The organism is Nonomuraea sp. NPDC050663 (genome assembly GCF_044456985.1).
Taxonomy (GTDB): domain Bacteria; phylum Actinomycetota; class Actinomycetes; order Streptosporangiales; family Streptosporangiaceae; genus Nonomuraea.
This window is the reverse complement of sequence record NZ_JBITGL010000011.1, coordinates 112,671-168,613: the sequence shown is the minus strand read 5'-3', so window position 1 is coordinate 168,613 and position 55,943 is coordinate 112,671. Positions and strand designations below refer to the sequence as shown.

The following is a 55,943-nucleotide window of genomic DNA, read 5'->3' as shown; positions in this document are numbered from 1 at the left end:
AGCTCGACTACCTGCGCAAGCAGGTGCTCACCGCGCGCAACGTGCGCGGCGGGGTGATCATCGACGTGGCGATGGGCGGGCTCAACTACCAGATCGAGCACCACCTGTTCCCGAACATGCCCACCCCCAACCTGCGCCACGCCCAGCCGATCGTGCGCGACTACTGCGCCACGCTCGGCGTGCCGTACGAAGAGGCGGGCCTGTTCGGCTCCTACGGCCAGGCGCTGCGGCACCTGCATGAAGTGGGTGCGCCGCTGCGCAAGTAGGGTGTGGCCATGCGGATCGCGACGATCGTGGTCGTGGCCGGGGTCGTGCTCGGCACGGTCATCACCTTCCTGGTGCGGCCCGACCGCGCCCCCAACGCCCTCGACTTCGTGTTGCCGCTGATCGCGTGCACGGCGATGTTCTTCCAGAAGCGATACCCGGTGGCCGTGCTCATCGTGGTCACGCTCTGCACGCTCGCCTACTACCCCTACGCCCGGATGGACGGGCCGATGATGGCGCTGCCCGTCATGGCCCTCTACTCCGCCGCCGCCCAGGGCTACCTGCTGGCCGCCATCACGACCGGCGCCACGGCGCTGCTGCTCATGGGCCTGGGCGAGCTGGGCGGCACCCGCCACGTGAGCAACACCGGCTTCATCATGATCGCCGAGGGCATGGTCGCCACCATCGCGGCGGGCGGCGTCACCCGCAGCTGGCGCGCCTACCGCCAGGAGGTCGACAGGCGCATCCTGCAGGAGGCCCAGCGCAGCGAGGCCGAGGAGCGCCTGCGCATCGCCCGCGAGCTCCACGACGTCATCGGCCACAACATCTCCATGATCAACGTGCAGGCGGGCTCGGCGCTCCACGGCTTCAAGAAGCGCCCGGAGGAGGCCGAGGAGGCCCTGCGCACCATCAAGGACACCAGCAAGGAGACCCTGCGCCAGCTGCGCTCCACGCTGGGCATGCTGCGCCAGGTCGACGAGGACGCCCCCACCGCTCCCGCCGCCAGCCTGGCCCGCCTCGACGAGCTGACCAGGGACAGCGGGCTGCGAGTCGTCACCAGGGTCACCGGCTCGCTCCACGACCTGCCCGCCGAGGTCGACCTGGCCGCCGCGCGCATCGTCAAGGAGGCGCTGACCAACGTCGCTCGCCACTCAGGCGGCGACAGCGCCACGATGACCGTCACCCGCGACCCCGACCTGCTGACCGTCAGGGTCGAGGACGACGGCCCCGGCGCCAGCTTCACCGACGGCACCGGCTTCGGCCTGCAGGGCATGCGCGAGCGCGCCGCCGCGCTCGGCGGCTCCCTGGTGGCCGGGCCACGCACTCCCAGCGGCTTCCACGTGATCGCCGAGCTTCCACTGAAGGGAACAGCATGATCCGCGTCCTGCTGGCCGACGACCAGAACCTGGTGCGGGCCGGGTTCCGCTCGATCCTCAGCGACGAGGACGACATCGAGGTGGTCGCCGAGGCCGCCAACGGCCGCGAGGCCGTCTCGCTGGCCCGCGAGCTGCGCCCCGACGTGGTGCTGATGGACATCCGCATGCCCGAGCTCGACGGCCTGGAGGCGACGCAGCAGATCGTCACCGACCAACGGCTCGACGCGGTCAAGGTCATCATCCTGACCACCTTCGACCTCGACGACTACGTCTACGGCGCGCTGCGCGCCGGCGCCAGCGGCTTCCTGGTCAAGGACACCGAGCCGGCCGAGCTGATCCACGGCGTGCGCGTGGTCGCCCGCGGCGACGCGCTGATCGCCCCCGCCATCACCAAGCGGCTGATCTCGGAGTTCGCCGGACGGGTCAAGCGGCCCGAGCCGGGACCCGAGCTCAACGGCCTGACCGACCGCGAGCGCGAGGTCATGGTGCTGGTCGGCCAGGGCCTGTCCAACGACGAGATCGCCGCCACGCTCGTGCTCAGCCCGGCGACCGCCAAGACCCACGTCAGCCGCATCATGACCAAGCTCGGCACCCGCGACAGGGCGCAGCTGGTGGTGCTCGCCTACGAAGCCGGGATGGTGACGCCGGGCTGGCTTACCTCCTGAGGTGTACACCGCGAGAGCGGGATGAGACTGCGGGAGTAGGCGTAGTGCCAGCCTGGGCATGACGCGGCGGCGGTAGCCGTACCAGCACCATCGCAGCATGGAAACAGTAGAGCTCGCGCGCCTGCAGTTCGCGGTCACCGCAGGCGCCCACTTCCTGTTCGTCGCGCTGACGCTGGGGCTGGCCACGCTGGTGGCGATCACGCAGACCCGCGCCACCCTGTCGAACAGCCCCGTCCACACCCGCATGGTGCGCTTCTGGGGCCAGCTCTACATCATCAACTACGCCATGGGCATCGTCACCGGCATCGTGATGGAGTTCCAGTTCGGGCTGTCGTGGAGCGGGCTGACGCACTTCGCCGGCGACGTCTTCGGGGCCTCGCTGGCGCTGGAGACGCTGGTGGCCTTCTTCGTCGAGTCCACCTTCCTCGGCCTTTGGATCTTCGGCTGGAACCGGTTGAACCGCTGGGCGCACCTGTCGCTGATCTGGGTCGTCACGCTGACGGCCTACGCCTCGGCCTTCTGGATCATGATCTCCAACAGCTTCCTGCAGAACCCCGTGGGATACACCCAGCGCGGCGACCGGCTGGAGCTGACCGACTTCGGCGCGCTGATCAACGAGGGCGCCCTGACCGCCTTCGCGCACGTGATGAGCGCGGGCCTGGTCGTCGGAACGTTCTTCATGGCCGGCGTCAGCGCCTGGCACCTGCGCAGGGGCACCCACGAGCAGGAGTTCTTCCGCAAGTCGCTCCGCCTGGGGCTCGGGCTGAGCCTGCCCGCCGTCTTCCTGGCCATCTCCTTCGGCGGCGTCTCCTTCGACTTCATGCAGCCCACGAAGATCGCCGCCTGGGTGGGCGGCACGGAGCGGCTGTCGGAGGCGCAGGCGCAGATGGCCGCCCAGCTCGGACCGGGCGACTACCTGCCTCCCGCCGCCGCGGTGCAGGGATCCGGGATCGCGATGATGGCCCTCGCCATCGTGATGTTCGTCATCTCGGCCATCGGCGTGATCCTGATGAGCTTCCGCGGCGCGGTGCAACGCTCCCGCGTCCTGCACTGGATGCTCATGGTGGCCATCCCGATCCCCTTCCTGACCACGATCGCCGGCTGGCTCTTCCGCGAGCTGGGCCGCCAGCCGTGGGCGGTCTTCGGGCTGCTCAGGACCGAGGACGCCGTCTCGCACGTCACCCAGGGGCAGATGCTCACCTCGCTGATCGTCTTCAGCACCCTGTTCGGCCTGCTCATGCTGGTCAACTACTGGCTGCTGGCCAGGACCGCCAGGCGTGACCCCTCCGAGGTGGCTCTCGGCTCCGACAAGCCGATCGAGACCCCCGCCCCCGCCCTGACCTACTGAGGAGCCCGCTGTGGAACCATTCATCCTGGCCTTCTTCGGCCTCGGCTACCTCGTCCTCGGAGGCGCCGACATCGGCGTCGGCATGCTCCTGCCGTACCTGGGCCGCTCGCCGCAGGAGCGGCGCGAGGTGATCGCCGCCATCGCCCCCTTCTTCCTCGGCAACGAGGTGTGGCTGATCGCCACCGCGGGCGTGCTCGCCGGGCTCTTCCCGATCGTGGAGGGCGAACTGCTCAGCGGCAACTACGTGGTCATCGTCGCGCTGGTGGGCTCGTGGGTCCTTCGCGACATGGCGTTGTGGCTGCGCGGGCGCGTGCCAGGACGCGGCTGGCAGCTGCTGTGGGACGGCGTGCTGGTCGCGGGCAGCTGGGGCCTGGCGGTGTCGCTCGGCCTGGTGCTGGCGGGCACGGTGCTCGACATGCCGCTCCTGGCCGGGCTGGTGATCGCCCTGATCTTCGCCCTGCACGGCCTGGCCTTCGCCTCGCTGCGGCTGAACGGCACGCTCCGGCGGCGGGCGGGGGCGCTGCTGGGCGGCACGGGCGAGTGGCCGGCGTACGCGCTGACCACCTCGGCCATCGCGGCCATCGCCGTCGTGAGCGGCCTGCAGCTCGACCTGTCAACCGCCGGGAGCATGATCACGCCGGTGATCCTGGCGATCATCCCCTTCCTGCTGGCCGCCCAGGCCTGGGTGTGGTGGACCTTCCGCGGGCGCGTCACCGGCCCATCCTATTTGTAATAGAAAATCTCTTTTATGGGCAATTTAGATAACAAATAAAGAAGGACCCGGCTTACGGTTCCATCAAGAAATGAGCGATCGAATTCTCCGCCGCACAAAATGGGGAGCGTCCCCTTTTGTCGGCGGAGATTGATCGTCATGAGCACTTGGTCCGAGGAAGATCTTCATCACGGCTGGCATTCCGCGTGCGCGCTTCGCCAAGGTCTGCTCTCGGGATACCCGGTACCCCAGCTTCCCCCACCACCGGTGCGCCTGTTCCCGGGGGAGGTGGCATTCGCGCACGCCAACCTGCGCCATGAGGTCTGGTACGGCATGGACGTCGAGTATCAGACCTCAACCATGGCTTTCGGCGGCCCGTTAATGTTCACCACCGGACTGCTGGTGAGCGCGGCAGGAAATGCCCGGCGCAAACGCCAGGCCCAAGCCATGGCTGCCGCGCAATGGCGTTACCACGGCCACAATTCGACGCTGCTGACCAACCATCGCGTCCTGACATTCAGCGGCAATCGATGGGTCACGTGGGCGCTCGATCAGGTGATGGAGGTCTGGCCATCGCCCCGGGAATTCACCTATGTGCTGGTCTTCAACGACGCCGACCCACTTCGGCTCACAGGCCCGGCCGCGCCCTGGTTCATGGTCGTGACCGCTCATCTGACCTTCGGTCCGAGGTTTCTTGCGGAACATCCGGAGTTCAGGACCATGGGCGTCCAGCAAGCCCAGACTATGCCCGCCGAGCAGCGAGGCCTGGAACGCGGCACGGGCTGAGCGCGTGACAGCCGCCCCTCACTCGTAGTCTTGGGCTCTCTCGTATCTTCGATCGCATGACTGTTCGCGAACTCCGTCTGGTCGTCACCGCCTCCGACTACGACGAGGCGTTGCGCTTCTACCGCGACGTGCTCGGCCTGCCCGAGCGGGCCGCCTTCTCCTCCCCCGACGGCCGGGTGACCATCCTGGAGGCGGGCCGGGCCACCCTGGAGATCACCGATCCCGGCCACGCGGAGTTCATCGACGAGGTGGAGGTCGGCCGGCGGGTGGCCGGGCACATCAGGGTCGCCCTGGAGGTCGACGACTCGCGGGCGATGACGGCGCGGCTGGAGCAGGCAGGGGCCGAGGTCGTCGCCGAGCCGACCCGCACCCCGTGGAACTCGCTGAACTCACGGCTTGAGGGGCCCGCCGGACTTCAGCTGACCCTCTTCGAGGAGCTGGGCTGAGGTCATCATGCGGCGCACCTCCTCCACCGCCTCCCTGCCCGCCCCCTCGATGAGGGTCAGCATCTCCCGCTCGGTCGTCTGATCCTGCTTGAGGCGCAGCCGGACCGCACCTGCCTGCATCGTCATCGCGCTGACGATGTGGGCCAGGTCGCTCAGCTCCTCGGCGAGAGTCATGGTGCGAGCGTAGGCGACCGCCGGGCGGTGGACATCACCCGTGAAGGTGATTCGCAGTCATCGCGCCTTGACTGAGGCGTCCTCCGGGGGGACGTCGGGTGTCGAGACCCTGAGCCAGCGCGAGCCGTGCGGATCCATCGGCAGTTCGACCTGCTCTTTCGCCGAGATGTCGAACGTGGCGTCGGTGAGCAGGTCGGTCAGCCGGTTCGACGCCTGGCCCTTGAGGGTCAAGGTCGCGTCAGTGGCGGTGTCAGTCAAGTTGTGCACCACGACCACGCAGGCGTCCTCGGCGTCGCAGCGCCAGCCCACGATGCCGGGATGGGCGCAGTCGAGGACCGTGTGCTCGCCCCAGGCCAGCTCGGGGCACTCTCGGTAGCGCTCGATGAGCAGCTGGAACCACCGCAGCAGCGAGTCGGTGTCGCGTTTCTGGTCGGCCACGTTGATCCGGTCGGGCGCGTAGGCGCCGTCGGGCGGCGCGCGGTCGGGCTCGACCTGGCTGAAGCCGCCCTCGGGCGCCCACTGCATCGGCACGCGCACGGCCATCCGGCCCTCGGCCTCGAGGTTCTCCCCCAGCCCGATCTCCTCCCCGTAGAAGATCACCGGAGTGCCCGGCAGGGAGAACAGCAGGCTGTAGGCCATCTTGATGCGCCGCAAGTCGCCGCCGAGCATCGTGGGCAGCCTCCTGCGCAGGCCGCGGCCGAAGATCTGCATGTCCTTCTCTGGCCCGAAGGCGTCGAAGATCTCCTGCCGTTCCTCCTCGGTGAGCTTGTCCAGGGTGAGCTCGTCGTGATTGCGCAGGAACGTGGCCCACTGGCTGTCCTTGGGCGCCTTGGGCCGTTCGCGCAGCGCGGAGGCCAGCGGTTCGCCCTCGCTCCTGGCGAGCGACAACCAGGCGCGCTGCATCGCGATGAAGTCGAAGCACATGGTCAGCTCGGTGCCGTTGCCGTCGCCGAAGTAGTTCAGCAGGTCGTCGTAGGGCACGTTGACCTCGCCCAGCAGGATCGAGCTGCCTTCCCTGCGGCCCATGAAGGCCCGCAGGTCGGCCAGGAACTCGTGCGGGTCGGGCAGCTTGGGGCTGATGTTCTCGATCAGGAACGGCACGGCGTCGACGCGGAAGCCGCTCAGGCCCAGTTCCATCCAGAAGCCCAGGATCCTGGTGATCTCGTCGCGCACCTCGGGATTGCCGACGTTCAGGTCGGGCTGGTGCTTGTAGAAGCTGTGCAGGTAGTACTGCTTGGTCTTCTTGTCGTACTCCCAGAAGGAGTCCTCCTTGTCGGGGAAGACCACCTGTTTGGGGTCGTCGGGCTCGGGGGTGTCCGACCAGACGTACCAGCCGCGGAAGGGGTTGTCTCGGCTCGACCGTGCCTGCTTGAACCAGGGGTGCTCGGTCGAGGTGTGGTTGACCACCAGGTCGGCGATGACCCGCAGGCCGCGGTCCTTGGCGGTGCGCATGAACTCCACGAAGTCGCCCAGGGTGCCCAGGCGGGGGTCGATGGAGTAGAAGTCGGTGATGTCGTAACCGTCGTCGCGGTTGGGCGTCGGGAAGAACGGCATCAGCCACAGGCAGGTCACGCCCAGACCGGCGAGGTAGTCGATCTGCTGGGTCAGGCCGCGGAAGTCGCCGACGCCATCGTCGTTGCCGTCCTTGAAGGTCTCCACGTCCAGGCAGTAGACGACGGCGTTCTTCCACCACAGGTCGGAGGTAGAGGTGAGTCGCATGGCGCCCCCGCTACCCCGAACCAGGCTACGGTGAACGCGTGAGGATCAGACTGCCCGCGGCGCTGGTCCTTCTGCTGTCCTCGATCTTCCTGGTGACCGGCGTGCGGGCGCCCGTCACCGTCGTGCAGAGCGCCGCCGTCCTCGACTGCCCGGCGCAGCACCAGGCGGGCAGTCCCGCCCCCGTCACCCCGCGGGCCTCCGCGCCGTCACCCGCCCACTTCTCCGGCCTGGCCGTGCCGTCGTCCGCCGGATCCGCGGGCGCGGGCCACCGGTTCTCCTCCCGTACGGCAGAAGCCGCGGATTTCACGCCGGGCGCTGCTCCGCGGGGGATTTCGGCCCGAGCCCCTCCCTCCACTCGCGAAATCTGACCAAATTTTCGGATTTATCGTGTGGAGGTTCTCTGCATGCCTGTTTGGCGTGCGGTGGCGGCCCTTGCCGTCATCGTTTCTTCGTTGTTCCTGGCATTCACCATGGCCCCGCGCCTCGGCCTCGACCTGCGCGGCGGCACCCAGATCGTCTTCGAGGCCAAGGGCGGGGCCTCGCCTGAGGCCGTCGACCGCGCCCGCGACGTGCTCGAACGCCGGGCCAACGGGCTCGGCGTGGCCGAGCCCACCCTGGTGCGCTCGGGCGACGCGCGCATCATCGTCGAGCTGCCGGGCGTGCTCGACCCGCGCGAGGCCGCAGCTGTCATGGGGCGCACCGCGCAGCTGTCGTTCCACCCCGTGCTCGCCTCGGGCGGGCAGCGGTTCACCGACGAGACCGGGCAGCCGTTGTCGGCCGGTCCCGTGGCCGTCGCGGGCGACGGGGTCACCGACGCCGTCGCCCGCACCGACCCGCAGCGGGGACCGGGCTGGTTCGTCGACGTCACCTTCGCGCAGCCCGGTCCGTGGCAGCGTCTCACCGGCGAGGCGGCCTGCCGGCCGTACGACGACCCGGCGCGGCGGGTGGCGATCGTGCTCGACGGGAAGGTCATCTCCTCCCCCGTCGTCGGCGACGACACCCCGTGCAAGGCCGGCCAGCAGGGCGGCTCGACCACGATCAGCGGGCGCTTCACCGCCGAGGAGGCGCAGAACCTGGCCGTGCTGATCAAGGGCGGCGCCCTGCCGGTGCCGCTGGAGATCGTCGAGCAGCGGGTCGTCGGCCCGACGCTCGGCGCCGCGGCCATCGAGGCGAGCTGGCAGGCGGCCGTCATCGGCGTGCTGGCCACCGGGCTGTTCATCGTGCTCGTCTACCGGCTCGTCGGCCTGCTCGCCGCGCTGGCGCTGGCCTGCTACGGGCTCATCTCCTATGCGGCGCTGATCGCGGTCGGCGCGACGCTCACCCTGCCGGGACTGGCCGGGTTCGTGCTGGCGATCGGCATGGCCGTCGACGCCAACGTGCTGGTCTTCGAGCGGGCCAGGGAGGAGTATCGCGGGTCCCTGCGTCCGGCGCTCGACCTCGGCTTCAAGAAGGCCTGGAGCGCCATCGCCGACTCCAACGTGACCACGCTGCTCTCGGCCGGGCTGCTGTTCTGGCTGGCGTCGGGACCGGTCAAGGGCTTCGGCGTGACGCTCTCCATCGGCGTGCTGGCCTCGCTGGTGTCGGCGTTGCTCATCACCCGCGTGCTCACGCAGTGGACCGTCGGGCGCATGCCCGCCCGGCTGTCGGGGCTGGGCTCGGTCGGCCGGGTGCGCACCTGGCTGACCGAGCGCGACCCGTTCGTCATGCGCCGCGGCAGGCTCTGGCTGGCCGTCGCGGGCGGACTGCTGGTGGTGGCTTTCGCCGGGCTGGCCGTCCGCGGGCTCGACTTCGGCGTCGAGTTCACCGGCGGCCGGGTCATGGAGTTCTCCTCCACGATGGGGGTCGACGCGGCCCGTCAGGCCGTCAGCGAGGCGGGCTTCCCCTCGGCGGTCGTCCAGGCCTCGGAGGGGCGCATCGCGGTGCGGACCGGGCAGATCTCCGGCGACGACGCCGCCGGCATCGGCCAGGTGCTCGGGCCCGTGGTCCGCGACGAGCTGATCGGTCCCTCGCTCGGCGCGGAACTGCGGCGCAACGCCCTCATCGCGCTCGCCGTGGCGCTGGCGGCACAGCTCGTCTACCTGGCGCTGCGCTTCCGGTGGACGTTCGGCGCCGCGGCGGTGGCGGCGCTGTTCGTCGACGCCGCGGTCGTCGTGGGCGCCTTCGCCTGGCTCGGCAAGCCGATCGACGGCGTCTTCCTGGCCGCGATGCTCACCGTCGTCGGCTACTCCGTCAACGACAAGGTCGTGGTCTTCGACCGGGTCCGCGAGTTGTGGGTGGGCCGGGCGCCCTTCCAGCGCACGGTCAACAGCGCGATCCTGCAGACCGTGCCGCGCACGGTGAACACCGGGCTGGGGGCGCTGTTCATCCTGGTGGCGCTGGTGCTGCTGGGCGGCGACTCGTTGCGCGACTTCGCGCTGGCGCTGCTGATCGGCATCGTCACGGGCACGTTGTCGTCGTGCTTCGTGGCGGGGCCGCTGGCCGTCGAGCTGGAAGGGCGCGACCGGACTCCTCCGCCCGCCGTACAGAAGGAGGAGATCCGGCCGGGAGCCGTCGTCTAGTGCAGGTAGAGCTCACGGAGGGCGGCCAGGTCGGCCTCCGTGAGCTCCAGCGCCCGGCTCGCGTAGCTCTCCAGGTCGCCGTAGTGCTGCTCGGCGGTGTCGAAGGCGGCCTGGAGGTAGACCTCGCGCACCTCCAGCAGCGGGCGGATCACCTCGGGGTCGGGCGCGAGGGCGATGAGCGGGGCGTAGGGGCCGCTCAGGTGCAGGTTGCTCTCCAGGTAGTCGGCCATGATCGTGTCGCGGTCCACTCCGAGCAGGGAGAGCAGGACGGCCGTGCCCCAGCCGGTGCGATCCTTGCCCGCCGTGCAGTGCATCAGCGTGCCGGGCCGCCGCAACGCCCTGAGCAGGTCGCGGTAGGCCTCGTGGGCGTCGGAGGTGGTGACGAAGGCGCGGTAGACCTCGGTGAGGAACCGCTCGGCCGACTGCGGCGAGCGCAGCGCCTCGGCCTGCTCCGGCGCGGCGAACAGGGCGGCGATGTCGGCCCCGTGGCCGCCGTGACGCTGCACGTCGAGCACTCTGTACTCGACGCCTTCGGGAAGCAGGTCGGGGCCGTCCTCGCGCTCCTTGTCGGTGCGCAGGTCGCAGACCAGCCTGACCCCGGCGGCGACCAGCTGCTGCTGTTCCTCCGGGGTCAGCACATTGAGCGCGCCGGAGCGGAAACCGACCCCCGTGCGGACCTTGCGTCCGTCGGTGGTGCGGTGTCCGCCCAGGTCACGCAGGTTCGGCGCGGATGCGATGAGCATGGTTCGAACAGTATCAACCGGCGTACTGGAGGTCGGCTTCGACGATCGTGCCGTCGGCGTAGGTGAGGTCGTAGTGGGCGTGGAAGCCGCCGGTGCCGCCGGGGGCCCAGTTGACCAGGAGCTTCTGCCCGTCGCGGCGGGTCTGCACGATCTCCAGGACGTCGAGCCTGCCGCCGATCACCTCGTTGTCCGCCCATGTCCTGATGGCGTCGGCGCCCCGGATGCTGCGGCCGACGTCGACGATCTCGGCGTCGGGGGCGAAGGCGGCCACCAGGCCGTCGAGGTCACCCGCGTTGACGGCCTCGACGTAGGCCTGGGCCGCCGCGTCGACACTCGCGACCGGCGTACCCGTCGTAGCGGTTGTGCCCGTCGTAGCGGTTGTGCCCGTCGTGCCCGGCGTACCCGCTGTGCCCGTCGCGCTTGTCGGATCGCCCGCTGACGAGCAGCCCGCCACCATCAACGCCACCAGCACGCCGATCATCAGCCGCCTCACAACAGCGTCCCCCCGGTGACCTCGAACCTGGCCAGCGCCTGGTCGATGCGGGCCAGGGTGTCGGGGTGCAGCCGGAGGTCGGCGGCCGCGGCGTTCTCCTCGATGTGGGCGGGCGTGCGGCTGCCGGGGATGGCCACCACGTGCTCGTCCTGGTGCAGCAGCCAGGCCAGGGCCAGCTGGGCGGGGGTGATCCCCAGCTCCACCGCGAGATCACGCACGGGCGCGTACCTGTCGTTGTTGGCCGCCAGGTTCTCGGCGGAGAAGCGCGGCGCGTTGTGCCGGAAGTCGCCGTCGCCGAGCTCTTGCACGGTGCCGGTCAGGAAGCCGTTGCCCAGCGGGCTCCACGCGACGATCCCCACGCCGAGCTCCTTGGCCGCCCCGCGCAGGTCGGCGTCGGCCGGACGCCACATCGACCACTCGTTCTGCACCGCCGCGATCGGGTGGACGGCATGTGCGCGCCGCAGCTGCCCGGCCGTCACGTTGGAGAGACCCAGGTGCCTGACCAGGCCGTCCTTGACCAGCTCGGCCATCGCCCCCACGGTCTCCTCGATCTCCACTCCGGGGTCGGGGTAGTGGGCGTAGTAGAGGTCGATCACATCGGTCTGCAGGTTGGCCAGGCTGCGCTCGGCATAACGCCGCACCAGGCGCGCCTCGCCGTTCACCCGCAACTCGCCGAAGGCGTAGCCCACGGGGAAGGAGCGGCTGCTCTCCCCCTCGGGGACGGCCAGCCCGAACTTCGTCGCCACCACCACTTCCTCGCGGCGGCCCTTGACGGCCCGCCCGACCAGCCGCTCGTTGTGCCCGTCGGGGCCGTAGGCGTCGCTGGTGTCGACGTGGGTGGCGCCCGCGTCGAGGGCCGCCTTGATCGCACGCTCGCCGCGGGCGTCGTCGACCTCGCCGTAGATACCGGGCGAGAGCACCATGGCGCCGTAGCCGACGGCGGGGACGTTCAGGGTTCCAAGGTTTCTCATGGGCATCATCCTGCGGTCGGGCCGCGAAGCCCGTCCAAGACCCTTTGCTATAACCAACGGTTATGGACGTGCATCTGCGGGATCTGCGCTACTTCGTCGCCGTGGCCGAGGAACTGAACGTCACCCGGGCGGCCGAGCGCCTGTTCGTCTCCCAGCCGGCGTTGTCGAAGCAGCTGCGGATGCTGGAGCGGCAGCTCGGCTTCGCCCTGTTCGAGCGGGTACACAGCGGGATGTCGCTGACGCGGCCGGGGGCCGCGCTGCTGCCGTACGCGAGGGAGACCCTGGCCGGGTGGAACGCCGGCGTCGAGGCGGCGCGGGCCGCCGTGCCGAGCGGCACGCTGGTCGTGGGCATGCAGACCGCGGTGGGGCGCGGCATCCAGCAGGAGGCGTTGCGGCGGTTCCGCTCGGCGATGCCGGGCTGGGAGGTCTCGCTGCGGCTGGTGGGCTGGGACGACCCGAGCGGCGGCCTGGCCGACGGGAGCTCGGATGTGGCCTTCGTCTGGCTGCCCGCGGTGCCTGGGCTCACGACGCGGGTGCTCGCGGTCGAGCGCCGATGGGTGGCGCTGGCCGAGGACCACCCGCTGGCGGCGCTGGAGGAGATCGCCTTCGAGCAGTTGGAGGCGGAGTCCTTCATCGCCCTGCCCGTTTCCGCGGGGCCGCTCCGCGAGTTCTGGCTCGGTGGTCCCGGCTCGATCGTCGGCGCGACGGCTTCGACGGCCGACGAGACGTTCGAGGCGATCACCAGCGGTCTCGGCGTGGCCCTGGTGGCCGAGGGCAATGCCCAGCTCTACCGCCGTCCCGGGGTCGCCTACCGGCCGGTGACCGGCCTCGCGCCCGCCGAGCTCGCCATTGCCTGGCGCTCGGGGGATTCTCGCCCGCAAATCAGGGCATTTCTTGATGCTCTCCAATAAGGTGCGTGAACATGAGCGATTACGAGACCACGTTCAAGCTGCTCGACGCGGACGGCGACGGCTTGATCTCCCCTGAAGAGCTGGTCAGGCTGATGGACATCCTCGGCCAGCCGATCACCATCGAGCGGGCGGAGGAAGCCGTCAAGCAGCTCGACCTCGACGGCGACGGGCTGATCAACGTTCAGGAACTGGGCAACTTCCTGGACCGGTGAACCCTCCCCCTGGCGGGAACGCCGGGGCTTCTTCCCATCGGCGCCCGGCCCGGTATATAACCAAAGGGTTATCGAACTCGATGGTTATGGAGGCCGACGATGGGTGAGATCGCCAACCGCTACCGACGGCGTGCGGACGCCTTCGACCGCAAGGTCGCGGCCGTCCGCCCCGGCCAGTGGGACGACCCGTCACCGTGCGAGAAGTGGACCGCCCGTGACGTGGTGCGCCACATCATCGACATGCACGGTGTGATCCTGCGTCCGCTCGGCCGCCCGCTCAGCGACGCGCCGTCGGTCGACGAGGATCCGGTCGCCGCGTTCCGTTCCGCGCGGGCCGACGTCGAGGCGATCCTCGCCGACCCGTCGCTGGCGGGCACCGAGTGCGAGACTCCCGCCGGGACGATGACGCTCGGGGAGCACATCGACAAGGTCCCGAGTGCCGACCTCCCGCTCCACGGATGGGACCTCGCCAAGGCCACCGGCCAGGACGACACGATCGACCCCGCCGACGTGGCCTACCACTGGACGGCCATCACCGCGCTGCCCGGCGACGTGCTGGAGAAATACCGCACGCCCGGCGCGTTCGGCCCGGGCGTGGAGGTGTTCGGACCCGAGGTGCGGATCGGGCAGGACGCCTCGCCACAGGACCGGCTGCTCGCCTTCATCGGCCGCGACCCGCAGTGGTCCCCCTGGTAGACCAGAACTTCTGTCGCTTTAATGGCGACAGGAGGGACGATGGCTATCAGGAGTGACATCCGTGTCCCATCTGACGTCGTCAAGACGCTCAGGCAGGGCATCGACACGGTCTCGTGCGAGGTGATCGAGGAGATCCAGGCCCGTATCCCGGAGTACGCCAGACCCTCGGACGAGACCTACATCAAGATCATCAGGATGGCGGTCGAGCAGGCCATCGAGGGCTTCCTCGACCACATCGAGAACCCCGAGGCGCCCTGGGAGGCCGAGCCGTTCCGCATGATCGGGCGCGGCGAGGCGCACGAGGGCCGCAACCTCGAACCCCTGCAGACCGCCATGCGCCTGGGCGCCCGGGTGGGGTGGCGGCGGCTGACGGAGCTGGCGGCGCCGCTCGGCCTGACCCCGCAGTCGCTCTACGACATGGGCGAGGCGATCTTCGTCTACCTCGACCAGCTGGCCGACGCCGCCGCCGAGGGATACCAGGAGGCCAGGGCGCACGCGGCCGGCGAGATGGAGCGGCGGCGGCGCAGGCTGCTCGACCTGCTGCTGAGCCCCGCCGCCTCCCTCGACGCCGTCTCCGACCTGGCCAAGGCGGCCGGGTGGCGGCTGCCCAAGACGGTCGCCGCCGTCGCGCTGGAAGAACAGAACGGCTACCGCCCGCCGGTGCTGCACCAGGACGTGCTCCAAGGCCTCGACCGGCCGGTGCCGTGCCTGCTGGTGCCCGATCCGGCGGGACCGGGACAGGCGCAGCTCCTCGAACACGCCCTGCGCGGATGGCAGGCCTCGGTCGGGCCCGCCGTGCCGCTGGCGGCGGCCGCGTCGTCGCTGCGCTGGGCCACCGAGGCCCTCGGCCTGGCCAGGCGCGGCGTGCTCGACCACGGCAGGCGCCTGCTGAGGTGCGCGGAGCACATGGCCACCCTGATCGTCTTCAAGGACGAGGAACTGGTCAGCGCGCTGGCCGCCACCCGCCTCGCGCCGCTGTCACACCTGCGGCCCACGCAGCAGGACCGGCTCGCCGAGACGCTGCTGGCCTGGCTGAGGTACGGCAGGGGCGCCGGCGAGGTGGCCGCCCGCCTCCACGTGCACCCGCAGACCGTGCGCTACCGGTTACGCCAGCTGGAGGAGCTGTACGGCGAGCAGTTGCACGATCCCGACATCCGCTTCGAGCTGGAGATCGTGCTGCGCGCCCGCCAGGCCGTCGCGGTCAGCGAAACAGCCTGAGCCTCTCCTCGCCGATCCTGGCCCGCTTGGCCGGGTCGTCGACACCGAGCCCCTCGCGCTCGGCCTGGACGAGCACGCCCACCTTCCCGACGTGCCGGTTGGTCTGGACGGCACGAGCCGCCTGCGCCGTCTCCTCCAGCGGGTAGACCGCCGACAGCGTCGGGTGGATCATGCCCTTGTCGATGAGGCGGTTGACCTCGTGGCATTCCTGGTAGTTGGCGCCGTGCGAGCCGATGATGCTCTTCAGCTTCATCCACAGGTGCCGGTTGTCGTACTCATGGGCGTAGCCGCTCGAAGACCCGCACGTCACGACCTTGCCGCCCTTCCTGGCGACGTAGACGGAGGCGCCGAAGGTCTCCTTGCCGGTGTGCTCGAAGACGATGTCGGGATCCTCCCCCACGAGCCGTCTGATCTCGGCGCCCAGGGCACGCCAGGCCTTCTCGTCGTCGAGGTGCTCGAACTGGGAGCGGTCGATGACGTGCTCGCAGCCCAGGCGCTTCAGCAGCGCCGCCTTGGCCTCGGAGCCGACGACGCCCACCGGGATGCCGCCGCCGTTCCTGACCAGCTGCACGCCGTACGAGCCGAGCCCGCCGGTCGCCCCCCAGATGAGGACCACGTCGCCCTGCTTCATCCTGGCGCCGTTGTCGCTGACCAGCATGCGGTAGGCGGTCGAGGCGCACAACATCGAGCACGCCGCCTCCTCCCAGGTCAGGTGGGTGGGCTTGGGGAGCAGCTGGGTCGCCTTGACCACGGCGTACTCCGCCAGGCCGCCGAAGTTGGTCTCGAAGCCCCAGGCTCTGAGGTCGGCGGCGAGCATGCTGTCGTGGTGGGTGATCGGGTCCTGCGAGTCGACGTAGGCGGGCGTCGTGACGACCTTCTGGCCCGGGCGCCAGTGCCGTACGGCCTCGCCGGTCGCGACGACGACGCCCGAGGCGTCCGAGCCGAGCACGTGGGTGGGCAGGTCGTGGCGCGGGTCGGTGCGGCCGAGCCGTTCGAGGAAGGCGAAGCTGGGGATCGGCTCGAACATCGCCGTCCACACCGTGTTGAAGTTGATCGCGCTCGCCATCACCTGGACGAGCACCTCGTCGGGGAGCAACTCCGGCACGGGGACCTCACCCACCCGGATGGAGCGCCTGACGTCCTTGTCGACGCCGTCCGTCCCGTGCGGCGTCTTGCCGAACATGCCGACGTCTTCCTTGTGGACGTACGCTGCCCTCACAGGATCTCCTTCAGGTGCTTGACGATGGCCCCCACGTGGGGCGGGTCGAGCAGGTTGAGGTGGTGGGCGCCGCCGATCTCCACGACGCGCAGGCCGCTCGCGTGGGGGCCGAAGCCCCTGGTGGGGTCGTCGTGGTGGGCGTACCTGGGGTCTTCGACGGCCCACGGGGTCGGCTCGGTCGAGCGGTAGAGCACGACGGGGCCGTCATGCGGCCCCGGCTCGTAGAGCTCCAGCGCCCTGGTGTCCTCGTGCGAGGTGACCTGGTGGCGCAGGATCGCGGCGCCGAGGCCGGCCAGGACGCCCGATTCGGCCACTCGCTCCTCCAGGAGCTCCAGCTGGGCCTGCTCGGTCAGGCCTCGCAGGTCGTCCTCGGTGAGCTCGACGGCCGCGCCGTACGTGGACGACAGGTAGGCGGCGAAGCGGGCGTATCGGCTGGCCGTGGCGTCCGGCCCGGCCTCGCCGGGCAGACCCGAATCGATCATCACGACGAGCTCGGTCTCGGGCAGCCTCCTGGCCACCTCGTAGGCGAGGACGCCGCCGAACGACCAACCGCCGAGCCGTACGGCACGGCCGCCGGTCAGCTCCCTGACGGCGCGGGCGTAGCGTTCGGCCCGCTGCTCGACCGGGCCGGCCTCCTCCAGGCGCTCCAAACCGAAGACCGGGACGTCGAGCCCGCCGGCCAGCAGGGCGTAGACGCCGGTGGTGCCGCCCGCGGGGTGGGCCAGGAACAACGCGCCCTCCAGGGTGCCCGCCCTGGCCGCCTCGTTCAGGGGACGCACGATCCCCTGCTCGGCCTCGCCCTCGTCGAGCAGCCGCACGGCGTCGGCCAGCTCGGCGACGGTGCGCGGGGCCACCCGCAGCACATGGCCGAGCTCCTCGCCGAGCACCCGCAGAGCCTCGCCGAGGATCTCGCCCGGCACCGGCTCCGTCACCCCCGGCTCGCGTCCGAGCAAGCCCGAGAGCACCCGCACCACCTGCCGCTCGGCCGCGTCCCTCGGGCCGACGAACCGCTCGGGCAGGCTGCCGCCGTCGACGCCCAGCTCGGCGGCGACCGACCGGGCCAGCTCGCCCAGGGTCCCGCCGTTGAGCAGCGGCGCGATGGCGACGGTCACCCCGAAGTCGTGCTCGGCCATGCCGCGCAGCCGCGTGGCCGCCAGGGAGTCGAGGCCCAGATCGGTCAGGACGCTCCCCTCGTCGAGCCAGACCGGGTCGAACCCCAGCACCGTCGCCGCCCGCTCCCTGAGCAGCTCGACGATCGACTCCAGGTCGGCGGCCCCTGGCTCGCGCCGCTGCTCCTGGACGAAACCGGAGAAGTACGGCACGCGCGTGATCGACGGGAAGGCGGCGACGGCCCGCGAGACGTCCAGCCTGACCACCCCGGCCGAGATCCCGCGCTGCAGCAACGCCTCCAGGGCCTCGATGCCCTCCTCCTCGGTGAGCGGCTCCATGCCCGGCATCGCGGCCGCGCCCTGCCAGGTGCCCCAGGCGATCGACAGGCCCGGCAGCCCTTCGGACCTGCGCCGCTCGCACAGCGCGTCGAGGAAGGCGTTGGCCGAGGCGTAGGCGGCCTGGCCCGGCGAGCCCAGCAGGCCTGCAGCGGAGGAGAAGGCCACCCACCAGTCGAGGTCGAGGTCCTTGGTCGCCTCGTGGAGCCTGAGCGCGCCGTGGACCTTCGGTGTCCACACCCTGTGGACCGATTCCGGCGTCAGGTCGGCGACCAGCCGATCGTCCAGGACACCTGCGGCGTGGATCACTCCGCGCAGGGGCATGCCGCCCGTGGTGGCCGCCTCGACCAGGCGCTCGGCCGTGCCGGGGGCGGCCAGGTCGCCCTGGGTGCCGGCGGATCTGCTGTTGAGCACAACCCGGGTCGCGCCCCGGTCGAGCAGCCAGCGCTCGACGAGCCCGCCGAGGCGTCCGGTGCCGCCGGTGACGATGTAGGCGCCGTCGCGCACCACGCGCTTGCGTGAGAGGGCGGGGGTGCCGGTGAGGGGTGCGCGCACGAGGCCGGGGCCGGGGCCGGCAGCGAGGTCGGCGCGCACGAGGCGGGCCGCGTATCTGACCCCGTCGCGCCAGGCCACCTCGTCGTCGCCGGTGTCGCCCTCGGCGTGGAGCGCGTCCAGGGTGTCGACGTCGACGATCCGCACCCGCTGCGCCGGATGCTCGATGGCCAGCACCCTGCCCAGGCCACGCAGCGCCGCCGCCGCCGGATTGCCCGGCTCGGCGTTCCGCGTGACGATCGTGAGGCTCCGGCCCCTCGTCACCCGGCAGGCGATCTCCAGCAGCGCCTTCTCGGCCCCGAACGCGTCCAGGTCCGCGGGAAGGACCAGCCGCTCACCGGCCGACACGGCTCCGGGCGGCACCGGGACCCACGCGCGCTGCACCAGCTTGGCCTCGAACGGCACCGGCAGCGGCATGCCCGCCGTCTCGTCCACGGCCGCGTCGCCCGAGCCCAGGACGGCGCTGCCGTACCGCCTCCACACCCCGGCCGCGTTCTTGCGGCTCACCTCGACCAGGTCCTCGCCGACGGTCACGGTCACCTGGGCGGGCAGGGCCAGGGGCGCGTGCAGCCGCACCCGTCCGGCCGTCGTGCCCAGTTCGGAGGCGGCTGCGCAGGCCAGCTCGGCCACCTGGGCGAGCGACAGGTGCGTGCCCTCGGACAACTCCACGCTCCACGCGTGACCGGATGGCGTCTCCACGTGGACACCCAGCACCGGGTGGCCGGTGGGGCGGCGAACCCTGTCGGCCCAGTGCCGGGTGTGCCGCCACGGGGCGTGCGGCACGTCCACGATGCGGCCGCGCGTGCGCGGCGGGCTGGAGGCGGCGGCGAGGGCGAGCTGGGCGTAGAAGCTCTCGTCGGAGTCGCGGCGCGTCGAGCAGAAGTCGAGCCCGAGCATCGGGTGGGGGCTGACCTCGGTGAACAGGGTGAACCCGTCGTCGGCGGCGGCCCGCAGCGCCTGCGTGAGCCTGACCGGCCGGCGGATGCCCGCGGCCCAGTAGGCGGCCTCGAAGGTGGGCGCCTCGCGCGGGTCGTCGAAGACGGTCGAGTAGAAGGGGATCGTCGCCTTGGCCGGCGTCAGCGCGGCCAGGTCGGAACGCAGCAGCGGCAGCAGCGGCTGGACCTGCGGCGAGTGCCCAGCGCCCTCCGTGGTCAGCACCCGGCAGAAGACCTCGCGGGCAGCCAGCTGCTCCGCGAACCTGGCGATCTCGTCGGGCGCGCCGGTGACGACCGTGCGGGTCTGCGAGGCGTAGACGGCGACGTGCAGGGAGCCGGGCACCTGCGCGGCGGCCACGTCCACCACGGCCATGGCGCCGCCGCCCCCGAGCGAGGCCAGCCTGCGGGCCCGGCGGCAGATCACGCGCACGCCGTCGTGCACGCCGAGCCCTCCGGCGACGACCGCCGCAGCGACCTCGCCCATCGAGTGGCCGATCACGGCTCCCGGATGCATGCCGTAGGCCTGCCAGAGCCTGGCCAGGGCCAGTTGCACGGCGAAGATCAGCGGCTGGGCGGTGGCCACGCCCTCGGGTTCCGACCACAGGTCGATGCCCGCCTCCGCGCGGAGCAGCGGTGCGAGCTCTTCGAGGCAGGCGCGGAAGGCGGGCTCGGTGCGATGGAGGTGGGCGCCCATGCCGGGCCACTGCGAGCCGTACCCGCTGAAGACCCAGACGGGCGGCCGGGTGGCGGGCCGTACCGGCGCGGGGGTGGCGGCGGGCAGGTCGGCCAGGTCGAAGGCGGCGGCGGCGATCCTGCCCCGGTGGGCGCGACGGGCCAGGGTGTGGGCGATGTCGGCCGGGTCGGCCGCGGGACGCCAGGCGGCCAGGAGCGCGGCGTGCTCGCGCACCCGCTCGGCGGAGGCGTCGGAGAGGACGAAGAGCCGCCGCGCGGTGGGCGCTCCCGCATCGAGAAGGGGCGCGGCAGGGCGGGCCTCCCCACCGGCGTCGGCTCGCGCCGGAGGGCAGGCGTCCAGGACGACGTGGGCGTTGGTGCCGCCGAACCCGAACGACGACACCCCCGCCCTGGCGTCGTCGCGCGGCCACGGCGTCGGCTCGGTGACGACCTCCAGCCGCTCCCACGGCAGATGCGGGTTGGGCGTCGCGAAATGGATGCTCGCGGGAAGGACCCCGTGCCACAACGACAGGGCGGTCTTGATCACCCCGGTGACCCCGGCCGCCGCCTCCAGATGCCCGAGGTTGGACTTGACCGAACCGATCAACACCCGCCCGTCCACGGACGCGGCGATGGCCCGGCCCTCGATCGGGTCGCCGAGGAAGGTCCCCGTCCCGTGGCACTCGATGTAGTCGGGCCCGCGGTCCAGCCCGCCGTACACCGAGGCGAGGAGGGCCTGCTGGGCCTCGGGGTTGGGCGCCACCAGCCCGTTGGAACGCCCGTCCTGGTTGACCCCGGTCGCCCTGATGACGGCCAGCACCCGGTCGCCGTCCGCGTCGGCCAGCCGCTTCAGCACCACGACCCCGCAGCCCTCCGCGCGCACCATGCCGTCGGCGGAGGCGTCGAAGGCCTTGCAGCGGCCGTCGGGCGAGGTGCCGCCGCCCTGGTCGAAGGCGCGGGTGACGACCGGCGAGAGCAGCAGGTTGACCCCTCCGGCCACGGCCAGGTCGCACTCGCCCGAGCGCAGGCTGCGCACCGCCAGGTGCACGGCCACCAGCGAGGACGAGCAGGCGGTGTCGAGCGCCAGGGAGGGCCCGCGCAGGTCGAGCAGGTACGACAGCCGGTTGGCGGCGATGCTGAGCGCCGCGCCGGTCGCGGTCCAGGCGTCGATCCCGGCGGGATCTGCGGTGGTCAGGTAGGCGTACTCGTTGCCCGAGATGCCGACAAACACGCCGGTACGGCTGCCGCGCAACGACCGTGGCGCGAGCCCGCCGTGTTCCAGCGCCTCCCAGGCGGTCTCCAGCAGCAGCCGCTGCTGCGGGTCCATGGTCTCGGCCTCACCCGGCGAGATCCCGAAGAACTCCGCGTCGAATCCCGCGATGTCGTCGAGGAATCCGCCGTGCCGGGTGGCCTCCAGGCCCGCGAACGGCTCCCAGCGGCCCTCGGGCACGGTGGTCACGGCGTCCCTGCCCTCCATGAGCAGCCGCCAGAACTCCTCGGGGCCGTGCGCGCCCGGCACCCGGCAGCCCAGCCCGACCACGGCGATCGCGTCGTCGTGGTCGGCGGCGGTGAACGGCCCCGCGACGGGCTCCGGCGACGGGGAGCCCAGAGCCGCCGCCAGCCGGGCGATCGTGGGGTGTTCCCAGACCAGGGTGGGCGCCAGGTCGCGGCCGAGCAGCCCGGCCAGCTCCCCTGCGATACCGACGGCGTCCCTGGACGACAGCCCGAACTCCTCCAGCGGCCGGTCGGGGTCGACCTCGTCGGCGATCAGGCCGCAGCGGGCAGCGATCCGTTCGATGAGGAACCCACGGACATCGCCGCTCACTCGTCCTCCACGTCGCCGAGAGAGAAGTGATCGGCCAACCTACCGAGAAGTCCACGGCGGGGGCAGATGCCCGCCTCACATTCCGGTCCGACGATTTGTCACGGCGGTGATAACGGCTTTTGTCCGGCGCGACGCATCGGACACCGGCTTTCGTTGCCTCAGGGCATAGCCCGCGACCGGCCCGCTCCCTAGCCTCGCCCCATGCGTCGTGCCCTGCTGGCCATCACCGCCGCGCTCGCGGTGGGACTCGCCCCCGCCCCGGCGGCCGCCGACCCCGACTGGTCGCTGGTCCCCGACGGCCAGCCCGGAGGCCAGCAACCGACGCAGCCGCCGGTCCAGCAGCCGGGACAGCAGCCCACCCAGCCGCCCGCCGGTCAGGGGAAGTCAGGTGGAGGGTACGCCGCCTGGCAGCCCGCCCTGCCCGGCACCGCGCGGGTGGTCGCCGAACGCCGGTCCGGGCCGCGCACGCTCGACGTGCTGATCTCCTCCCGCGCGGTCGGCCGCCTGCTGCCGGTGCGCATGCTGCTGCCGCGCGGCTGGTCCAAGCAGGCACGCCGCACCTGGCCCGTGCTCTACCTGCTGCACGGCGGCGCCGACAACTACACCTCGTGGACGCGCATGACCGACATCGCCGCGCTGACGCAGGACGTGGACGCGATCGTCGTCATGCCGGAGGCGGGCCGCGCGGGCAACTACTCCGACTGGTACAACCGCGGCAAGGGCGGCCCGCCCGCCTGGGCCACCTTCCACACCTACGAGGTGCGCCGCCTGCTGGAGGTCGGCTACCGCGCGGGCGGCCGCAGGGCGATCGCGGGCCTGTCGATGGGCGCCTACGGCGCGATGAAGTACGCCGCCGCGAACAAGGGCATGTTCCGCTTCGCCGGCGCCTACAGCGGCATCATGGCGACCCAGCTGCCCGGCATCCCGCAGCTCATCATGAACGCCCAGGCCAGCGAGAAGCAGGATCCCCTGGCGCTGTGGGGCGACCCGTCGAGGAACAAGAAGGTGTGGGCCGCCAACGACCCCATGGTGCTCGCCCCCAACCTCAAGGGCGTCAGCCTCTACATCTCCAGCGGCACCACCAGCGGCCAGGGCGAGCTCGACCCGCCCGGCACCCCGTGGCATCCCGCCCACCTGGGCGAGCCGATCTCCGCCTACACCGCCAAGGCCTTCAGTCAGCGGCTGACCGGCCTGGGCATCGAGCACACGCTCAACCTGTACGGCAACGGCACCCATACCTGGCCGTACTGGTACCGGGAGTTCCGCACCTCCTTCCCCATGATCCTGGGCGCGCTGGGCCTGCCGGGAGGCGGCCCCGCCAAGGTCGGTGAGTGGAAACTCCACTGAACCCGCTCCGAGGTGGAGGAACCCCACCTCACCGCGGGCCATGAGGCGTTGTTAACTTTCAGTGCATGCCGTTCAGAGCCGCGCTGGCCGCCGCACTGCCCCCGCACCGCATCGTCGACGACCCCGACGTCATCGCCGCCTACTCCAACGACCAGGCCGCCTGGGCCCCGGCGGGCAAGGCCGCGCTGCTGGTGCGCCCGGCCGACGCCGAGGAGGTGCGCCGGGTCGTCGAGCTGTGCTTCGCCCACCGCGTGCCGGTGGTCGCGCGCGGGGCGGGCACGGGCCTGTCGGGCGGCGCCAACGCCGTCGACGAGTGCGTCATCCTCTCGCTCGAAGGCATGAACCGGGTCCTGGAGATCGACACCGCCGAGCAGCTGGCCGTGGTCCAGCCGGGCGTGGTCAACGACGACCTGCGCGCGGCCGTCGCCGCGCACGGCCTGTGGTACCCGCCCGACCCGGCCAGCTCGCCGTGGTCGACGCTCGGCGGCAACGCCGCGACCAACGCGGGCGGCGTGTGCTGCCTGAAGTACGGCGTCACCCGCGACTACGTGCTGGGCCTGCAGGTGGTGACCGGCGAGGGCAAGCTGGTACGGCTCGGCAGGCGCACCCGCAAGGGCGTGGCCGGCTACGACCTGACCGCGCTGATGATCGGCTCCGAGGGCACGCTCGGCGTGATCACCGAGCTGACCGTGCGGCTGCTGCCGCTCCCGCGCAAGCCGCACACGATCGTCGGCGCCTTCGACTCCCTGGTCGCGGCGGGCGAGGCGGTCGCCGAGGTGGCCAGGCGGGGGCTGACGCCCGACGCGCTGGAGCTGGTCGACCGCTACTGCCTCCAGGCGGTCGACGAGTGGAAGAACATGGGCCTGGCCGACCTCGGCGACGTGCTCCTGCTGGCCAGAAGCAGCACGGAGGAGGCCGCGATCCAGGACGCCTTCGACGCGGCGGGCGCGGTCTTCAGCACCCACTCCACCGACGAGGAGGAGGCGGAGGCGCTGTTCGCCGCCCGCCGCCTGGCCTACCCGGCGCTCGAACGGCTCGGCCCGGTGCTCACCGAGGACGTGTGCGTGCCCCGCGCGCTCGTCCCCGAGATGCTCGCCCGCATCGAGCGCCACGGCCGGGCGCACGGCGTGCACGTCGCCAACATCGCCCACGCCGGAGACGGCAACCTGCACCCGCTGATCATCGCCCAGGACCCCGACAAGGCGCAGATCGTCTTCGACCTGATCATCGACGACTGCCTCGACCTGGGCGGCACCGTCACCGGCGAGCACGGCGTGGGCCTGCTCAAGATGCGCGGCATGCGCACCGAGCTGGGCCAGGACGTGCTCGACATGCACCGGGCCGTCAAGGCCGCCCTGGACCCCGCCGGCATCCTCAACCCGGGAAAGGTCATCTGATGATCACCACCAGCGACGGCGTCGAGCTGCACTACCTGGAAGAGGGCTCGGGCCCCGTCACCGTGCTCGTCCACGGCTACTCCGCCCCCGCCACCTGGTGGGCCGTCCAGCAGCGAGCCCTGGTCGAGGCGGGCCACCGGGTGCTGGCCTTCGACCGCAGGGGCCACGGCGACGCCGCCGACCCCGCGTACGGCCAGCGCATCGCCAGGCACGCCGCCGACCTGCACGAGTTCATGGCCACGCTGGACCTGACCCAGGTGCTCCTGGTGGGCGCCTCCATGGGCGCCAGCGTCATCTGGTCCTACGCCGACCTGTTCGGCACCTCCCGGGTGCGCGGCATCGTGAGCGTCGACCAGACGCCCAAGATGATCAACACGCCCGCCTGGCCGTACGGCTTCTACGGCCTGACCCCCGACAACGCCGGCGTGCACTTCGCCGACGGCATCCCCGCCACCGACAGGGGCAACCCGCCCTACGACGCCGCCACCGCCGCGATGCTCGCCCAGCTCCCCCACAAGTACGACCTGCTGCGCGACCACGCCTCGCAGGACTGGCGCGACGTCGTGGCCAGGGTCGGCGTGCCGGTGCTGTTCGTCGCCGGGCGCGACAGCCAGTACTGGCCGTGCGAGCACGCCGAGGCGTCCGCCGCGCTCAACCCGCTCGCCCGCGCCGTCGTCCTCGACGAGTGCGGCCACGCCGTCCACAACGACCAGGCCGAACGGCTCGCGCAGGAGATCGTCGCCTTCTCATGACGTTGCGTTCCGACGAGCTGGCCGTGCTCAACGACCTGGCCAGGCAGCTGACCTCCATCCGTGACCCCGCGCACCTGCTGCGCCAGGTGGCCGTGGAGGCGCGCCGGCTGCTCGGGCTCGACGTGGCCTACCTCATGCTCGCCCGCGACGACGGGCTGCTGCGCATCGAGGTGGCCGAGGGCACGCTCGGCAACGCGCTGGAGGGCATCGAGGTGCCCTCCGGGGCGGGGCTCGGCGGGCTCGTCATGCAGAGCGGTGAGCCGCTGTGGAGCGCCGACTACCTGCGCGACGGGGGCATCCTGCATCTCGGGGCGGTGGACGCCGCGGCGGCGAGCGAGCGGCTCGGCGGCATCGTGGGGGTGCCGCTGCGGGTCGGTTCGGAGAGCATCGGCGTGTTGTTCGCCGCGGCGCGGCGGCCGCGGGAGTTCGCCGACCGGGAGATCGAGCTGCTCGCCTCGCTGGCCGGGCACGCGGCGCTGGCCCTGCACAACGCGCGGCTGTTCGCGCGCTACGAGCGGGCCACCGCCGAGCTCACCGCCGCCGTGGCGCTGCACCAGCGGCTGTCGCGGCTGGCCGTACGTGGCGGAGGGGTGGCCGAGACCGCCGCGGCCCTGGGCGAGGAGTTCGGCGCGGCCGTCACTTTCGTGGAGGGACCGGCAAGGAGCGCGGCGGGCACGGGCTCGGCAGGCTCGGGCTCGGGCGCGGCGGGCTCGGCGGGCTCGGCGGGCTCGGGCGCGATCGTCGGCGGTTCAGTGGTGTCGGCGCCCGTTCTCGTCGGTGAGGAGCACGTCGGCGATCTCGTGGTGCGCGGTGCCAGGCCCGCCGCCCACCTGCTGGAGACCGGCGCCACCTTCGTCGCCCTGGCCCTCGCCACCGAGCGCGCCGTCGCCGAGGCGGAGCGCCGGGCCAGCGGCGAGCTGTCGGCCGCCCTCTTCGGCACCCGCCTCGACGAGGCCACCGCCCGCCGCCGCGCGGGCCTGGCCGGGGTCGACCTCGACCAGGTGCGCTGCGTCGCCGTCCTGGACCCCGCCGACCCGTCGCTGGCCGCCAGGCTGGACGGCTGGGCGCTCGCCCACGAGGGCCGCTCGGTGGTCCTGCTGCGCGGCAAGGACCCCGCGGCCGTCCGTACACGCCTGCGGTCCCTGACATCCGCCGCCCAGAAGGTGACCGCGGGCGTCGCGGCCTGCGCGGGCGGCCCCGCGGAGGTACGGCAGGCGCAACGCGACGCCGCCTCCTGCGTGGGGCTGCTGCGCTCGCTCGGCAGGGAGGGCGCCTGCGCGCTGCCCGACGAGCTGGGCGTCTACCGCTCGCTGCTGGGCCAGGCGGGGCGCGAGGACCTGCGGCGTTTCGTGGACGTCACCGTCGGTCCCCTGCTGGCCGTGCCGCACCTGGCCGAGACGGCGCGGGCCTACCTCGACCGGTTCCGCCACCACGCGGCCACGTGCGAGGTGCTGCACATCCATCCCAACACGCTCTACAAGCGCCTGCGCCGCGTCACCGAGGTGCTGGGCGAGGGCTGGGACGGCCCGGCCAGGGCGCTGGAGGTCCAGCTGGCGCTGCGCCTGCACGGCCTGGGTTCATGAGACGGGCAGGATCTCCCGCTGGTCGTATTCGGTGCGCGCCTCCGAGATCTCCTGCTGGTGCCGTTCCGTCCACACCACCAGCGCCTTGGTGACCTCCTGGAGCGAGTTGCCGAGCGCGGTGAGCTCGTAGTCGACGCGCGGGGGCGAGACCGGGTAGACGGTGCGCTTGATCAGCCCGTCGCGTTCGAGCTGGCGCAGGGTGACGGTGAGCATGCGCTGGCTGACCCCGTCGATCTCCTTGCGCAGCTCGGTGAAGCGCATCGTGCGCCGGTCGAGCAGGGCGATGACGAGCAGCGACCACTTGTCGGCGATCCGGTCGAGGATCTGGCGCACCTCGCAGTCTTCGCGGGTGTCCCATTGCCGCACGTCATCGTCGGTTCCCGTGCAGTAACTCGGTGCCTTCCAAGTGCCGTCTTCCATGAGAGTCCATCCTGCTCCAGGATGTCCTTAGTTACAAGAAGGAACTAAGGAACAAAAATGAACTTCAGTGAGATCGAGGAAGACTTCAACGCCTACGTCGGGCGCACGAACTACGCGACGATGGTCACCGTCGACAGCAAGGGACGGCCCAGGACCCGGGTGCTGATCCCCGTGTGGGAGACGGTCGAGGGCGAGCCGCTGGGCTGGCTGGCGACCTACCGGACCCCCGTGAAGGCCGCCCACATCGCGGGCAACCCGCATGTCAACTTCTCCTACCTGGGGCGCGGCCTGAACTCCGTGGCGATCGACGCGGTCGCCGGGTGGGTGGGCGACCGCGAGACCAAGGCGCACGTGTGGGAGCTGTACGAGCGGACCAGCCCGCGGGGCGCGGGCTATCCGCTCGGCAACTTCTGGCGCTCGCCCGACGACCCCAAGCTGCACGTGATGCGCCTGGAGCCGTGGCGAATCCAGCTGGTGCGAGGATCCGACCTGCTCAGCCGGATCTGGAAGGCCTACTCGGAGCGCAGGTAGACCTGGCCGAAGACCTCCGCCAGCTTCTTCAGGTCGGTCGCGGCGTCGACCTCGGGGGTGGCCGGGTCGTAGATCGTGGCCAGCCTGGGCTTGACGGCGGCGAGCTTGCGCAGCTGCCCCCACGTCGCGTTGTCGGCCAGCTTCTCGCCGAGCACCCGGTGGACGGTGCCGTCGCCCGCCTGCCAGCGGGTCCACAACACGACGCTCTCGGCCGCGTCGGCCTGCAGCGGCGCGACGACCCTGTCGGTGATCGCCTTGGTCGCCTGGTCCTCGGTGAGCTGCGAGGAACCGGGCGCGGTGAGCACGGCGTCCTCGGCGGCGATGTGCCCGTAGGAGTCCCAGGCCTTGGCGCGCACCTCGATCCACTGGTTGCGCTGGGCGTCGGCGGCCTCGATGTTCCAGGCGGTGTACTCGGTGGCCAGGTGGCCGTTGTCGAGGCCGAGCTGGTCGATCTGGCCGCGCGACAGGAAGCCGCCGAAGGTGTCGGGGTTGAGCAGGGGGTACTTCTTGGTCAGCTCGCTCTTGCAGACGTCGCTGCTGCCGCAGCCCAGCACCGGCAGGACCGTGTGCGCGGCGAGCTTCTTGCCGGGCAGCGCGGCACGCAGCGCTGCCGAGGTCTCGCCGACGAACTTCTCGATCTCCTCGGTGGTGGCGAGGGTCTGGTTGTAGCCGAGCTGCGAGGTGAAGCGGATGCCCACGACGCCGGGCTGGGCGGCCAGGGCACCGACCCGCTGGACCGCCTCGGCGAGCTTGCCCGCCTTCCAGTCGTCGGCGAGTTCGGTGTCGATCCAGACGCGCATGCCGTGTTCGGCGACCGACTTGATCGTCTGGCCCTGGGCGGAGGCCGCGGCCTTGGCGATGGCCGCCGGGTCGATCGCGCAGGTGCCCGAGGTGCCGTCGACGCACTTGGGCGGGTCGTCGACCTCACCGGGCGGGACGTCGGGGTCGCCGTCGTCGTGCGGCTGGCCGTCGCCCTCGGCGCCGGGAGCGCAGTCGGTGGTGCAGTCGCTCATCACTCCCGGATACGGGCTGGCGTCGATCAGGTTCTGACCGTCGTTGCCCAGCCAGAAGTCGGCGATCGCGGCGGCCTCCTCCGGGGTGGCCAGCCACGTGCACACGACGTACGACGGGGTGCCCGGCGGGAGGTCACAGGGGCGAGCGGGCTGGGCCTGCGCCGAGGTGGGGGCGACGATGCCGAGCAGTGCGAGGGCGAGTCCGGCTGTGAGGATCTTCCGCTTGGTCATCACGCATGCTCCTGGGGGGACACTTGGGGCATGTTGCACACTATCTGGACGATCATCGCTGTTCAATGAGATCAGCCGCGTTCTTCACGCCATTCTCGACAGCCAGTCGTCTACCCAGTTGAGCTGATTTTTCATGACATTTCTGGACGGCATGCTGCAAACGCGCAGCTAGCGGCCCCGCCCGCAGCCCCTTCACCGGCAGCGGCTCCGGCCCCGCGCCGAGTTCCCTGACCCGCCTCCCCCAGAAGGGCTGATCGGCGAAGAACGGGCAGACCACGCTCGGCACCCCCGCCGTCAGAGCGGTCCCCGTCGTCCCCGCCCCGCCGTGGTGCACGACCGCCGCCATCCGGCGAAACAGCTGATCATGCGGCACCTCGCCCACGATCACCAGGTCGTCGGAGGGTGGCACGTCCAGCCCTTGGACCACCGCCCTGACCTTCGCCAGCCTCAGCGCCTCCATCACCTGTTCACCCAGCCGAGGGGTGACCGCCATGCTGCCGAAGCCGACGTAGACCGGAGGCGGGCCCGCCCGGAGGAAATCCTCCAAGTCTCCTGGGAGTCCGCCTCCTGGCAGCCGCCAGTAGCCGGTCAGCCGGACGTGCTCGGGCCAGTCGGGAGGCCTCGGCACCACGAGCGGGCTGACCCCGCACAACACCGGGACTCCTTCCCTGCGGTCCAGCGTGAACGGATCGCCCTTGAGCGGAGGCAGCCCGAGCACGCCCGCCCGCAGCCGGTCGGCCATGCGCCCGAGCACCGCCCACGCCAGCCGCTCCAGCAGGAGGTAGCTGGCCCGGTTCGCCGTCGCGCCGAGTGTCCTGAACGGGACGAGCGGGTTCGGGAAGCACCGGGTCGGCTCGCTCGGCTGGAAGTGCAGCAGCACGTGCCGCATGCCGTACCGCTCGGAAAGGTGCCTGCCGAAGGCCCCCAGGGGCGGGGCCAGCACCAGCTCGGCGCCCTTGCACGCGGCGTCGACCTCCAGCACGAGCTTCTCCGCCAGTGGTTCCACCACCGTGCGGAATCCCCTGACGAATCCGAGCGGGCCGCTGCCCAGCCAGGCCATGCCCTCCTCGCTCTCCACGATCGCCGCGGGGTCGACGGAGAGCGGCGCCATGATGAGCGGGGCTGTCACCAGGGGCGCGTAGCGGTGCGCGGCGGCGACGGTGACGTCGTGGCCCCTGCTCGCCAGCTCCAGTCCGAGCGCCACGCAGGGCTGGGTGTCGCCGCGCGACCCGAGCGCCAGGACCGCGATCCTCACGGCAGGGCCGCCAGGCTGATCAGCGCCCCGACGACCACCAGCAGCGCGGCGGCCAGCAGGCCCAGCGCGTAGCCGTACGAGAAGGTGCCCGCCTCGTGCACGATCACGCCGATCAGCGCGATGCCGAACAGGCCGGAGATCTCCCTGCTGACGGTGAACACCCCGCCCGCGATGCCGCCCCGCCCCTCCGGCGCGGCGCCGAGCACGGCGGAGCCGAGCGGCATCGTCAGTGCCGAGCCCGCGCCGATCAGGCAGACCGCGGGCAGCAGCTGCGCCCAGCCGTCGCCCGGCCGCAGGAAGGCGACCAGGGCCATGCCCGCCGCCACCATGACCAGGCCGAGCGCCACCGTGTGCCCGGGACCCAGCCGGCGCTCCACCATCGGCGCCAGGGGCGTGACCAGCACGACCAGCAGCGCCAGCGGGACGAAGGCCACGCCCGCCGCCGTCGGGCTGAAGCCGAGCACGCCCTGGAGGAAGATCGCGGTGAAGAAGAACACGCCGTTGACGCCCAGCCCCCACAACACCTGCGCGAGCACGCCGCCGGTGAACACCTTGCTCCTGAACAGCGCCGGATCCACCATCGGGTCGGCTGCCCGGCGCTCCACGGCCACGAAGACGACCGCGGCGACCAGGGCAGCCGCCGCCATGGCCACGATGACGGGCGACGTCCAGCCGTACTGCGGGCCGTGGATGAGGGCGAAGGTGCCCGCGGCGAGCACCACGGCCGAGCTCGCCAGCCCGCGCAGGTCCAGCCGCGGTCCGGCGGCCCGGCCGGCCCGGCCGGGCACCGCGACCAGGGTCAGGCCGATCGTCGCCAGCCCGATCGGCACGTTGATCAGGAACACCCAGCTCCAGTGGGCGTGCTGGCTCAGGTAGCCGCCCACCACCGGGCCCAGGGCCAGCGCGCCCGCGCCCGCCGCCATCCAGACGGCCACGCCCTGGGAGCGGCGCCGCTCGTCCTGACCGGCCAGGACAGCGAGCGTGGCGGGCAACGTCAGCGCCGCCCCCACGCCCTGCACCAGGCGGGCGGCGATCAGGGCCCCGATGTGGGCGGCCAGGCCCGCGGCGAGGGAGGCGGCGGTGAAGACCAGCAGGCCGCAGATCATCGCCCGCCGGTTCCCGTGCACGTCGGCCACCCGGCCGCCGGCGAGCATCAGCCCGGCGAAGGTCATGATGTATCCCGTCGCCACCCACTCCAGCGAGGGCAGCCGGGCCGCCAGGTCCTGCTGGATGCTGGGCAGGGCGACGGTCACCACGGTGTTGTCGAGGGTGGTGACGAATCCCGCGAGCCCCACGACGAGGTAGAGCAGCCGGCCCGCCGTGCGGTCACGGACGGTCGTGACGGCCATCAGTCGGCCTCCACCCAGGTCCAGCCCTCGCCCTCGGGCTTGACCACCTTGGGCCTGGACGCGGTCACCCGCACCCAGCCGGTCGGCCGGTCCCCGCCTTCCGTGCGGGGGTGCGGGTCGGTGTCGGCGCCAAACACCAGCGCAGGGGGCAGAGCGGGCGGCGGCGGCTCGTGCTCCCTGATCTCGATCCTGCGGTGGAAGCCGCGCAACCAGCCGGGCAGCCACCAGTTCGCCCCGCCCATCAGCCGCATGGTCGCCGGCACGAGCAGGGCCCTGACCAGGGTGGCGTCGACCACGATGGCCACGAACATGCCCACGCCGAGCAGCTTGACGATGGTGATGCCCGCCGTGGAGAAGGCGCCGATCACCACCAGGAGCAGCAGCGCAGCGCTGGTGATGATCCCGCCGGTCTTCTGCAGGCCCGCCGCCACCGCCGCGGTGTTGTCGCCGGTGCGCAGCCACTCCAGCCGCACCCTCGACAGCAGGAAGAGCTCGTAGTCCATCGACAGGCCGAAGACCACGGCCAGGATCAGCACGGTCACCGTGGCCTCGATGGAGCCGGTCACGGTGAAGCCCAGCACGGAGGCGAGGGCGCCGTCCTGGAACGCCCACACGATCACCCCGAAAGAGGCGCCGATCGACAGCACGTTCATGATCAGGGCCTTCAGCGGCAGGAGCAGGGAGCCGAAGGCGGCGAAGAGCAGCAGGAAGGTGACCCCGCCGACGAACAGCAACATCCACGGCAGCCGGGAGCCGAGGCTGTCGATCAGGTCCATCTGGGCGGCGGTCGAGCCGCCGACCACCACCGAGCGCACGTTCGGCTCCAGCTCCATCGAGCGGATCAGGGAGACGAGCTCCTGGGTGCGTTCGTCGAGCGGGTCCCAGGCGTAGCGGACCGCGAGCCGTACGGCGCCGTTGTCCTGGGAGAAGCCCGTGTAGTCCACGCCGGTGACCCCGTCGAGGCCCTCCAGGCGGGTGACGAACGGTTTGACGTCCACCGGGACGACGGGCGTGACGAGCTCGGTGTGCCAGGGCCCGGAGCGCGGCTCGGCGGCGAACTCGCGCTCGACCAGGACGTGCACGTCGATGGCTGCCATGGAGTTCTTGGCGAAGTCGCGGTCGATGGCCTCGGCCACCTGGCGGCTCTCGACGGAGGCGGGCAGCACGCGGTGGTCGACGTTGCCGAACTCCACCCGCAGGAACGGCAGCGCCAGCGCAACCAGCACGGCGCCCACGGCCAGCAGGTACAGCACCGGGCGCCGCATCACGCTGGAGGCGATGCGGTGCCAGAACCCGCCGGTGAGGCCGAGGTCGGGCAGCACGCGCAGGGCGTCGACCCGCCTGCCCAGGACCGCCAGCAGCGCCGGGAGCACCACGAGCGCGGCCAGCATGGCGACCACCACCACGGCAGCGGCGCCCATGCCGATCGAGCGCAGGAACATCTGCGGGAACAGCAGCAGCCCGAGCAGCGCCGTGGCCACGGTCAGGCCGGAGAAGGCCACGGTACGGCCGGCGGTGGCCATGGTCGTGACCACCGCCTCCTCCACCGTGACGCCGCGCCTGATCTCCTCGCGGAAGGCGGCCAGCACGAACAGGGAGTAGTCGATCGCCAGGCCCAGGCCGAGCATGGTCACCACGTTGAGCGAGAACACCGACACCTCGGTGACCTCGGTGAGCAGGCGCAGCAGCACCAGCGCGCCCAGAACGGAGAGCAGGCCGACGACCAGCGGCAGTCCCGCGGCGACGAGGCTGCCGAAGACGATCACCAGCAGGACCAGGACGACCGGCATCGAGATCGCCTCGGCCTGCAGCAGGTCGGCGGCGGTCTGGTCGTTGAGCGCCTTGAGCAGCGGAACCGTGCCGCCGACCGTCACCTGGAGGTTCTGGACGGCCAGCCGGTCCCTGATCGCGGCGTAGCCGTTCTGCTTGGTCTGGTCGCCGCCCTTAAGGGTGATCACCGCGTAGGTGGAGCGTTCGTCCTTCGAGACGAGCCTGGCCTCGCCGCTCGTCCAGTAGGTGACGATGCGCTCGACGTGCTGGCCCGGCAGGGCCTTGAGCGAGTCGTGGACGGCGTCCCTGTACCTGTCGTCGTCGACTTCGACCGTGGTGTGGCGGTAGAGCACCACGACGTCGGGCGCGCTGCCGCCGTACCAGTCCTCGTTCCACTCGGCGGCCGTCGTGGACTGCGCGCCGGGGTCCTCGAAGCCGCCGTCGGCCATGCGGCCGAACAGCTCCAGGCCGAACGGCGCGACCAGGATCGCCACCACCACGCTGAGGGTCAGCAGCGTCCATCTGCCCCGGTAGACGATCCGGCCGAGCGCCTCAAACACCTGCGAGCGCTCCTGCCAGGTAGGCCTCCCGGCAGGCCCGCCTGGCGATCTTCCCGCTGGAGGTGCGCGGCACCTCACCCGCCTCGACCAGGACGAAGTCATGGACGGCCAGGTTGTGTCCGCCCGCGACCGCCGCCCTGACCCGCCGCTCCACCTCCGGCGCCGGGGTGCCGGCGCCGCGCCGCGACCGTTCCGCGACGACGACCAGGCGCTCGGTGTCGTCGCCCGGCACGGCGAAGGCCGCGACGTGGTCCCTCCTGATCGCCTCGTCGGCTTCCTGGACGGTCGTCTCGATGTCCTGCGGGTAGTGGTTGCGGCCGTCGACGATCACCAAGTCCTTGAGCCTGCCGGTGACGTAGAGCTCGCCGTCGTGGACGACGCCGAGGTCGCCGGTGCGCAGCCAGCCGTCGGCGAAGACCCGCGCCGTGCGTTCCGGGTCGCGCCAGTAGGCGCGGGCGACGTTGGGGCCCTTGACCCAGATCTCGCCGACGTGGCCTTCCGGCAGCGGGCCCGCGTCGGCGACGATCCTGATCTCCTGGCCGTACGGGCGGCCGCAGGAGACCAGGGTGCTGGCGGGCCCGTCGCCCGCGTGGGGTACGGCTCGCCCGGCGTTGAGCGAGTCACGGCGGAAGCTGGTGAAGCGGGCGGGCTCGTCGCGTCCGGTGGCGGTGACGAAGACGGTGGCCTCGGCCAGGCCGTAGGCGGGGGTGTGGGCCTCGGGGCGCAGGCCGTACGGGGCGAAGCGGGCGTTGAAGCGCTCGACGGTCGCGGGGCGCACAGGCTCGGCGCCGTTGAGCATGACCTGCACGCCCGACAGGTCCAGCCCGGCCAGCTCGTCGTCGGTGCAGCGGGCCAGGCAGTACTCATAGGCGAAGTTGGGTCCGCCGGTGAAGACGTCGTCGAAGGAGGCGAGCAGCTCGAACCAGCGCGACGGCTTCATGACGAAGGCCACCGGGTCCATGAAGGCCACGTGGTTGCCGCCGACGATCGGCGCCATGATCGTCGCGATGAGGCCCATGTCGTGGAAGAGGGGTAACCAGAGCGCCGCCGTGGAGGTGCGCGGGGTTCCGCGGAAGGCGGAGTAGAGCTGGGCGGCGTTGGCGGAGACGTTGCCGTGGGTGATCTCGACGCCGGCCGGCGACCTGGTGGAGCCCGAGGTGTACTGCAGGTAGGCCAGGTCGTCGGGGTCGAGGTCGGGCAGCCCGGCGAACTCGTCGGCGAGCAGGTCGGAGACGGCGTCGACGAGCACCACCGTGCCCTCGAAGCCGGTGCCCCCGAATCCGGTGCCCCCGAATCCCGTGATCAGCGGCAGCGTGGCGCGTGTCGTGGCCACCACCGTGGGGGCGGCGTCGGCGAAGGCGTGCTCCAGCCGCGAGGCGTGCCCCGGCAGGTCGGGCGAGAACAGCGGCACGGCGACGAGCCCCGCGTAGAGGGTCCCGAGCATCGCCACCACGTAGGAGAGCCCCTGCGGCACGAGCAGCGCCACCCGATCGCCCGGCCCCGCCACCTCGCCGAGCCGTACGGCCAGGGCGCGGGCCTTGAGGTCGGCCTGCCGCCAGGTGAGGGTGTGCCGCGCGCCGTCGCCGAGGTGGTCCACGAAGGTGTAGGCGGGAGCGTCCGGGATCTCCCGAGCCCACTGCGCTACGCGGGCAAGAAGCATGGAAACCCCTCCCAACGGCGGATACAGCAAATTACGGGAGAAGTGTTCGCGAATCTTGCCAAACGCCCGCACATTCCAGAACCGGTCTTGTTAACAGGATGACAACCCGAAGTCCGGAAGTGTCAGTGGCCAAGGACACAATGGCTGCTGTGCACAGCTACCGGCAGGACCTCCGCCTTCTCCGAGATCGCCGCTTCGCGCTGCTCCTGACCGCGCGGACCATCTCCATGCTGGGCAGCTCCTTCGCGCCGGTCGCGCTGGCCTTCGGCATCCTCGACCTGCCAGGAGCCACCAGCAAGACCCTGTCGGTGGTGCTGACCGCCGAGGCGCTGCCGATGGTGCTGTTCATGCTGGTCGGCGGCGTCATCGCCGACCGGTTCCCACGCCACAGGGTGATGATGATCGGCGAGTGGACCAACGCGCTGGCCTTCCTCGCCCTGGCCGCGATGTTGTTCACCGGGTGGACTCCCCTGCCCGCCCTCGCGACCGCGGCGGCCGTCAGCGGCATCGCCATCGCGCTGCTCTTCCCCGCGCTCCAGGGCATCATCCCCGAGGTGGTGCCGCCCGACCGGCTGCAGGCGGGCAACGCGCTGCTGGGGCTGGGGGCCAACTCCTCGCGCATCGCAGGAGCGGTGCTGGGCGGCGCGACCGTGACGCTGGTCGGCGGCGCCTGGGCCCTGGCGGCCAGCGGCCTGCTGTTCGCCGTCGCGGGCGTGTGCATCTCGCTGCTGCGCCTGATACCCGCCGAGAGGTCCTCCGCCAAGGGCCACTCCGTCGTCAAGGACCTGCGCGAGGGCTGGCGCGAGTTCGCCTCCCGCCAGTGGTTGTGGGTGGTGGTCGGCCAGTTCGCCATCATGATCATGGCCATGCAGGCGGCCCACGGCGTGCTCGGGCCGTCGCTGGCCAAGCAGGAGCTCGGCGGCGCGCCCGCCTGGACCGCCGTGCTCACCGGCGAGGCCGTCGGCACCATCGTCGGCGTCGCCGTCGCGCTGCGCCTGCGACCCCGGCGCCCGATCTTCGTCGCGACACTGCTCACCATCCCGACCGCCCTGCCCTACCTCCTGCTGGGCCTGAGCGCGCCGTTGTGGAGCGTGGTGGCGGCAGCCGTCGTGCTCGGCATCTGCTTCGACGTCTTCGGCGTTTTGTGGCAGACCACCATGCAGCGCGAGATCCCGGCCGAGGCGCTGTCGCGGGTGAGCTCCTACGACGCGCTGGGCTCGCTGATGTTCGGCCCGATCGGCCTGATGCTGGCCGGGCCCGTCGCCGTGGCGATCGGGCCCAAACCCGCACTGATCGGGTGCGCGGTCATCGTGGTGGCAATCTCGGTGATCGCGGCGCTGGCGCCGGGCGTGCGCCACCTGAAGGCTCCCGAGCCGCTGGCCAGCCCGCGGTCCTGATGTGCGAACAGGACCTCTGGCCAGCCCGCGGTCCTGATGTGCGAACAGGACCTCTGGCCAGCCCGCGGGCCTGATGAGCGAACAGGACCTCTGGCCAGCCCGCGGGCCTGATGTGCGATCAGGACCTCTGGCTAGCCCGCGGTCCTGATGTGCGAGGTATGACGGTAGGCCGCTGACACGGTGGCCAGCTCGTCGGCCGTCAGCACCCCGGCCACGTCGCTGAAGCCGTCGGGCGCCCGGTCGGCGACCAGGGAGAGGATCCGGTCGGCCGGCATGGCCCGGCAGGCGGCGACCACGCCGTTGGCGAGCGGCAGCCGCTCCGCCTCGTAGGCGCGCAACCCTTCCGCGGGGTCGTCCGCCCGCGACAGCGCCGAGGCCAGGGCACGCGCGTCGAGGATCGCCTGCGACGCCCCGTTCGACCCGATCGGATACATGGGATGGGCCGCGTCCCCCAGCAGGGTGACGGACCCCGACCCCCACGTGGCCAGCGGATCGCGGTCGGTCATGGGCAGCTCCAGCACCTCGGGCGCCGCCGCGAACAGGGCCGCGACGTCGAGGCCCGGCAACGACCAGCCCGCGAAACACGCCGCGAGATCGGCGCGGACGTCATCCTGCGAGCGGCCGGGGGCGGGCACCGGGCCGCGCGCCTCGGCGACCCAGTTGAGCTGCACCAGCCCGTCGTCGGGGCGGGAGATCGGGTACACCACCAGCTTGGCGCGGGCGTTGCTCCCGTAGACGGCGACGGTCGGCCCGGTCTGGAGCGGCCTGCCCCTGCTGATGCCGCGCCACATCATGATCCCGTTGGTGAGCGGCTCCCCCTCGCCGGGGTGCAGGCGGCGGCGGACCGCGGAGTGCAGCCCGTCGGCGCCGACCAGCACGTCGGCGGGGATCGTCACCTCGCGGCCCGAGTCGCGGTCACGGCACACCACCGTGAGAGGCCCCTGCGTGAAGTCCTCCACGGAACACCCGAACCGCACCGCGTCGCCGCCGAGCCGGTTTCGCACGGCACGCAGCAGCATCATCTGCAGCTCGCCCCGATGCACGGAGTACTGTCCCTCGCGCGGCTCACGCCAGATGAGGTTGCCGTGCCGGTCGAAGTGGGCCATCTCGGCGACCGGCACCCCGAGCGAGGCCAGTTCCTCGCCGAGCCCGAGCCGCACCAGCTCGTCGACGGCCGCCGGAAGCAGGTTGATCCCCACCCCGAGCGGCTCGCACCGCCGGGCCGCCTCGACCAGTTCGGGGCTCAGCCCCGCCGCGTGCAGGTGGAGGGCGGCGGCCAGCCCTCCGATCCCCGCCCCCGCGATCAGCGTGCGCATCAGACTGCGATCGCCTCCAGGAGATGGACCTCCAGCGGCAGACCGCTCTGCGACATGAGCGAGAACCCCGCTGCCAGCATCAGCCTACGGTAGCCGTCGAGGGTGCGCTCCTGGCCGCCGACGTTGTTGACCATCATGTGCACGTCCCAGGCGGTGGCCAGGGATCGCTGCCCTGGCTCGTCGGGCAGCAGCCTCTCGACCACGGCCAGCCTGGCGCCCGCGGGCACGGCCTCGCGGCAGCGCGACAGGATGCGGGCGCACTCCTCGTCGTCCCAGTCGTGCAGGATGCGCGAGAGGATCAGCAGGTCACCGGCCGGGACCTGGGTGAACAGGTCGCCGCCGACGGTGCTGATGCGCGTGCCGTATCTGGCGGCCAGCTCCGCCCGCGCGGCGGTGACCGTGGCGGGGGTGTCGAAGAGCACACCCCTGGTGTGCGGCGCGACGTCGAGGATGCGGCCGAGCAGGGCGCCGGAACCGCCGCCGATGTCGGTGACGGTGCCGACGCCTGTCAGGTCGAGCCGTCGGGCGATCGCGTCGAAGACGTCGCGGCACTGGTCGGACATCGCCCTCCTGAACACCTCCGCCTGGCCGGCGTCGGTTTCGAGGAAGTCGAAGGGCGCGCTGCCGTAGGCCAGTTCGAAGCCGCTGGTCGTGCTCCTGACCGTGCCGGGCAGCTCGCCGAAGCTGCGGTAGAACAGCCCGCCGTACAGCAGGGCGACGCCGTGCAGCGAGAGGCTGGAGTCTCTGGCGAGGGTCGCGCCCAGCGAGGTGAGCGTGATCCTGCCGCCGCTCGTGCCTTCGACGACGCCCAGGTGCCGCAGGTAGCGCACCAGCCGCCCGACCCGGTCGGCGGGTGCGCCGATGGCCTGGGCCAGCTCGTCGAGGGTCAGGTCGCCGTCGTACAGCCGGTCGGCGATGCCGAGTTCGGCCGCCGTCCTCAGCGCCTGGGTCGTCCACGCCCCCGTGAGCATCTCCAGCATGCGCCGCCGCTCGTGGCCGCCGCCGAGGTGCTGCTCCAGCTCGGCCGGGGCGGTTCCGTCGACCACGATCTCCAGCCGGTCGCCGTCGCCGCGGAAGTAGAACACGCTGCGCCCCGTCGTCCCCTCGTCCGGGTTGAAGCCGCCTCCGTCAGGCAGGAAGCCGTCGGCGCGCAGTTTCTCCAGCACGCCGAGGTCGCCCGCCGGAGCTTCGAAGGCCAGGTGCGTCTCCCTGCCGTGCAGCCGTTCGTCGTCGGCGACCTCCTCAGGGCAGCCCGTCGCCAGGAACAGCTCCAGGCTCCTGCCGTGGCCCACGTCGATGTGGGCGATGGTCACCTCGAACCCGGTCAGGCCGTATCTCCTGGCCAGGCGGTCCTTGACCACGACGCTCGGCAGGGTCCTGAGTACTGGCAGGCCTTCCAGAGCCGCCTCGACCGAGGCCGGGAAGACCAGGAGGCCGACGTGGTCGAACCTCAGACCGCAGGGCCCCTGCCTGCCGTCGCGCGCAATCTGCGCCATTCCGCTGACCCGCAACACGTCGGACGCGCTGAGCGCGCCCGGTGAGATGTCGGTGGTCAGCACGTTACCCCGCTTCACAGGGGCCAGATTAACAGCACTCTGTGTAGCTAAATGACCACAGTGCGTCAGGCTGTCATCCCGCTGGTGCGCAGGCCGCGCGCGGGGAGGCGCTCGTGCAGCCCGAAGCGCTTCTCGGGCTCCTGTTCTCCCTCCAGGATCGCGGCCACGTACGCGGCCAGCGCGGGGGCGTGCTTGAACCCGTGACCGGAGTCTCCGCCGAGCACCCACACGCCGGGCGAACGTTCGTGGACGATCCACTCGGCGTCGGGGGTGAGTGCGTACTGGCACACCTGCGTGAACAACGGCGACGACCCGGCCAGGGAGGGGAACCGCCTGCCCAGGTAGGCCGAGGCCACCTCCAGGCTCGCCTGGTCGATCACGCGGGAGCCCGTCTCCGGCTCGTACGGCAGCCCCTCGGCGTCGGAGGTGGTCTTCATGCCCACGCCGTCGACGTCGCCGTGCCCGTAGGCGGAGGCGCTGTAGTCGACCCACGCGGGGATGCCGTTCCACGCGGGCGGCACCGCGAAGTGCACGGTGTCCTGCTTGGTGACGGCCAGCGGCAGGTCGGGGAAGAGCGCGGCCGACCACGCGCCGCACGCCCACACGACCCGGTCGGCCCGCAGCACCTCGCCGTCGACGGCCACCGCGTCCCCGTGCGGCACGGCCCTGCCCCGCACGAGCTCCGCACCCTCCTGTACGGCGAGGCGGGCGGTGAGCTGGGTCGCCCGCCTGGCCCTGATGACTCCGGCGTGCGGCTCCCACATCAGGAACTCCAGCCCTTCGCCGGAGAAGTCGGGGAAGAACCGCGAACCCTCGTCGGCCCCCAGCAGGGAGTGCGGGATGCCGAGCCGCTCCAGGACGGCGGAACTGGCACGTTCCCACCCGTCGGCGTGCTGGGCGAACCACACCATCCCCGACTCGAGGTAGAGCGGCTCGCCCACCCGCTCGCCGAGCGCCCGCCACCCGTCGCGGGCTCGCCAGGCGAGGGAGGCGTACCAGTCGTCCTGCCCGTGGGCGCACCGCAGCAGCCGGGTCTCCCCCGCGCTGGACTGCCGGACGTGGCCGGGCGTGTGCTGCTCGACCAGGGTCACCCGCCACCCGGTTTCGGCCAGCCGCAACGCCAGCGACGAACCCCAAATCCCCGCACCGACCACAATGACCGATTTCATGTCATACGACGATAAGGGTGACCACCACTCCAGCACAGTTCCCGGCGACACATATCCGCACCGGGATCTCCGACACCCCCGCCCCCGCCGGGACGCCCCCCACGTGGCCGTCGGGCCCGATGGCCACGTTCGCGGGCAGCGTGGACGGGTCGGTGACGGTGAAGGTGGCCAGCACGTCAGGGGGCCCGCCGTCGATCTGGATGACGCTGTCGATCATCGCCCCGACCTTGCCGGGGAAGGTCAGCTCGCCCGGCTCCCATGGCACGTTCCTGTGGACCACCAGGGTGATGCGCTCGTCGAGACAGACCGGCCCGCGGCAGAACCTGACCGTGTCGGAGTAGACGCCCACCCGGTCAGGAGCACCCGTGAGATCGCCGTCGGCCTCGACCGCCACGCCGGGCGCGACCTCGTCGGCGCGGATGGCGTAGCCGTCGTTGACGAGCAGCAGCCGGTCGCCGACCTCGATGCCGTGGGTGACGTTGAAGGTGTTCTCGACCAGCAGGCTCGGCTCGGGCTCCGTGACCGCGACCGGCCGCACCAGCGGGGTGTCGCGCACCATGCGGGTCGCCTCGGAGCCGAGCGAGGGCAGGCTGGGAACGAGTGCGCATGCCGCCGCCACGCCCAGCAACCCGACCCACTTGGCCCGCAACGCTTCCCTCCCGCCCCACTGACTATCCGGATTCATACCCTCACCGCTGGATAATCAAGCCATGGCCGCCGAATCAGCTCAGACCCTCGAACGCGGGCTCCACCTGCTGCGACTCCTCGCCGACGGGCGGGGCGGGCGCACTCCGACCGAGCTCGCCAAGGAGCTCGGCCTCAGCAGGCCGGTGGTCTACCGGCTGCTGACCACGCTGACCAACGAGGGCTTCGTCAGGCGCGACGGCGACGGGCGCCTGCATCTGGGCTTCGGCGTGCTGGTGCTGGCCCAGGCCGTCCAGCCGCTGCTGCGCGCCGCGGCGCTGCCGACGTTGCGCCGGCTGGCCGAGCAGGTGGGCGCCACCGCGCACCTGACGGTCGCCGAAGGGGGCGACGGCCTGGCGGTGGCGGTGGTCGAGCCGTCGTGGACGAACATGCACGTCGCCTACCGGGAGGGGTCGCGCCATCCGCTCGCCAAGGGGGCGGCGGGTCAGGCGATCCTGGCGCTGCGCGAGGGCAGGTCCGGATTCTTCGTGACCGAGGGGCAGCTGCAGGAGGGCGCGAAGGGCGTCGCGGCCCCGGTGACCGGGCTGCCGTGGCTGGAGGCGTCGGTCGGGGTGGTCAGCTTCGGGAGCCTGCCCGAGGGCACCGGCGAGAGGGTCGTCGCGGCCGCGGTGGAACTGGAGACGTCTCTCGCCTAAAGTGGTCCATATAGAGGACGAAGGTGTCCGATAAAAGGACGGAGTGGAGATGCCTTTCTACCGCGTCGTGGGTGATGTGCCCCGCAAGCGCCACGTGCAGTTCCGGCGTCCCGACGGCGGTCTCTACGCCGAGGAGCTGATGGGCGAGGAGGGCTTCTCCTCCGATTCGTCCCTGCTCTACCACCGGTACCTCCCGACCGCGATCATCAAGGCCGAGACCGTCCAGCCCCTCGTCCCCGACTCGCTCGAGGCCAACCTCCCGCTCTCGCCACGCCACTTCCGCACCCAGGACCTGAAGTCCGCAGGAGACCTGGTCACCGGGCGCATGATGCTGAGCGGCAACGGCGACGTCCGATTGTCGTACGCCACCACCGACGCCCCCAGCGAGCTGTACCGCAACTCCAAGGGCGACGAGTGCGTCTACATCCAGGCGGGCGAGGCCCGCTTCGAGTCGACCTACGGCGCCCTCGACGTCGGGGTGGGCGACTACGTCGTCATCCCGACCGGCACCATCCACCGCTGGGTGCCGAAGGGCACCGTCAACGCCCTGGTCATCGAGGCCTCCGGGCACATCAGGACACCCAGGCGCTACCTGTCGCAGTACGGCCAGCTCCTGGAGCACGCCCCCTACTCCGAGCGCGACCTGCGCGCCCCGGCCGAGCCGCTGATCGTCGAGGGCGAGGAGGTGCCGGTCCTGGTCCGCACGCGTGGCGGCCTGACCCGGATGACCTTCCGCAACCACCCGTTCGACGTGGTCGGCTGGGACGGCTGCCTCTACCCGTTCGTCTTCAACATCAGCGACTTCGAGCCGGTGGTGAAGAAGACCCACGCGCCGCCGCCCGTGCACCAGACCTTCGAGGGCCCCGGCTTCGTGGTCTGCTCGTTCATGCCGCGCCCGCTGGACTTCCACCCGGAAGCCATCCCGATCCCCTACAACCACCACAACGTCGACTCCGACGAGTTCATGTTCTACGTGGGCGGCGACTACTCCGCGCGCAAGGGCTCGGGCATAGACGTGGGCTCGATCTCGCTGCACCCCGCCGGGTTCACCCACGGGCCGCAGCCCGGCGCGGTCGAGGCGGTCATCGAGTCCAAGGCCACCCACACCAGCGAGATGGCCGTCATGGTCGACACCTTCCGCCCCCTCGACCTGGGCCAGGGCGCCCTGTCGTGCGAGGACCCCGGCTACGCCTGGACCTGGGCCCGATGAACCCCCTGTTCAAGGCCCTGGTCGACGACGCCGGCCTGTTCCCGCCCACGTCGCTGCCCTTCGACGAGGCGCTCGAACGCCACCGGCACGACACCAGCCCGGTGCTGACCCACCGCTTCCTGTGCCCGGCGAGCAGGCTCGACACGTTGCGCGGCTCCGCCTACGTGCCAGGCCGCATCGGGCTGATCGTCGACACCCCGCAGGTGCCCGACTTCTCGGATCTGCCCGTCGACATCGTCGAGAGACGGCTGGAACCCTCCGCGGACCCCGGTGAGCCGCCCCCGGGCGTCCGGCTGTTCTACGAAGTCCCGCCCGACACGGCCGCCGTCGCCTTGCCGAAGGGGGCGGGCCTCAAGGTCAGGTGCGGCGGTCTGACGGTCGATGCCTTCCCCTCGGCGGAAAGCCTGGGCGGCTTCATCGCCCGCTGCGTCGAGCACGGCATCCCGTTCAAGGCCACGGCCGGGCTGCACCACGCCGTGCGCCACTTCGACGCCACGCTCGGCGTCGACCGGCACGGCTTCCTCAACCTCGTCGTGGCCGTCTGCGAGGCGGTCGAGGGCCGCGATCCGGTGGCCGCGCTGAAGTCGACCGACGTGGGCGGGCTGGTACGGCTCGCCCAGGCGGTGCCCGCCGGCACGGCCGTCGAGGCCAGGCGGCTGCTCGTCTCCTACGGCTCGTGCAGCACCAGCGCTCCCGTCGAGGACCTGATCGCCCTCGGCCTCATCGAAAAGGACCAAGCATGAACTTCGGGGTGTTCTCCCGGCCCGGCGAGCCGCGGCGGGTGGGCGTACGGCGCGGCGAGCGGGTGCTCGACCTGGCCGCCGGGCTGGACGACGAGGTGTTCGCGGCGCCGAGCCTCAACCCGTTCATGGCGCTGGGCCGTACACGGTGGCTGGAGACCAGGGCCGCGGTGGAGGAGCTGGACGGGCCCGCCTACCCGCTCGACGAGGTGACGCTGCACCTGCCGATCGAGGTGGCCGACTACGTCGACTTCTACTGCTCGCTGGAGCACGCCTCCAACCTGGGGCGCATGTTCCGTCCCGACGAGGAGCCGCTGAAGCCGAACTGGCGGCACCTGCCGGTCGGTTACCACGGCAGGGCGGGCACGGTCGTGGTCTCGGGCACGCCGGTGAGGCGGCCGCACGGGCAGCTGCGCGCCGGGGTGTTCGGGCCGAGCACGAAGCTCGACATCGAGGCCGAGCTGGGCTTCGTCGTCGGCGACCCGGCCGGCTCGACCTTCGAGGAGAAGGTCTTCGGCGTCGCGCTGGTCAACGACTGGAGCGCGCGCGACATCCAGGCCTGGGAGTACGTGCCGCTGGGGCCGTTCCTGGGCAAGTCGTTCGCCACCTCGATGGCGGCCTGGGTGACCTTCCTCGACGACGTGCCGCGGGTCCGCGGGCGCGAGCAGGACCCCGCGCCGCTGCCCTACCTGGAGCGCGAGGGCGACTGGGGCCTCGACCTGACCTTCGAGGTCAGGCTGAACGGCGAGGTCGTCTCGCGTCCGCCGTACTCCGGCATGTACTGGACGCCCGACCAGATGCTCGCGCACATGACCGTCAACGGCGCGACGCTGCGCACCGGCGACCTGTTCGCCAGCGGCACGGTCTCGGGCCCGGAGCGCGGGCAGCGCGGCTCGTTCATCGAGCTGTCGTGGAACGGCGCCGAGCCGCTGAAGCTGGGCGACGGCTCGACCCGCACGTTCCTGGAGGACGGCGACGTGGTGACGATCTCGGCCCCAGGCCTCGGGGAGGTGTCAGGAAAAGTCGGATAGGTGACTTGGTGTGCTCAACTCGTGACTCACCGCTACCCTGGTCTCTCCCCGGTCCTTGAATTTGGAGAGCAGATGCGGCGTGCCGCGGCCTTCACTCTCGTCGCCCTACTCCCCGGCTGCAGTTCGGTCACCGCCGAGACCCCCACCGCGCCGCCCGTGGTCACGGTCTGGCCCGCGTTCGACACCATGCGCGCCAGACCCGACCGCGGCCTGGTCATCAAGGCGCAGGGCGGCACGCTGGCCGAGGTCCACGCCTACAGCGGGCGCCGGCCCGTGCCGGGCAGGCTCGACCCGACGGGCACCACCTGGCGCTCCGACTGGACCCTCGAGCCCGGCAAGGAGTACACGATCACCGCCAAGGCGGCGGGAGCCACGCAGACCACGGTGACGGCGGGCAAGTTCCGCACCCGCGACGCCGGGCCGAGCTTCGAGATCGCCGACACCGCGCCCTCCCCCGGCGAGACCGTGGGCGTCGGCATGCCCATCATCGTCGACTTCGACGCCCCGATCCGCGACAAGACCGCCGTCGAGAGCGCGCTGCAGGTCACCGCCAGCAGGCCCGTCGAGGGCGCCTGGCACTGGACCACCGACACCCAGGCCGTCTACCGCACCAAGGAGTTCTGGCCGGCCAAGACCGCCGTCTCCCTGGTCGCGCACCTGGCCGGCGTGCGCAACGGCCCCGGCGTCTACGGCACCGCCGACCAGCGGCTCGACTTCACCGTCGGGCGCAGGCAGATCAGCACGGTCAGCACCGCCACCAAGCAGATGGTCGTGCGCCGCCAGAGCAAGGTCGTGCAGCGCATGGCCATCAGCGCGGGCATGGCCACCACCCGCGAATACACCACCACCAGCGGCGTGCACCTCACCATGGAGAAGGGCAACCCGGTCCGCATGATCTCGCCGGGACGCAGCAAGGGCGACCCCGGCTTCTACGATGTCATGATCAACCACGCGGTCCGCATCTCCAACAGCGGCGAATACGTCCACGCCAAGAACAACGTCTGGGCCCAGGGCCGCGTCAACGTCAGCCACGGCTGCATCAACTCCCGCCCCGACCAGGCCGCCTGGTTCTTCGACAACTCCCTGCGCGGCGACCCCGTCACCATCACCGGCACCGACCGAGAGCTCGAATGGAACAACGGCTGGGGCTTCTGGCAGCTGCCCTGGGACAGATGGCTGCAGGGCAGCGCGCTCTACGATCCGAAACCGAAGAACGGCTGGGTGGAACCAGCCCCCGCACCCGGCATACCGTAGAAGGCGGGGGAACAGTGGGGAACCCTCCACCCCCTCAGGCCCGTTATCCCCTCAGGAGGGCCGAACGATGGAACTCTGGGTCATCTGGCTAGTCTTGGCGGTCGTGCTCGGCATCGCCGAGATCTTCACGCTCACCGCCGCCTTGGGCCTGCTCGGCGCCGCGTCGCTCGTCACCGCCGCCGCCGCGGCCCTCGGGCTGCCTCTCCCGCTGCAACTGCTCGTCTTCGCCCTGTCTTCCGCCGCAGGCATCGTGGTGATCCGGCCGATCGCCATGCGCCATATCCGCCAGCCACAACTCCAGCGCTTCGGCGTCGAAGCGCTCGTCGGCAAGCCCGCCTACGTCGTCAAGGAAGTCACGGGACGCGAAGGCAGGGTGCGCATCGGGGGCGAGGAGTGGTCCGCGCGGGCCTACGACGAGACGCTGGTGATCCCCGAGGGCGCCACCGTCGACGTCATCGAGATCGAGGGAGCCACCGCCCTCGTCTATCCACGGGAGTACTGAACATGGACGCCCTCCTTTACATCGGGGTTCTGGTCATCCTCTTCGCCGTCTTCACCGTGCTGCGTGCCGTACGGATCGTGCCCCAGGCCCGGGCGCGCAACGTCGAGCGGCTCGGCCGCTACCACCGCACGCTCAAGCCCGGACTCAACTTCGTCATCCCGTACATCGACCGCGTCTACCCGATGATCGACCTGCGCGAGCAGGTCGTGTCCTTCCGCCCGCAGCCGGTCATCACCGAGGACAACCTCGTCGTCGAGATCGACACCGTGCTCTACTTCCAGGTCACCGACCCCCGCGCCGCCGCCTACGAGATCGCCAACTACATCCAGGCCGTCGAGCAGCTCACCGTCACCACCCTGCGCAACGTCGTCGGCTCGATGGACCTGGAGAAGACCCTCACCTCCCGCGACACCATCAACAGCCAGCTGCGCGGCGTGCTCGACGAGGCCACCGGCAAGTGGGGGCTGCGCGTCAACCGGGTCGAGATCAAGGCCATCGACCCGCCCAAGACCATCAAGGACGCGATGGAGAAGCAGATGCGCGCCGAGCGTGACAAGCGCGCCGCCATCCTGAACGCCGAAGGCCAGCGGCAGTCGCAGATCCTCACCGCGGAAGGCGACAAGCAGGCCAGGGTGCTGCGGGCCGAGGGCGCCCGCACCGCCGCCATCCTGGAGGCGGAGGGCCAGTCACGCGCCATCGACCAGGTCTTCCAGGCCGTGCACCGCAACGACCCCGACCCCAAGCTGCTGGCCTACCAGTACCTTCAGGTGCTGCCGCAGCTCGCCCAGGGGCAGGGCAACACCATGTGGGTGATCCCTTCCGAGGTCACCTCGGCGCTCCAGGGCATCTCCCAGGCCTTCACCGAGGTGCTGCCGAAGTCGGCCGCCACCCGCCCGGTCGAGAGCTCCGACTCGGCGGAGCGCGAGATCGAGCAGGCGCGCGAGGCCGCCTCCGAGGCGGTCGCCGACGCGCAGGACGCCGAGGTCGGGCCCCGCGCGCTCGGCTCCGCCGTACCCGAGCCCGCGCCCTTCCCCGACCTGGAGCGTGACCGGCAGGAGGCCGAACGCTGACAGAGCGGATCCGGCGGCCCTGCGAAGCGGCGTCGTCCGACGCGTCGCCGCCGGTCAGGGCCCATGCCGCCGCCACGCTCGCAACAGTGCGTCCGTAAACTGGTGTTCTGTGTCGATTGTGTCCCGGCTACGCGCCGCCGGTTGTGTCTTCGCCGAGGATGAGGCAGAGCTCCTCCAGTCCGCCGCCGGTTCGCCGGACGAGCTGGAGAGCATGATCGCCCGGCGGGTCTCCGGGCTGCCCCTGGAGCAGGTCGTGGGGTGGGCCGAGTTCTGCGGGCTGCGCATCCTGCTCGACCCCGGCGTGTTCGTGCCGCGCCGCCGCAGCGAGTTCCTCGTACGGCAGGCGGTCGCGCTGGCGCCTGCCGGTCCCGATGTCACCGTCGTCGACCTGTGCTGCGGTTCCGGCGCGCTCGGCGCCGCCGTCGCCTCCCAGCTGGGCGCCTCGCTGCACGCCGCCGACATCGACCCCGCGGCCGTCGCCTGCGCGCGCCGCAACGTCGCCGAGGTCCACCTCGGCGACCTGTTCGACCCGCTGCCCGCCTCCCTGCGCGGCCGGATCGACCTGCTGCTGGCCAACGTGCCCTACGTGCCCACCGCCGAGGTGCCGATGCTGCCCGCCGAGGCGCGCGAGCACGAGGCGCTCGTCGCCCTCGACGGCGGCCCCGACGGCCTCGACGTGCTCAGGAGGGTCCTGGCCGACGCCCGGTCGTGGCTCGCTCCCGGCGGCCACCTGCTCGTCGAGACCAGCACCCGCCAGGCCGACACTGCGGCCAAGCTCATGGCCGACCACGGCCTGGCCCCGCGAGTGGAGGCGTCGGAGGAGTTCTTCTCCACCGTGGTGATCGGCTCCCGATGAGTTTCCGTCCCCGCCCTGGTCTGCTCCTCCAACACCCCCTGAACGAGGAGGACACCATGGCGCGGGTCCACGCCGACATCACGATCTCCCTGGACGGCTTCGTCGCCGGCCCCAACGACGGCCCCGGCTGCGGCCTGGGCGAGGGCGGCGAGCGGCTGCACTACTGGGTCTTCGGCGGCCCGTGGAGCTACGAGAACCCCACCTCGAGCGAGTCCAACAGCATCGACGCCGAGGTTCTCGCGGGCGCGAGCGAGGCCGGAGCCGTGATCGTCGGCCGCGGCATGTTCGACGCGGGCGAGGCCTGGGGCGGCAAGAACCCCTTCGACATGCCGATCTTCGTGCTGACCAACCGCATCACCGACGACCTGCCGGCCGACTTCACCTACGTGACCGGCCTGGACGAGGCGCTCGCCCAGGCCCGCGCGGTCGCGGGAGATCGTACGGTCGCGATCGGTGGCGGCGCCGACGTCATCCAGCAGTATCTGCGGGCCGGGGTGGTCGACACCCTGGGCATCCACATCGCGCCGGTCGTCCTGGGCGCGGGACGTCCCCTGTTCGACGGCACCTTCAGCGCGGATCTGCGGCAGCTGTCGTGCGTGCAGTCGCCGCTGGCCACCCACCTGACGTATCAAGTGGGTGGCTCAGGCGTCAGCCGTACTTCATGACCTGGAGCAAGGACTCCAGCTCGTCGTCGGGTGCGACGCGGTTGCGCCGCACGAACCCGCACTCCACGCAGCGGTGGACGAGCATGTGACCCTTGGCCGGGTGGCTGTCGACGCCCCGGGCTCGCATGAGCCCGCGGCACCGGGCCGCCCGGTCACCGGGCAGCACGTCCACGTGTCTGGAGCACAGGCACGACGGACAGTGGTTGCGGTAGCTGCCACGCGGCAGCGGCCCGACCTCGATCCCGCAGTGCATGCAGGTGAAGCCGGTGTTCTCGGTTGCCCGACTGATGGTGCCCCTCCGAGCCGATTGAAGGTGTGAGCTTCAACTCGGAAGGCGCAGGGTTCCGTAAGATCTCTGGATCACCCAGGCTTGAACGGGCGAGGGATACGATTCACCGCCACTCAACGGCGATTACTTCCGGCTCCGGCTTCACCCTCGTCGTACGACGAGGGATCCGGACCACGACCGAGGTTGTGGATTTGTCTCGGCCACTGTCAGCAAGGTCGCCCCAGCTGCCGCCGGTAGATGTCGTCCCGATCGCACTGGCGTCGGCGTCGTCCCCTGCTAGGCACCCAACATGGTGGTGTTCATGGCGACGAGCCTAGCGAACTTGTCGTACGGCAGGCCGGCGCGGGCGCCGCTCCACATCTTCTGCGCGAGCACTCCCAGGCTCTCCTCGATCAGCTCGTACATCCACTCCTCGGAGTAGTCGTCCCTGACGAGGTCGTTCCAGAGCGCGGGCATGGCGCCGAGCAGGCGCGGGTCGCCGGGTTCGAGCTCCTGACCGTCGGCGAAGACGTGCGGCTCCCAATGGTTGTACAGCCACTCGGCATCCAGACCGTAGCCGTGGTAGTAGTCGGCCTTGGGGACGATGTAGAGCAGGTCGTCATTGCTGTTGATCAGCCGGTAGGAGTCGCCGCGGGCGCCCTCGGGGCCGTAGAAGCCGTTGTTCCAGCTGTTGATCACCACATCGGGGTCGAAGCCCGCGGTGTCTCCCGTCGGGGACAGGCGGGTGAAGCCGCCCCAGGCGCGCGGCTGCTTGCCGAGCGAGCGCACGTGCGCGGCCAGGTCGTTGAAGAACTCCTTCCACAGCTGCTTGCTCTGGTAGTACTCATCGGCCCCGAAGTGCAGGTCGGGACCGCGAAACCACGGCGCGAACTCGGTGAACACCGCTTTGACCAGGTCGGTCGCGGCCGGGTTGGCCAGGTCGAGGTGGTCGGAGTCGCCGTCGTCGTGCCCGATGGACGGGTCGTAGGCGATGAAGGAGCGCGAGTGGGCGGGGGCGTCGATCTCGGGGACGATGGTGATCGCGTGAGCGGCGGCCAGGTCCTCGAAGGCGTCCCATTCCGCGCGGGAGTAGGCCTGCTCCGAGGCCAGCCCGGGGAACGCCTCCGAGCGCAGGCGGAAGCCGTGCAGCGCCTTGCTCCAGTCGCCCTCGGGGGCCTTGATCTCGTTGTCGTTGAGGTGGAGTTGCAGCTCGTTGAGCTTGAAGCGGCCCATCAGCCGGATGAGGCGGTGGATGAGCTCGAGGGTGACGTATCTGCGCCCGACGTCGAGCATGTAGCCGCGGACCGGGTAGTTCGGCCAGTCGTGGGCCACGCCGCACGGCACCGCGCCGGTGCGGAGGATCTGCACGAGGGTGCGCGTGCCGTAGAACAGGCCGCGAGCCGTGGGGGCGCTGATCCGCACGCCGCCGGGCTCGGCCCGCAGCCGGTAGCTCTCGTCGCCGTGGCCGGTGGGGGCGAGGTCGAGCACGATGTCGCCCTCGCCCTCCGTCGCATGGCCGATACCCAGCTCGGCGGCCAGGCCGGCGCCCAGCGCCGGATCGGCGCAGATCACCCGTGAATCGGGAGAGAGCCGGAACTCGCCGGTGCCGCCCGTCCACTCCTGCAGGGCGGGGACGACCTGAGGCCGCTCGTTCATCACCACTCCAAGATCGCGTAGCCGCGGTGCGGCACGTCTTCATCGATCACGAAACAACCGTTCTCCGACCGCACGGGCACGTTCCTCGGCTCCCGCAACGGCTCCAGCAACGTCGCGACGTCCGGCGCCGTCCCCGACACGACCGGGCGAGCCGGGTCGGCCGAGCCGTTGACGATCGCCAGCCTCCTGCGCCCGCCCGCCACGGCGAGTTGCGGCATGAGATGCGGACCGCCACTGACCAGGGGGAAGTCGCCGCCCAGGAAACGCACCGCGCGGTGCGCCAGGCGCTGCCCGTCGTCGCAGCGCCCCAGGGACTCGGGCGCGCACGCGGCGAGCGTGACCACCCGGCCGCCCAGCGCGTTGACGTAGGCCACGCGGCCGTCGCCCCACTGCTCCTCGCGCGGGCTGAGGATGTGCGTCCACACCTGCGCGCCGCTCACCGCCGCCAGCCGCGCCAGCGCGGGCTGCACGTTGACGCTGACCAGCGCGCCGCCGTCGGCGATCCGCTCCATGCTGTACGGCACGCGCGAAGGCTCGGACCGCTCGGCCACCTCCTCGACCTCCACCCCGAGCAGCGAGCCGTACCCCCGCTCGGTGAGGATCACGGCGGCATGCCCGTCGAGCAGCACCCCGCCGGAGAAGATCGCCTCCACGTCGGCGTCGGGCACGCCCCAGGCGACCTTGCCGAACAGCGCGGTGACGGGGCCGGAGCCGGCCTTGATCGGCACGCCGTACGGCAGCAGGTAGCGGGCCGCGCGCAACGGGTCGGCCGTCAGGCCGTCGAAGGTCCCGTCGCCCCAGATGCTCGCGGCCGTCTGCGGCCACCACGGGATCGCGACCCCCTCGGTCTCGAGCACGGGCGAGGCCGTGACGTCGAGCGCGGCGCGGGACCGGTCGAGCATGCGCCCGATCCGCGGATAACGTTCCGGCTCGCCCGTCACGAAGGGGTGCACGTCGAGCAGCATGCCGTCGGCTCCCGACAGGCGCGCGGCGACCATCTCCGACCAGGTCTGGGTGTCGGACTTGGTCCACTCGGTGTGCGGCCAGTTCTCGATCTCCGGGGCCACCTCCACGCCCTCGGGACGCAGCGCGCGCTGCAGCTCCAGCATGGCGATCGAGTAGGCCAGCGCCTGTCCTGGCGCGTCGCCGTAGGGCGCGAAGTGGGGCCGGTGCACGTCGATCCGGTCGAACAGCGCCGCCCAGTCGCGGCCCTCGACCGAGGCGATGCCCAGACCCGAGCTCATCAGGCCGAGCTTGGCCCGGCCGCCGACCGCCTGCCGTACGGCGTCGAGGGCTTCGAGCTGGGCCTCGCGCCACGTCCGCTGGAGCAGCGAGCGCCAGGGGTGCGGCGGGCCGCCCGCGGTGACGGCGGCGACCAGGTCCTCGCGCTCCACCTTCTCCCCCGACAGCAGCGCGAAGCGCTCCAGCATCTCGGGCTCGAACCCGCCGCCCCAGGTGAGCGGGGAGTGGTTGTGGTAGCGGAAGTCATCCTCCAGCCAGAGCACGCGGAAGCCCAGCTCGGAGAAGCGGCCGTAGTGGCCCGCCAGCCACTCGCGCCAGACCGGGCAGGCGAAGGAGGCGGTCGCCGTGGACGCCTCGCCGCAGGGCGAGACCATCGGCGCGAAGCCCAGGTCCTGCATCCTGCCCCGGTCCGCGTGGCCGACGGTCACCCACGGGTTCAGGCTGGCGCCCACGCCGTGCGCGTCGAGCACCCCCTTGACGGCGGCCACGTGCTCGAACCACAGGTCCTCGCCGACGCCCACCGGGTGACCGGAGTGCAGCTCCTCGGAGTTGTAGATCAGCACGACCTCGTCTACGCCGTGCTCGGCGCAGTAGCGGGCCAGCGGGGTGGCGTCCCGGCCGGGAAGTACCTGGTAACGAAGGTGATAGCTCATGCTTCCTCGTGCAGCCAGCAGGTGGTCCAGCTTCCGTCCGGAAACTCGGTGCGCGGCGGGAGGTCCGTCTTGCACTTGGCCATGGCGAAGGGGCAGCGCGGGTGGAACCGGCACCCGGGCGGCGGGTCCACCAGGCTGGGCGGCTCGCCCAGCTTGGCCGTGGCGGTGAAGGCCGAGCTGCCCCCCGCCCGCTCCGGGTCGGGCGAGGAGTCGATGAGCAACCGGGTGTAGGGGTGCTTCGGCTCCTGGATCACCGACTCGGCGGGGCCGCCCTCGACCATCTGCCCGGCGTACATGACGTAGATGTCGTCGGACAGGTAGCGGGCGCTGGCGATGTCGTGCGTGATGTAGAGCAGCGCCAGGCCCTCCTCCTCGCGCAGCCTGGCCAGCAGGTTGAGGACGTCCAGCCGGATGGAGACGTCGAGCATCGAGATCGGCTCGTCCCCCAGCAGCACCGCCGGTCGTACGGCCAGCGCGCGGGCGATGGCCACCCGCTGGCGCTGACCGCCCGACAGCTCGTGCGGCAGCTTCCCGGCGAACTCGGCGGCCGGGGTCAGGTTCACCTTGCCCAGCAGCTCGTGCACCTGATCGTCGCCCGATTCGTGGCCGTGCAGCTTCAGCGCCCTGCGCACGTTGTGTTCGACCTTGCGCAGCGAGTTGAGCGAGGCGAACGGGTCCTGGAAGACCAGCTGGACCTCGCCGTAGAAGGCCTTGTCCGGGCGGCTGACGGTCTGACCGCGCAGCTTGATCTCGCCCGAGGTGACCGGATAGAACTGGGCCAGCAGCCGGGCCAGCGTCGTCTTGCCGCTGCCGCTCTCGCCGACGAGCGCGGAGATGCGCCCGCGATACAGGCGCAGGGTCACCTTCTCCAGCGCCCTGACGGTCTGCCTGCCGGTGTCGAAGTGCTTGGTGACGTTCTCCGCGGCGAGGACCGGGGTCTCCTCAGGCATGGGCCGTCCTCTCTCGGTCGTGCAGGTGGCAGGCCGCAAGGCCCTCGCCCACGTCGAGCAGTTCCGGTCGCCGCTGCGCGCACTCGTCGAAGCGGCTCGGGCAGCGCGGCTCGAAGGCGCACCCGAGGGGCAGGTTGCGCAGGTCGGGCGGGGTGCCGGGGATGCCGCTCAGCCTGGTGACGGGCGCGTGCAGGGGCGGGAAGGAGTCGCGCAGCCCCTTGGTGTAGGGATGCTTGGGCGAGCGGTAGATCTCCGCCGCCTCGCCCAGCTCGACGATCCGCCCGCCGTACATGATGGCGATGCGGTCGGCCAGCTCGACCAGCAGCGAGAGGTCGTGGGTGACGAAGACCACCGAGAAGCCGAGCTTCTGGCGCAGTTCGAGGATCTGCGCCAGGATCTGCCGCTGCATGACGACGTCGACGGCGGTGGTCGGCTCGTCCATGACGACGATCTCGGGATCGCAGGCCAGCGCCAGGGCGATCATGGCGCGCTGGCGCATGCCGCCCGACATCTCGTGCGGGTACGAACGGGCCCGGTCGGGCGAGATGCCCACCATCTCCAGCAGCTCGGCGGTGCGCTCCTCGACGTTGCGGTAGCCGTGTTCCCTGAGCACGTCGGCGAACTGGGCGCTCAGGCGCGCGACCGGGTTGAGCGCGTCCATGGCGCTCTGCAGCACCACCGCGATGCTGCGCCATCGAAGTTTGCGCAGCTCCTTGTCGGTCTTGCGCGCGATGTCGACGGGCCGGCCCTCGCGCGGGTGCAGCCAGACCTCGCCGCCGGTGATGGCCGCCGGCGGGCGCAGCAGCCGGATGAGCCCCATGATGAGGGTCGACTTGCCGCAGCCCGACTCGCCCGCCACTCCCAGGATCTCGCCGCGGCGCAGCTGGAAGGAGACGTCGTTGACGGCCCGTACGGCTCCCGCGGCCGAGATGTAGTCGACGTTGAGCCCCTTGACGTCCAGGATCATGCGAGCGCCTTTCTCATCGCCTTGATGTCGGCCGTGCGCAACCGCGGGTTCATCACCTCGTCGATGCCGAAGTTCACCAGGCCGGTCGCGGTGCCCAGCAACGCGATGCACAGGCCGGGCGGGACGAACCACCACCACATGCCGTTGAGCATGGCCACCTGCCTGGCCTGGTCGATGACGGTGCCCCAGCTGACGGTGTCGGCCGACGAGATGCCCAGGAAGGCCAGGCCCGCTTCGGCCAGCACCGCGCCGAGCACCAGGTGCAGGAACATCGCCGAGATCCAGCCCGCCAGGTGCGGCAGGACCTCGACGAAGATCAGCCGCGTCTTCGTCTCGCCGACCATGCGCATCGCCATGACGAAGTCGCGTCTGCGCAGGGAGAGCGTCTGCGCCCGCAGGGTGCGGGCGCCCGGCGCCCACCCGAACAGGCCGATGATCAGCGCGATCGTGACAGGCCCGGTGTCCTGTACGTAGCCGGCGACGATCAGGGTGAGCGGGAGCACCGGCAGGACCAGGAACATGTTGGTGACGAAGGAAAGCACCGCGTCGACCTTGCCGCCGAAGAAGCCAGC

The 55,943-nt window shown here is 71.4% G+C and carries 51 protein-coding genes (2 of these 51 cut by a window edge); 28 read left to right on the top strand and 23 right to left on the bottom strand.

What is annotated here, in order from left to right; all coding sequences use genetic code 11:
* The 7 genes from ACIBH1_RS31275 to ACIBH1_RS31245 form a co-directional block, all read left to right on the top strand.
* Window positions 1-266 carry the 3' portion of a fatty acid desaturase family protein gene (locus ACIBH1_RS31275; RefSeq protein WP_397317551.1) on the top strand. It extends 748 nt beyond the left edge of the window, so only the last 266 of its 1,014 coding nucleotides appear in the window; the start codon falls outside the window, past its left edge; the stop codon is at window positions 264-266.
* Between the two features lie 9 nt (window positions 267-275).
* A complete protein-coding gene (locus tag ACIBH1_RS31270) occupies window positions 276-1,361 on the top strand; it encodes a sensor histidine kinase (RefSeq protein ID WP_397317550.1) in 1,086 nt (361 codons plus the stop codon).
* Complete coding sequence (locus tag ACIBH1_RS31265; protein WP_397317549.1) at window positions 1,358-2,026, top strand: response regulator; 669 nt, start codon at window positions 1,358-1,360, stop codon at window positions 2,024-2,026. Before ACIBH1_RS31270 ends, ACIBH1_RS31265 begins: the two co-directional genes overlap by 4 nt.
* A 97-nt stretch (window positions 2,027-2,123) precedes the next feature.
* Window positions 2,124-3,374 carry a cytochrome ubiquinol oxidase subunit I gene (locus ACIBH1_RS31260; protein WP_397317548.1) on the top strand — a complete coding sequence of 417 codons (1,251 nt, stop codon included), beginning with the start codon at window positions 2,124-2,126 and terminating at the stop codon, window positions 3,372-3,374.
* Between the two features lie 10 nt (window positions 3,375-3,384).
* Window positions 3,385-4,107 carry a cytochrome d ubiquinol oxidase subunit II gene (locus tag ACIBH1_RS31255; RefSeq protein WP_397317547.1) on the top strand — a complete coding sequence of 241 codons (723 nt, stop codon included), beginning with the start codon at window positions 3,385-3,387 and terminating at the stop codon, window positions 4,105-4,107.
* 138 nt (window positions 4,108-4,245) lie between these two features.
* Window positions 4,246-4,872, top strand: coding sequence for a hypothetical protein (locus tag ACIBH1_RS31250; protein ID WP_397317546.1), 627 nt, complete (start codon window positions 4,246-4,248; stop codon window positions 4,870-4,872).
* Between the two features lie 56 nt (window positions 4,873-4,928).
* A complete protein-coding gene (locus ACIBH1_RS31245) occupies window positions 4,929-5,318 on the top strand; it encodes a VOC family protein (protein WP_397317545.1) in 390 nt (129 codons plus the stop codon).
* Here the strand turns inward: ACIBH1_RS31245 and ACIBH1_RS31240 are convergent.
* Both ACIBH1_RS31240 and ACIBH1_RS31235 read right to left on the bottom strand, forming a co-directional pair.
* The gene (locus ACIBH1_RS31240; protein WP_397317544.1) at window positions 5,262-5,492 is read right to left on the bottom strand and encodes a histidine kinase; all 231 of its coding nucleotides are present in this window, start codon (window positions 5,490-5,492) and stop codon (window positions 5,262-5,264) included. The two genes, ACIBH1_RS31245 and ACIBH1_RS31240, sit on opposite strands and share 57 nt — an antisense overlap.
* A 57-nt stretch (window positions 5,493-5,549) precedes the next feature.
* Window positions 5,550-7,211, bottom strand: coding sequence for an alpha-amylase family protein (locus ACIBH1_RS31235; protein WP_397317543.1), 1,662 nt, complete (start codon window positions 7,209-7,211; stop codon window positions 5,550-5,552).
* Between the two features lie 38 nt (window positions 7,212-7,249).
* Here ACIBH1_RS31235 and ACIBH1_RS31230 point away from each other — a divergent pair, with 38 nt between their 5' ends.
* Both ACIBH1_RS31230 and secD read left to right on the top strand, forming a co-directional pair.
* On the top strand, window positions 7,250-7,579 hold the full coding sequence (locus tag ACIBH1_RS31230; RefSeq protein WP_397317542.1) for a hypothetical protein: 330 nt from the start codon (window positions 7,250-7,252) through the stop codon (window positions 7,577-7,579).
* Window positions 7,580-7,615: 36 nt separating this feature from the next.
* Window positions 7,616-9,769, top strand: a complete 2,154-nt coding sequence (gene secD, locus ACIBH1_RS31225) for a protein translocase subunit SecD (RefSeq protein ID WP_397317541.1) — start codon at window positions 7,616-7,618, stop codon at window positions 9,767-9,769.
* On the opposite strand, the gene ACIBH1_RS31220 is transcribed toward secD, so the two are convergent.
* From ACIBH1_RS31220 to ACIBH1_RS31210, 3 genes are read right to left on the bottom strand one after another with little or no spacing between them, the layout of a single operon-like run.
* Window positions 9,766-10,512: a tyrosine-protein phosphatase gene (locus tag ACIBH1_RS31220; RefSeq protein ID WP_397317540.1), complete on the bottom strand. Its 747-nt coding sequence runs from the start codon at window positions 10,510-10,512 to the stop codon at window positions 9,766-9,768. The genes secD and ACIBH1_RS31220 overlap by 4 nt on opposite strands.
* A 13-nt stretch (window positions 10,513-10,525) precedes the next feature.
* On the bottom strand, window positions 10,526-11,005 hold the full coding sequence (locus ACIBH1_RS31215; protein ID WP_397317539.1) for a nuclear transport factor 2 family protein: 480 nt from the start codon (window positions 11,003-11,005) through the stop codon (window positions 10,526-10,528).
* A complete protein-coding gene (locus ACIBH1_RS31210) occupies window positions 11,002-11,976 on the bottom strand; it encodes an aldo/keto reductase (RefSeq protein ID WP_397317538.1) in 975 nt (324 codons plus the stop codon). Before ACIBH1_RS31210 ends, ACIBH1_RS31215 begins: the two co-directional genes overlap by 4 nt.
* A gap of 62 nt (window positions 11,977-12,038) precedes the next feature.
* Between ACIBH1_RS31210 and ACIBH1_RS31205 the strand changes: the two genes are divergently transcribed.
* The 4 genes from ACIBH1_RS31205 to ACIBH1_RS31190 all read left to right on the top strand — a co-directional run bounded on the left by ACIBH1_RS31205 (window position 12,039) and on the right by ACIBH1_RS31190 (window position 15,013).
* Window positions 12,039-12,887 carry a LysR family transcriptional regulator gene (locus ACIBH1_RS31205; RefSeq protein ID WP_397317537.1) on the top strand — a complete coding sequence of 283 codons (849 nt, stop codon included), beginning with the start codon at window positions 12,039-12,041 and terminating at the stop codon, window positions 12,885-12,887.
* Window positions 12,888-12,898: 11 nt separating this feature from the next.
* A complete protein-coding gene (locus ACIBH1_RS31200; RefSeq protein WP_397317536.1) occupies window positions 12,899-13,099 on the top strand; it encodes an EF-hand domain-containing protein in 201 nt (66 codons plus the stop codon).
* Window positions 13,100-13,198: 99 nt separating this feature from the next.
* Complete coding sequence (locus tag ACIBH1_RS31195) at window positions 13,199-13,795, top strand: TIGR03086 family metal-binding protein (protein WP_397317535.1); 597 nt, start codon at window positions 13,199-13,201, stop codon at window positions 13,793-13,795.
* Between the two features lie 39 nt (window positions 13,796-13,834).
* Window positions 13,835-15,013, top strand: coding sequence for a helix-turn-helix domain-containing protein (locus ACIBH1_RS31190; protein WP_397317534.1), 1,179 nt, complete (start codon window positions 13,835-13,837; stop codon window positions 15,011-15,013).
* Here ACIBH1_RS31190 and ccrA read toward each other — a convergent pair.
* Window positions 14,997-16,196 (bottom strand): crotonyl-CoA carboxylase/reductase, encoded by a 1,200-nt coding sequence (gene ccrA / locus ACIBH1_RS31185; RefSeq protein ID WP_397317649.1) that lies wholly within the window; start codon window positions 16,194-16,196, stop codon window positions 14,997-14,999. The two genes, ACIBH1_RS31190 and ccrA, sit on opposite strands and share 17 nt — an antisense overlap.
* A 32-nt stretch (window positions 16,197-16,228) precedes the next feature.
* Window positions 16,229-21,661: a beta-ketoacyl synthase N-terminal-like domain-containing protein gene (locus tag ACIBH1_RS31180; protein WP_397317533.1), complete on the bottom strand. Its 5,433-nt coding sequence runs from the start codon at window positions 21,659-21,661 to the stop codon at window positions 16,229-16,231.
* A 201-nt stretch (window positions 21,662-21,862) separates the two neighbouring features.
* On the opposite strand from ACIBH1_RS31180, the gene ACIBH1_RS31175 reads away from it, so the two are divergent.
* The 4 genes from ACIBH1_RS31175 (at window position 21,863) to ACIBH1_RS31160 (ending at window position 26,740) form a co-directional block, all read left to right on the top strand.
* Window positions 21,863-23,008 (top strand): alpha/beta hydrolase, encoded by a 1,146-nt coding sequence (locus ACIBH1_RS31175; RefSeq protein WP_397317532.1) that lies wholly within the window; start codon window positions 21,863-21,865, stop codon window positions 23,006-23,008.
* Window positions 23,009-23,073: 65 nt separating this feature from the next.
* Window positions 23,074-24,405, top strand: coding sequence for an FAD-binding oxidoreductase (locus tag ACIBH1_RS31170; RefSeq protein ID WP_397317531.1), 1,332 nt, complete (start codon window positions 23,074-23,076; stop codon window positions 24,403-24,405).
* Entirely contained in the window at window positions 24,405-25,157 is a 753-nt protein-coding gene (locus tag ACIBH1_RS31165) for an alpha/beta fold hydrolase (protein WP_397317530.1), read from the top strand. The genes ACIBH1_RS31170 and ACIBH1_RS31165 overlap by 1 nt, the downstream gene beginning before the upstream one ends.
* On the top strand, window positions 25,154-26,740 hold the full coding sequence (locus tag ACIBH1_RS31160; RefSeq protein ID WP_397317529.1) for a helix-turn-helix domain-containing protein: 1,587 nt from the start codon (window positions 25,154-25,156) through the stop codon (window positions 26,738-26,740). Before ACIBH1_RS31165 ends, ACIBH1_RS31160 begins: the two co-directional genes overlap by 4 nt.
* Here ACIBH1_RS31160 and ACIBH1_RS31155 read toward each other — a convergent pair.
* On the bottom strand, window positions 26,735-27,160 hold the full coding sequence (locus tag ACIBH1_RS31155) for a helix-turn-helix domain-containing protein (protein WP_181614093.1): 426 nt from the start codon (window positions 27,158-27,160) through the stop codon (window positions 26,735-26,737). The two genes, ACIBH1_RS31160 and ACIBH1_RS31155, sit on opposite strands and share 6 nt — an antisense overlap.
* Window positions 27,161-27,217: 57 nt before the next feature.
* Here ACIBH1_RS31155 and ACIBH1_RS31150 point away from each other — a divergent pair, with 57 nt between their 5' ends.
* Complete coding sequence (locus tag ACIBH1_RS31150) at window positions 27,218-27,691, top strand: pyridoxamine 5'-phosphate oxidase family protein (RefSeq protein ID WP_397317528.1); 474 nt, start codon at window positions 27,218-27,220, stop codon at window positions 27,689-27,691.
* Here ACIBH1_RS31150 and ACIBH1_RS31145 read toward each other — a convergent pair.
* Genes ACIBH1_RS31145 through ACIBH1_RS31125 form a run of 5 tightly spaced genes read right to left on the bottom strand, consistent with a single transcriptional unit; the run spans window position 27,673 to window position 35,529 of the window.
* Window positions 27,673-28,935, bottom strand: a complete 1,263-nt coding sequence (locus tag ACIBH1_RS31145) for a hypothetical protein (RefSeq protein WP_397317527.1) — start codon at window positions 28,933-28,935, stop codon at window positions 27,673-27,675. The two genes, ACIBH1_RS31150 and ACIBH1_RS31145, sit on opposite strands and share 19 nt — an antisense overlap.
* Window positions 28,936-28,987: 52 nt before the next feature.
* Window positions 28,988-30,190: a glycosyltransferase gene (locus ACIBH1_RS31140; protein WP_397317526.1), complete on the bottom strand. Its 1,203-nt coding sequence runs from the start codon at window positions 30,188-30,190 to the stop codon at window positions 28,988-28,990.
* Window positions 30,187-31,539, bottom strand: a complete 1,353-nt coding sequence (locus ACIBH1_RS31135; protein WP_397317525.1) for an MFS transporter — start codon at window positions 31,537-31,539, stop codon at window positions 30,187-30,189. The genes ACIBH1_RS31140 and ACIBH1_RS31135 overlap by 4 nt, the downstream gene beginning before the upstream one ends.
* The gene (locus ACIBH1_RS31130; protein WP_397317524.1) at window positions 31,539-33,869 is read right to left on the bottom strand and encodes an MMPL family transporter; all 2,331 of its coding nucleotides are present in this window, start codon (window positions 33,867-33,869) and stop codon (window positions 31,539-31,541) included. Before ACIBH1_RS31130 ends, ACIBH1_RS31135 begins: the two co-directional genes overlap by 1 nt.
* The gene (locus ACIBH1_RS31125) at window positions 33,862-35,529 is read right to left on the bottom strand and encodes a fatty acyl-AMP ligase (RefSeq protein WP_397317523.1); all 1,668 of its coding nucleotides are present in this window, start codon (window positions 35,527-35,529) and stop codon (window positions 33,862-33,864) included. The genes ACIBH1_RS31130 and ACIBH1_RS31125 overlap by 8 nt, the downstream gene beginning before the upstream one ends.
* A gap of 149 nt (window positions 35,530-35,678) precedes the next feature.
* Between ACIBH1_RS31125 and ACIBH1_RS31120 the strand changes: the two genes are divergently transcribed.
* Window positions 35,679-36,926 (top strand): MFS transporter, encoded by a 1,248-nt coding sequence (locus ACIBH1_RS31120; RefSeq protein ID WP_397317522.1) that lies wholly within the window; start codon window positions 35,679-35,681, stop codon window positions 36,924-36,926.
* 131 nt (window positions 36,927-37,057) lie between these two features.
* On the opposite strand, the gene ACIBH1_RS31115 is transcribed toward ACIBH1_RS31120, so the two are convergent.
* Genes ACIBH1_RS31115 through ACIBH1_RS31100 form a run of 4 tightly spaced genes read right to left on the bottom strand, consistent with a single transcriptional unit; the run spans window position 37,058 to window position 41,652 of the window.
* Window positions 37,058-38,242: an FAD-dependent monooxygenase gene (locus tag ACIBH1_RS31115; protein ID WP_397317521.1), complete on the bottom strand. Its 1,185-nt coding sequence runs from the start codon at window positions 38,240-38,242 to the stop codon at window positions 37,058-37,060.
* Window positions 38,242-39,816 carry a methyltransferase gene (locus tag ACIBH1_RS31110; protein ID WP_397317520.1) on the bottom strand — a complete coding sequence of 525 codons (1,575 nt, stop codon included), beginning with the start codon at window positions 39,814-39,816 and terminating at the stop codon, window positions 38,242-38,244. The genes ACIBH1_RS31115 and ACIBH1_RS31110 overlap by 1 nt, the downstream gene beginning before the upstream one ends.
* A gap of 47 nt (window positions 39,817-39,863) precedes the next feature.
* Complete coding sequence (locus ACIBH1_RS31105; RefSeq protein ID WP_397317519.1) at window positions 39,864-40,967, bottom strand: NAD(P)/FAD-dependent oxidoreductase; 1,104 nt, start codon at window positions 40,965-40,967, stop codon at window positions 39,864-39,866.
* A gap of 1 nt (window position 40,968) precedes the next feature.
* On the bottom strand, window positions 40,969-41,652 hold the full coding sequence (locus ACIBH1_RS31100) for a hypothetical protein (protein WP_397317518.1): 684 nt from the start codon (window positions 41,650-41,652) through the stop codon (window positions 40,969-40,971).
* A 25-nt stretch (window positions 41,653-41,677) separates the two neighbouring features.
* Here ACIBH1_RS31100 and ACIBH1_RS31095 point away from each other — a divergent pair, with 25 nt between their 5' ends.
* From ACIBH1_RS31095 to ACIBH1_RS31055, 9 genes are all read left to right on the top strand, one after another.
* Window positions 41,678-42,307, top strand: a complete 630-nt coding sequence (locus ACIBH1_RS31095) for an IclR family transcriptional regulator (RefSeq protein ID WP_397317517.1) — start codon at window positions 41,678-41,680, stop codon at window positions 42,305-42,307.
* 49 nt (window positions 42,308-42,356) lie between these two features.
* On the top strand, window positions 42,357-43,517 hold the full coding sequence (locus ACIBH1_RS31090) for a homogentisate 1,2-dioxygenase (protein WP_397317516.1): 1,161 nt from the start codon (window positions 42,357-42,359) through the stop codon (window positions 43,515-43,517).
* Window positions 43,514-44,260: a hypothetical protein gene (locus tag ACIBH1_RS31085; RefSeq protein WP_397317515.1), complete on the top strand. Its 747-nt coding sequence runs from the start codon at window positions 43,514-43,516 to the stop codon at window positions 44,258-44,260. The genes ACIBH1_RS31090 and ACIBH1_RS31085 overlap by 4 nt, the downstream gene beginning before the upstream one ends.
* Window positions 44,257-45,288: a fumarylacetoacetate hydrolase family protein gene (locus ACIBH1_RS31080; RefSeq protein WP_397317514.1), complete on the top strand. Its 1,032-nt coding sequence runs from the start codon at window positions 44,257-44,259 to the stop codon at window positions 45,286-45,288. The genes ACIBH1_RS31085 and ACIBH1_RS31080 overlap by 4 nt, the downstream gene beginning before the upstream one ends.
* Window positions 45,289-45,360: 72 nt before the next feature.
* A complete protein-coding gene (locus tag ACIBH1_RS31075; RefSeq protein WP_397317513.1) occupies window positions 45,361-46,542 on the top strand; it encodes an Ig-like domain-containing protein in 1,182 nt (393 codons plus the stop codon).
* Between the two features lie 67 nt (window positions 46,543-46,609).
* Window positions 46,610-47,044: an NfeD family protein gene (locus ACIBH1_RS31070; protein WP_397317512.1), complete on the top strand. Its 435-nt coding sequence runs from the start codon at window positions 46,610-46,612 to the stop codon at window positions 47,042-47,044.
* Between the two features lie 2 nt (window positions 47,045-47,046).
* A complete protein-coding gene (locus ACIBH1_RS31065) occupies window positions 47,047-48,114 on the top strand; it encodes an SPFH domain-containing protein (protein WP_397317511.1) in 1,068 nt (355 codons plus the stop codon).
* Window positions 48,115-48,223: 109 nt separating this feature from the next.
* Window positions 48,224-48,970, top strand: coding sequence for a putative protein N(5)-glutamine methyltransferase (locus tag ACIBH1_RS31060; protein WP_397317510.1), 747 nt, complete (start codon window positions 48,224-48,226; stop codon window positions 48,968-48,970).
* 56 nt (window positions 48,971-49,026) lie between these two features.
* Window positions 49,027-49,635, top strand: a complete 609-nt coding sequence (locus ACIBH1_RS31055; protein WP_397317509.1) for a dihydrofolate reductase family protein — start codon at window positions 49,027-49,029, stop codon at window positions 49,633-49,635.
* On the opposite strand, the gene ACIBH1_RS31050 is transcribed toward ACIBH1_RS31055, so the two are convergent.
* The 6 genes from ACIBH1_RS31050 to ACIBH1_RS31025 all read right to left on the bottom strand — a co-directional run.
* Window positions 49,619-49,924: an RNHCP domain-containing protein gene (locus ACIBH1_RS31050; protein WP_312894882.1), complete on the bottom strand. Its 306-nt coding sequence runs from the start codon at window positions 49,922-49,924 to the stop codon at window positions 49,619-49,621. The genes ACIBH1_RS31055 and ACIBH1_RS31050 overlap by 17 nt on opposite strands.
* A 276-nt stretch (window positions 49,925-50,200) precedes the next feature.
* Window positions 50,201-51,559 carry a family 20 glycosylhydrolase gene (locus tag ACIBH1_RS31045; protein WP_397317508.1) on the bottom strand — a complete coding sequence of 453 codons (1,359 nt, stop codon included), beginning with the start codon at window positions 51,557-51,559 and terminating at the stop codon, window positions 50,201-50,203.
* Window positions 51,559-53,454, bottom strand: a complete 1,896-nt coding sequence (locus tag ACIBH1_RS31040; protein WP_397317507.1) for a hypothetical protein — start codon at window positions 53,452-53,454, stop codon at window positions 51,559-51,561. Before ACIBH1_RS31040 ends, ACIBH1_RS31045 begins: the two co-directional genes overlap by 1 nt.
* The gene (locus tag ACIBH1_RS31035; protein ID WP_397317506.1) at window positions 53,451-54,404 is read right to left on the bottom strand and encodes an ABC transporter ATP-binding protein; all 954 of its coding nucleotides are present in this window, start codon (window positions 54,402-54,404) and stop codon (window positions 53,451-53,453) included. Before ACIBH1_RS31035 ends, ACIBH1_RS31040 begins: the two co-directional genes overlap by 4 nt.
* Window positions 54,397-55,371, bottom strand: coding sequence for an ABC transporter ATP-binding protein (locus ACIBH1_RS31030; protein WP_397317505.1), 975 nt, complete (start codon window positions 55,369-55,371; stop codon window positions 54,397-54,399). The genes ACIBH1_RS31035 and ACIBH1_RS31030 overlap by 8 nt, the downstream gene beginning before the upstream one ends.
* Window positions 55,368-55,943, bottom strand: partial view of an ABC transporter permease gene (locus ACIBH1_RS31025; protein WP_397317504.1) — the 3' portion only. Its footprint extends 270 nt past the window's final position; the window shows 576 of its 846 coding nt (coding positions 271-846); the start codon falls outside the window, past its right edge; its stop codon occupies window positions 55,368-55,370. Before ACIBH1_RS31025 ends, ACIBH1_RS31030 begins: the two co-directional genes overlap by 4 nt.

Bases quoted from the DNA above. Each gene is read 5' to 3' on its own strand.
- ACIBH1_RS31070 (WP_397317512.1), top strand. From the start codon at position 46,610: ATGGAACTCTGGGTCATCTGGCTAGTCTTGGCGGTCGTGCTCGGCATC.
- secD (WP_397317541.1), top strand. From the start codon at position 7,616: ATGCCTGTTTGGCGTGCGGTGGCGGCCCTTGCCGTCATCGTTTCTTCG.
- ACIBH1_RS31035 (WP_397317506.1), bottom strand. From the start codon at position 54,404: ATGCCTGAGGAGACCCCGGTCCTCGCCGCGGAGAACGTCACCAAGCAC.
- ACIBH1_RS31265 (WP_397317549.1), top strand. From the start codon at position 1,358: ATGATCCGCGTCCTGCTGGCCGACGACCAGAACCTGGTGCGGGCCGGG.
- ACIBH1_RS31065 (WP_397317511.1), top strand. From the start codon at position 47,047: ATGGACGCCCTCCTTTACATCGGGGTTCTGGTCATCCTCTTCGCCGTC.
- ccrA (WP_397317649.1), bottom strand. From the start codon at position 16,196: ATGTTCGGCAAGACGCCGCACGGGACGGACGGCGTCGACAAGGACGTC.
- ACIBH1_RS31090 (WP_397317516.1), top strand. From the start codon at position 42,357: ATGCCTTTCTACCGCGTCGTGGGTGATGTGCCCCGCAAGCGCCACGTG.
- ACIBH1_RS31045 (WP_397317508.1), bottom strand. From the start codon at position 51,559: ATGAACGAGCGGCCTCAGGTCGTCCCCGCCCTGCAGGAGTGGACGGGC.
- ACIBH1_RS31195 (WP_397317535.1), top strand. From the start codon at position 13,199: ATGGGTGAGATCGCCAACCGCTACCGACGGCGTGCGGACGCCTTCGAC.
- ACIBH1_RS31080 (WP_397317514.1), top strand. From the start codon at position 44,257: ATGAACTTCGGGGTGTTCTCCCGGCCCGGCGAGCCGCGGCGGGTGGGC.
- ACIBH1_RS31125 (WP_397317523.1), bottom strand. From the start codon at position 35,529: ATGCTTCTTGCCCGCGTAGCGCAGTGGGCTCGGGAGATCCCGGACGCT.
- ACIBH1_RS31210 (WP_397317538.1), bottom strand. From the start codon at position 11,976: ATGAGAAACCTTGGAACCCTGAACGTCCCCGCCGTCGGCTACGGCGCC.
- ACIBH1_RS31205 (WP_397317537.1), top strand. From the start codon at position 12,039: ATGGACGTGCATCTGCGGGATCTGCGCTACTTCGTCGCCGTGGCCGAG.
- ACIBH1_RS31160 (WP_397317529.1), top strand. From the start codon at position 25,154: ATGACGTTGCGTTCCGACGAGCTGGCCGTGCTCAACGACCTGGCCAGG.
- ACIBH1_RS31150 (WP_397317528.1), top strand. From the start codon at position 27,218: ATGAACTTCAGTGAGATCGAGGAAGACTTCAACGCCTACGTCGGGCGC.
- ACIBH1_RS31235 (WP_397317543.1), bottom strand. From the start codon at position 7,211: ATGCGACTCACCTCTACCTCCGACCTGTGGTGGAAGAACGCCGTCGTC.
- ACIBH1_RS31270 (WP_397317550.1), top strand. From the start codon at position 276: ATGCGGATCGCGACGATCGTGGTCGTGGCCGGGGTCGTGCTCGGCACG.
- ACIBH1_RS31240 (WP_397317544.1), bottom strand. From the start codon at position 5,492: ATGACTCTCGCCGAGGAGCTGAGCGACCTGGCCCACATCGTCAGCGCG.
- ACIBH1_RS31190 (WP_397317534.1), top strand. From the start codon at position 13,835: ATGGCTATCAGGAGTGACATCCGTGTCCCATCTGACGTCGTCAAGACG.
- ACIBH1_RS31030 (WP_397317505.1), bottom strand. From the start codon at position 55,371: ATGATCCTGGACGTCAAGGGGCTCAACGTCGACTACATCTCGGCCGCG.
- ACIBH1_RS31145 (WP_397317527.1), bottom strand. From the start codon at position 28,935: ATGACCAAGCGGAAGATCCTCACAGCCGGACTCGCCCTCGCACTGCTC.
- ACIBH1_RS31260 (WP_397317548.1), top strand. From the start codon at position 2,124: ATGGAAACAGTAGAGCTCGCGCGCCTGCAGTTCGCGGTCACCGCAGGC.
- ACIBH1_RS31155 (WP_181614093.1), bottom strand. From the start codon at position 27,160: ATGGAAGACGGCACTTGGAAGGCACCGAGTTACTGCACGGGAACCGAC.
- ACIBH1_RS31220 (WP_397317540.1), bottom strand. From the start codon at position 10,512: ATGCTCATCGCATCCGCGCCGAACCTGCGTGACCTGGGCGGACACCGC.
- ACIBH1_RS31200 (WP_397317536.1), top strand. From the start codon at position 12,899: ATGAGCGATTACGAGACCACGTTCAAGCTGCTCGACGCGGACGGCGAC.
- ACIBH1_RS31075 (WP_397317513.1), top strand. From the start codon at position 45,361: ATGCGGCGTGCCGCGGCCTTCACTCTCGTCGCCCTACTCCCCGGCTGC.
- ACIBH1_RS31165 (WP_397317530.1), top strand. From the start codon at position 24,405: ATGATCACCACCAGCGACGGCGTCGAGCTGCACTACCTGGAAGAGGGC.
- ACIBH1_RS31115 (WP_397317521.1), bottom strand. From the start codon at position 38,242: ATGCGCACGCTGATCGCGGGGGCGGGGATCGGAGGGCTGGCCGCCGCC.
- ACIBH1_RS31105 (WP_397317519.1), bottom strand. From the start codon at position 40,967: ATGAAATCGGTCATTGTGGTCGGTGCGGGGATTTGGGGTTCGTCGCTG.
- ACIBH1_RS31245 (WP_397317545.1), top strand. From the start codon at position 4,929: ATGACTGTTCGCGAACTCCGTCTGGTCGTCACCGCCTCCGACTACGAC.
- ACIBH1_RS31100 (WP_397317518.1), bottom strand. From the start codon at position 41,652: ATGAATCCGGATAGTCAGTGGGGCGGGAGGGAAGCGTTGCGGGCCAAG.
- ACIBH1_RS31135 (WP_397317525.1), bottom strand. From the start codon at position 31,539: ATGGCCGTCACGACCGTCCGTGACCGCACGGCGGGCCGGCTGCTCTAC.
- ACIBH1_RS31095 (WP_397317517.1), top strand. From the start codon at position 41,678: ATGGCCGCCGAATCAGCTCAGACCCTCGAACGCGGGCTCCACCTGCTG.
- ACIBH1_RS31040 (WP_397317507.1), bottom strand. From the start codon at position 53,454: ATGAGCTATCACCTTCGTTACCAGGTACTTCCCGGCCGGGACGCCACC.
- ACIBH1_RS31170 (WP_397317531.1), top strand. From the start codon at position 23,074: ATGCCGTTCAGAGCCGCGCTGGCCGCCGCACTGCCCCCGCACCGCATC.
- ACIBH1_RS31085 (WP_397317515.1), top strand. From the start codon at position 43,514: ATGAACCCCCTGTTCAAGGCCCTGGTCGACGACGCCGGCCTGTTCCCG.
- ACIBH1_RS31055 (WP_397317509.1), top strand. From the start codon at position 49,027: ATGGCGCGGGTCCACGCCGACATCACGATCTCCCTGGACGGCTTCGTC.
- ACIBH1_RS31175 (WP_397317532.1), top strand. From the start codon at position 21,863: ATGCGTCGTGCCCTGCTGGCCATCACCGCCGCGCTCGCGGTGGGACTC.
- ACIBH1_RS31250 (WP_397317546.1), top strand. From the start codon at position 4,246: ATGAGCACTTGGTCCGAGGAAGATCTTCATCACGGCTGGCATTCCGCG.